The 40,411-nt window shown below is 52.1% G+C and carries 31 protein-coding genes; 16 read left to right on the top strand and 15 right to left on the bottom strand.

Translation table 11 applies throughout. The features are described 5' to 3' along the window. Positions 1 to 252 precede the first annotated feature (252 nt). Both IKB43_10195 and IKB43_10190 read left to right on the top strand, forming a co-directional pair. The gene (locus IKB43_10195; protein ID MBR2470495.1) at positions 253 to 516 is read left to right on the top strand and encodes a type II toxin-antitoxin system RelB/DinJ family antitoxin; all 264 of its coding nucleotides are present in this window, start codon (positions 253 to 255) and stop codon (positions 514 to 516) included. Between the two features lie 3 nt (positions 517 to 519). Next, complete coding sequence (locus IKB43_10190; protein ID MBR2470494.1) at positions 520 to 798, top strand: type II toxin-antitoxin system YafQ family toxin; 279 nt, start codon at positions 520 to 522, stop codon at positions 796 to 798. Positions 799 to 912: 114 nt separating this feature from the next. Here the strand turns inward: IKB43_10190 and IKB43_10185 are convergent, their stop codons facing one another. Beyond that, entirely contained in the window at positions 913 to 3,660 is a 2,748-nt protein-coding gene (locus IKB43_10185; GenBank protein ID MBR2470493.1) for a valine--tRNA ligase, read from the bottom strand. Positions 3,661 to 4,050: 390 nt separating this feature from the next. Here IKB43_10185 and IKB43_10180 point away from each other — a divergent pair, with 390 nt between their 5' ends. Beyond that, complete coding sequence (locus IKB43_10180) at positions 4,051 to 5,217, top strand: NYN domain-containing protein (protein MBR2470492.1); 1,167 nt, start codon at positions 4,051 to 4,053, stop codon at positions 5,215 to 5,217. Between the two features lie 185 nt (positions 5,218 to 5,402). Then, positions 5,403 to 6,743, top strand: coding sequence for a putative DNA binding domain-containing protein (locus IKB43_10175; GenBank protein ID MBR2470491.1), 1,341 nt, complete (start codon positions 5,403 to 5,405; stop codon positions 6,741 to 6,743). Positions 6,744 to 6,809: 66 nt separating this feature from the next. Here IKB43_10175 and IKB43_10170 read toward each other — a convergent pair whose 3' ends face one another. Beyond that, positions 6,810 to 7,643, bottom strand: coding sequence for a hypothetical protein (locus IKB43_10170; GenBank protein ID MBR2470490.1), 834 nt, complete (start codon positions 7,641 to 7,643; stop codon positions 6,810 to 6,812). A 134-nt stretch (positions 7,644 to 7,777) separates the two neighbouring features. On the opposite strand from IKB43_10170, the gene IKB43_10165 reads away from it, so the two are divergent. Further along, positions 7,778 to 9,262: an amidophosphoribosyltransferase gene (locus IKB43_10165; protein MBR2470489.1), complete on the top strand. Its 1,485-nt coding sequence runs from the start codon at positions 7,778 to 7,780 to the stop codon at positions 9,260 to 9,262. A gap of 227 nt (positions 9,263 to 9,489) precedes the next feature. On the opposite strand, the gene trpA is transcribed toward IKB43_10165, so the two are convergent. Together trpA and trpB are read right to left on the bottom strand one after the other, a co-directional pair. After that, complete coding sequence (gene trpA / locus IKB43_10160) at positions 9,490 to 10,242, bottom strand: tryptophan synthase subunit alpha (protein ID MBR2470488.1); 753 nt, start codon at positions 10,240 to 10,242, stop codon at positions 9,490 to 9,492. 46 nt (positions 10,243 to 10,288) lie between these two features. Then, positions 10,289 to 11,557, bottom strand: a complete 1,269-nt coding sequence (trpB, locus tag IKB43_10155; protein ID MBR2470487.1) for a tryptophan synthase subunit beta — start codon at positions 11,555 to 11,557, stop codon at positions 10,289 to 10,291. 862 nt (positions 11,558 to 12,419) lie between these two features. Between trpB and IKB43_10150 the strand changes: the two genes are divergently transcribed. Then, complete coding sequence (locus IKB43_10150; GenBank protein MBR2470486.1) at positions 12,420 to 13,811, top strand: hypothetical protein; 1,392 nt, start codon at positions 12,420 to 12,422, stop codon at positions 13,809 to 13,811. A 10-nt stretch (positions 13,812 to 13,821) separates the two neighbouring features. Beyond that, on the top strand, positions 13,822 to 14,658 hold the full coding sequence (locus IKB43_10145; GenBank protein ID MBR2470485.1) for a hypothetical protein: 837 nt from the start codon (positions 13,822 to 13,824) through the stop codon (positions 14,656 to 14,658). Here the strand turns inward: IKB43_10145 and IKB43_10140 are convergent. The 6 genes from IKB43_10140 to IKB43_10115 all read right to left on the bottom strand — a co-directional run bounded on the left by IKB43_10140 (position 14,645) and on the right by IKB43_10115 (position 22,116). Continuing rightward, positions 14,645 to 16,204, bottom strand: a complete 1,560-nt coding sequence (locus IKB43_10140; GenBank protein ID MBR2470484.1) for a bifunctional indole-3-glycerol phosphate synthase/phosphoribosylanthranilate isomerase — start codon at positions 16,202 to 16,204, stop codon at positions 14,645 to 14,647. The two genes, IKB43_10145 and IKB43_10140, sit on opposite strands and share 14 nt — an antisense overlap. A gap of 65 nt (positions 16,205 to 16,269) precedes the next feature. Next, positions 16,270 to 17,865, bottom strand: coding sequence for a bifunctional anthranilate synthase component II/anthranilate phosphoribosyltransferase (locus IKB43_10135; GenBank protein ID MBR2470483.1), 1,596 nt, complete (start codon positions 17,863 to 17,865; stop codon positions 16,270 to 16,272). A gap of 149 nt (positions 17,866 to 18,014) precedes the next feature. Then, positions 18,015 to 19,463, bottom strand: coding sequence for a chorismate-binding protein (locus tag IKB43_10130; protein ID MBR2470482.1), 1,449 nt, complete (start codon positions 19,461 to 19,463; stop codon positions 18,015 to 18,017). Between the two features lie 391 nt (positions 19,464 to 19,854). Then, positions 19,855 to 20,457 carry a hypothetical protein gene (locus tag IKB43_10125; protein ID MBR2470481.1) on the bottom strand — a complete coding sequence of 201 codons (603 nt, stop codon included), beginning with the start codon at positions 20,455 to 20,457 and terminating at the stop codon, positions 19,855 to 19,857. A 9-nt stretch (positions 20,458 to 20,466) separates the two neighbouring features. After that, on the bottom strand, positions 20,467 to 20,913 hold the full coding sequence (locus IKB43_10120) for a SufE family protein (GenBank protein MBR2470480.1): 447 nt from the start codon (positions 20,911 to 20,913) through the stop codon (positions 20,467 to 20,469). A 9-nt stretch (positions 20,914 to 20,922) separates the two neighbouring features. Beyond that, positions 20,923 to 22,116, bottom strand: a complete 1,194-nt coding sequence (locus IKB43_10115; protein MBR2470479.1) for an NAD(P)/FAD-dependent oxidoreductase — start codon at positions 22,114 to 22,116, stop codon at positions 20,923 to 20,925. A gap of 110 nt (positions 22,117 to 22,226) precedes the next feature. On the opposite strand from IKB43_10115, the gene IKB43_10110 reads away from it, so the two are divergent. From IKB43_10110 to IKB43_10080, 7 genes are all read left to right on the top strand, one after another. Then, positions 22,227 to 23,651, top strand: coding sequence for a pentapeptide repeat-containing protein (locus tag IKB43_10110; GenBank protein MBR2470478.1), 1,425 nt, complete (start codon positions 22,227 to 22,229; stop codon positions 23,649 to 23,651). 88 nt (positions 23,652 to 23,739) lie between these two features. Then, on the top strand, positions 23,740 to 24,384 hold the full coding sequence (locus IKB43_10105; protein MBR2470477.1) for a hypothetical protein: 645 nt from the start codon (positions 23,740 to 23,742) through the stop codon (positions 24,382 to 24,384). A gap of 361 nt (positions 24,385 to 24,745) precedes the next feature. Continuing rightward, a complete protein-coding gene (locus IKB43_10100; GenBank protein MBR2470476.1) occupies positions 24,746 to 24,958 on the top strand; it encodes a TM2 domain-containing protein in 213 nt (70 codons plus the stop codon). 59 nt (positions 24,959 to 25,017) lie between these two features. Further along, entirely contained in the window at positions 25,018 to 25,362 is a 345-nt protein-coding gene (locus IKB43_10095; protein MBR2470475.1) for a hypothetical protein, read from the top strand. Between the two features lie 20 nt (positions 25,363 to 25,382). Beyond that, positions 25,383 to 27,356, top strand: a complete 1,974-nt coding sequence (locus IKB43_10090) for a hypothetical protein (protein ID MBR2470474.1) — start codon at positions 25,383 to 25,385, stop codon at positions 27,354 to 27,356. Between the two features lie 51 nt (positions 27,357 to 27,407). After that, complete coding sequence (locus IKB43_10085) at positions 27,408 to 30,059, top strand: hypothetical protein (protein MBR2470473.1); 2,652 nt, start codon at positions 27,408 to 27,410, stop codon at positions 30,057 to 30,059. A 10-nt stretch (positions 30,060 to 30,069) separates the two neighbouring features. Next, positions 30,070 to 30,966 carry a hypothetical protein gene (locus IKB43_10080; protein ID MBR2470472.1) on the top strand — a complete coding sequence of 299 codons (897 nt, stop codon included), beginning with the start codon at positions 30,070 to 30,072 and terminating at the stop codon, positions 30,964 to 30,966. A 72-nt stretch (positions 30,967 to 31,038) separates the two neighbouring features. On the opposite strand, the gene IKB43_10075 is transcribed toward IKB43_10080, so the two are convergent. Then, positions 31,039 to 34,182 carry a glucosylceramidase gene (locus IKB43_10075; GenBank protein MBR2470471.1) on the bottom strand — a complete coding sequence of 1,048 codons (3,144 nt, stop codon included), beginning with the start codon at positions 34,180 to 34,182 and terminating at the stop codon, positions 31,039 to 31,041. Between the two features lie 148 nt (positions 34,183 to 34,330). On the opposite strand from IKB43_10075, the gene IKB43_10070 reads away from it, so the two are divergent. Both IKB43_10070 and IKB43_10065 read left to right on the top strand, forming a co-directional pair. Continuing rightward, entirely contained in the window at positions 34,331 to 35,104 is a 774-nt protein-coding gene (locus IKB43_10070; protein MBR2470470.1) for a hypothetical protein, read from the top strand. Between the two features lie 6 nt (positions 35,105 to 35,110). Further along, positions 35,111 to 35,839 carry a hypothetical protein gene (locus IKB43_10065; GenBank protein ID MBR2470469.1) on the top strand — a complete coding sequence of 243 codons (729 nt, stop codon included), beginning with the start codon at positions 35,111 to 35,113 and terminating at the stop codon, positions 35,837 to 35,839. Between the two features lie 35 nt (positions 35,840 to 35,874). Here the strand turns inward: IKB43_10065 and IKB43_10060 are convergent, their stop codons facing one another. From IKB43_10060 to IKB43_10045, 4 genes are all read right to left on the bottom strand, one after another. Then, complete coding sequence (locus tag IKB43_10060) at positions 35,875 to 36,507, bottom strand: NUDIX hydrolase (GenBank protein MBR2470468.1); 633 nt, start codon at positions 36,505 to 36,507, stop codon at positions 35,875 to 35,877. A gap of 15 nt (positions 36,508 to 36,522) precedes the next feature. Then, positions 36,523 to 37,728 carry an MFS transporter gene (locus IKB43_10055; GenBank protein ID MBR2470467.1) on the bottom strand — a complete coding sequence of 402 codons (1,206 nt, stop codon included), beginning with the start codon at positions 37,726 to 37,728 and terminating at the stop codon, positions 36,523 to 36,525. Between the two features lie 109 nt (positions 37,729 to 37,837). Further along, entirely contained in the window at positions 37,838 to 38,998 is a 1,161-nt protein-coding gene (locus tag IKB43_10050) for a class I SAM-dependent RNA methyltransferase (protein ID MBR2470466.1), read from the bottom strand. Positions 38,999 to 39,117: 119 nt separating this feature from the next. Continuing rightward, positions 39,118 to 40,411 (bottom strand): hypothetical protein (locus IKB43_10045; GenBank protein ID MBR2470465.1); only part of this gene is annotated, 1,294 nt, incomplete at its 5' end.

Below are 40,411 nucleotides of genomic sequence, written 5' to 3'. Positions count from 1 at the left end.
CAGTCGGCAGTGACAACCAAGTCGGTTGAACTGTCAACCGGGATCGATATACCGGGGAAAAGGTGTAAACCAAGTCAGAGAAACTGTCAACCCGGTCAGTAAAATCACCTAAAAAGTGTCAACCTTTTTCAGTGATGGTCAGAAAAAGGATCGTCTTGATAGAAAGTGTAATGATTTGTCAATACGTTTTTATACAATTTTATTGACTTGTGCTTATGAATAATGTATATTTACGGAAAAAGGAGCTTGACTATGGCTACGCTGCAAATGAGGGTCGATGATGACCTGAAAAAGAAGTCGGACGACTTGTTCCAGTCTCTCGGTATGGATACATCTACGGCTATCCGCATATTCTTGACTTTTGCCATTGAGCATAAAGGGATTCCTTTTGAAGTCCGTCATGCACCCGAGGACTTATCCTTGGAAAAGGCTATTGAAGATACACGTAGTCGCAAGAATCTCCATGGCCCTTATGCCACGGCTGCAGATGCTGTTGCCTCTATGCTGGAGGAATAGCCTTTGTTCCAGATTAAGTACACTAGCCGCATGAAGCATGATGTCAAGGTCATGAAAAAACGTGGTAAAGACTTAAACAAATTAATCGCTGTACTGGATAAGTTGTCGAAAGGTGAACCACTTCCGCCTAACAATCGAGATCATCAGTTGGTTGGAACTTTGTCCGATTTTAGAGAATGTCATATTGAGCCGGATTGGCTTTTGATGTATCAGATATTTAATGATGAATTGATTCTTTCGGCGACAGCGACTGGCTCACATTCGGATTTATTCGGAAAATAGGTTGACAAAAAAAAGAGGTGTTCTAAGAACACCTCTTAATGCTTTTTAGATCCTTTGACTACGAGGCTTGCGCCTCTCCGCTCAGGATGACACAATCCGCGTTTGCGGCTTGTGTCACTTCAGTTCCTTCAGCGCAGCCTCATTCTTCGCAATAATGTCCTGCTGCGTCGCGAGCTTGGTGCGTTCGGCGTTCACAACTGCTTCGGGGGCGCCGCTCACAAACTTTTCGTTCGAGAGTTTGCGTTCAATCGAAGCGGCGAATGCTTTGGCCTTCTCGATTTCCTTTTCGAGGCGGGCGATTTCTGCAGCCGGGTCGAGGATACCTTCCAGCGGGATGTAGAGTTCGCCACCGGGTACCACGGCGCTGGCGCTGAACTTCGGCTTCACGGCCTTCACGGCGACGCTCAGGTCAGAAAGACCCGAAAGTTCGGTGATGATTGCCATGCAGTCCTTCACGCTGGCTTCCGTTGCGGCGTCGTCGACGCTCACCACGGCGTTCAGCTTGGTGGCGGGGCTCACGTTGTAGCGGCCACGCACGCCACGCACGCTTTCCACCACGGCAAATGCCTGGTCGAATGCGGCTTCGATCTTTGCGTCAATGAGCGATTCGTCGGCCTTGGGCCATGCGCGGCTGATCACCATTTCGCTGCCCTGGAACAGGATGCTGTTGAGCTCTTCGGTAATGAACGGCATCACCGGGTGGAGCAGGTCGAGCACGTTCTTCAGCACGTAGCTGAGGATGGCCATGGCGTTCTTCTTCTCGGCGGTGAGCGTTTCGCTGTTGATCACGGACTTCTTGATTTCCAAGTAGCTGGAGCACACGTCGTCCCACACGAAGCGGTACAGGAACCCGGCGAGTTCGGCGAAGTGGTATTCTTCGAGCATGCGGGTGGCGTCCTTGATGGTCGTCTGCAGGCGGCTAAGAATCCACTTGTCTTCGAGAGCGAACAAGCTCTTGTCCATCGGGAGTTCGGCAGCAAGCGCACCGGCCTGTTCGAGCTGCGGGTAAAGGAAGCGGCAGGCGTTCCACAGCTTGTTGCTGAAGTTACGGCCGATTTCGAACTTTTCGCTGGTGTTGATTTCGCGGCCATCCGGCTGCTTTTCCTTTTTCACCGGCAGGCGCACGTCCTGGTTGTCGGTGCAGAGGCTTGCCATCACAAAACGCAGAGCGTCGGTGCCGTATTTCTCTTCGATATCCATCGGGTCCACGCCGTTGCCCTTGGACTTGCTCATGGTTTGACCATTGCCGTCCAGAATCTTCGGGTGAATATACACCGTGTGGAACGGGACCGTACCCATGTTCTCTTGGCTGAAGAGCACCATGCGGGCGACCCACAGCGTAATGATGTCGCGGCTCGTCACGAGCACGCTGGTGGGGTAGTAGCGCTTGAGCGTGTCGGTGTTTCCCGGCCAGCCCATGGTAGAATGCGGCCAGAGTCCACTGGAGAACCACGTGTCGAGCACGTCTTCTTCCTGCTTGAGTTCGTGACCCGGCACGGCGTCAGACTTCAGGTCTTCTTCCTGGCTGCACACCAGGTAGCCGCCGTTTTCGGCCTTGTAGAAGTAGATGTCGTCGCGGCCCGCAAATGCGGCCTTCAGTTCGTCTTCGCTAGCGTCGGTGTGCCAAATGGGAATGCGGTGGCCCCACCAGAGCTGGCGGCTGATGCACCAGTCGCGCTTTTCGGCAAGCCAGTCCAGATACTTGTTGGCGTAGCGTTCGGGGATAATCTTGATTTCGCCCGACTTCACTGCGTTCATCGCGTTTTCGGCGAGCACGTCCATCTTCACGAACCACTGGTCGCTGAGGTACGGCTCGATCACAGTCTTGGAACGGTCGGAGTGACCCACGTCCATTTCGTGGTCTTCCACCTTGATGAGGAGTCCGAGTTCTTCAAGCCCTGCCACCACGGCATCGCGTGCGGCCTGGCCCTTGAGGCCCTGGAACTTGCCGGCGTTTTCGTTCAAGCTGCCGTCATCGTTCATGATGTTGATCATCGGGAGCTTGTGGCGAAGACCCGTCGCATAGTCGTTCGGGTCATGTGCGGGCGTCACCTTCACGGAACCCGTACCGAAGTCCTTGTCCACCAAGATAGCATCGGCAATCACCGGAATTTCGCGGTCAACGAAGGGCACCTTGAGCATCTTGCCGATGAACTGCGCGTAGCGTTCGTCGTTGGGGTGCACGGCGAGGGCGGTATCGCCCATGATGGTTTCCGGACGGGTGGTCGAAACGGGGATAAATCCCGAACCGTCGGCCAGGGGGTACTTGAACGTCCAGAAGTGGCCCTTCACGTGTTCGTAGTAGATTTCGTCGTCGGCGACGGCGGTCTGGAGCTTGGTATCCCAGTTCACCAGGCGCTTGCCGCGGTAGATGAGGCCCTTCTTGAACAGGTTGAAGAAGGCGTGGCGCACGGCCTTTGCGCAGACCGGGTCCAGCGTGAAGCGCTGACGGCTCCAGTCGCAGCTGACGCCCAGGCTCTTGAGCTGCTTCGTGATGCGGGCTTCGTATTCGTCCTTCCACTTCCAGATGCGTTCCACCAGCGCATCGCGGCCAATGTCGTGGCGGGTCTTGTGTTCGTCCTGGAAAAGGCGCTTTTCGACCACGGCCTGCGTGGCGATGCCCGCGTGGTCCGTACCCGGAATCCACAGCGTGTCGCGGCCCGTCTTACGGCGGTAGCGTACCAAAATATCTTGGAGCGTATCGTTGAGCGCGTGTCCCAGATGGAGCGCGCCGGTAACGTTCGGGGGCGGAATCACGACCGAGAACGGTTCGCCCTTTCCGCTGGGTGCAAAACTGTTATTCTCAGCCCAGGTCTTATGCCATCGGGCTTCCACATCTTTAGAATTGTAACGAGTTTCCATAGTGGGCACAAATTTAGTAAAATGCCCCTATTGTCATTCCCGGCTTGACCGGGCGGACAGCACTTAAAGCTTTGCTTTTAGTGCGCATGGCCACCATGGTGGGAATCTCCCTTGTTTTTTTATTAAAAAGGGGAAGGCCTTCCCCTCGCTCCAGCCGAAAGTCATCCCCGCGAAGGCGGGGATCTCCCTTCGTCTTCCGCTACCCCTTCGCCTAGGGCGGACAGCACTTAGCGCTTTTATACGATACTTGGCAACTTGTTGCCATAGTAGAGTTATCCTCTTTGGGGAAGTGCTTAGTGCGCATGGCCACCAAGGTGGGGCTCCGCCCCTAAAACCCCATTCTTTTTGTAGATTTAAAAAAGGAATCCTGTAAAAAAATAGGTAAAGTGAATGTCTAATCACGTTGCAATTTTCATTGATGCGGAAAACTTGACCTCTTGGGTAAAGAACGGCGGTGTTGAAACCCTGATGGAAGAACTGCGTTCCCTGGGACAAGTAGTCGTACGCAAGGCGTATGGCAAGTGGTCTACTACGCAGTTGGCCCCGTTGCAGTCTGTGCTGAATGAAAATGGGTTTGAACTGATACATACATTCCATCCTGTCAGTGGGAAAAATTCTACAGATATTAAAATGACTGTTGATACCATGGAAGTGGCGATTGAATCGCAGGCCCAGTGGATTGTGCTTGCAACTGGTGATTCTGATTTTTCTCCGTTATTCCGTAAACTACGTGAACAAGGAAAGGACGTGATAGGTGTTGGTCCGAAATCCCCGCTCAGCGAATGTGTTAAGAATTCTTGCTCAAGGTATATCTACACGGATAATGCCGATGAGGAAAATGCTGACGAAACCGAACGTAATAGTATGCTCGTTTCGGAAAAAATTGATTTTATAGACATTCTTCAATCTATTTTGCAAGAAGAAGACGGCTCTATTCACTTGTCTGCGCTTAAGTCTAAAATGTTGGAACGGGACAACGCTTTCAGTGAAAAACGACTTGGATTTAAAACATTCAAGGATTTTGTAAATGCTACTGATTTTGCGGAAATAAAAGATGACGGGAATGGGACTCTTGTTGTGTCACTAGTCAAGAAGAAAGTGAATGTGCAAGAAGATGCACAAATGACTTTGGCGAAAATTTTGAAGAAGAAAGGGTGGGATGTTTTTCCGAAGGCGACTTTACGTAAAATATTTAAGTTGGTTTGTGATAAAACCGCGCAGAAATCAAAGAGCAAGCAGGCTCTTGTGCAGGAAATTACATCAAAGAATATGATTGGAACGACTAGTGGAATTATTAATCGAGTCCTAGGAATTTTTTATAAAGCAAAGTTGGTGAAAATTAATGGTACAGAAGAAGAAAAACTTTGGAAGATTGAAAAGAATAATAAATACTGGTACGAAATAGATAAGGCTATGCTTGATCGTTTGGCGGCCGGATTGAAAGACGCGGGCTTTAAAGCCAAGGAGTCAGAAATAAAAGCACTGCTTTATGGTCGGTATACGACTGATGATGAAGTTCATTCTCTCTTGTCGGCATATCGTGGTGTTATAGAATAGAAAATGAATGTTGCGATAAATTCCTTCCCTTTGTAAAATTTCCTTACACCCCTTGCCAATATTAGGGATATTAGGTACATTAATGCCCGACGCATCTCGCTTTACAAATGGCGAGGTGCGTTTTCGTTTTAATCAGCTTTCGGTTTCTGCGAAAACGCCTCTAACATCAAAAAGAGAGGTGCAAAATGCCAGAAAGTCAAAATATCGAATACAAGTCGTCGTGGAGGGATGAATATCTCAAGTGGATTTGCGGCTTTGCCAATGCGCAGGGCGGCAAGTTGTATATCGGCGTCAGCGACGATGGACAAGTATGCGGTGTGCTGAACGCCAAAAGGCTCATGGAAGATATCCCGAACAAGATTAGGGAATCGTTAGGCATGCTTGTTGATGTGAATTTGCTTTCTGCAGATTCAAAGGAATACATTGAAATATCGGTTCCTGCCAGTTCTGAACCCATAAATTACAGGGGAGAATATCACTATAGAAGCGGAAGTACAAAGCAGCTTTTGCAGGGGCCTGCTCTTACGCATTTTTTGTTGGACAGGACCCGGACAAAATGGGATGCTATGCCTGTTGATGGTGTTGAATTTAGGGATTTGGACAAGGAAAGCTTCGACATTTTTCGTCGTGAGGCAAAGAAATCCGGCAGAATGACTGCGCAGGATTTGGCGATGACGAATGAAGAACTGCTCGACAATTTGAATTTGACCGAGAATGGAAAATTGACTCGGGCTGCGGTTCTGCTTTTTCATCGCAAACCGGAAAGATGGTTTGGCGGTGCTTATGTGAAAATAGGTTTCTTTGGTGATGGTCCTGATTTGCAATATCAGGATGAAATTTACGGGTCGTTATTTATTCAGGCAGACAGGGTTGTTGAACTCATATATCTCAAGTATTTTAAGGCTCGTATCAGTTATGATGGCTTGATTCGTGTGGAGCGTTATCCGATTCCTAAGGATGCCATGCGCGAAGCCGTATTCAATGCGTTGATGCATTCTAATTACGATTCTGGGGTGCAAATCCAAATACGAATACATGAAGATCTCGTACTAATCAGCAATGATTGTGTTTTTCCTGCAAATTGGACAGCTGAAACGCTTATGCAGCGACACCGTTCAGAACAATACAACCCTAAGATTGCGAATGCGTTCTTTAGGGCTGGCTATGTGGAAGCCTGGGGACGTGGAATCGAGAATATGTGCAAGCTTTGTGCCGATTATGGCGTAAAGACGGAATATACGGTGCATCCTTGCGATGTAATGCTGGAATTCAAAATTCCTCAATTGGATGCTTCTGATAAACGGCCTGAAAAGGTCACTGAAAAGGTCACTGAAAAGGTCACTGAAAATCAGGCTATAATAATAAGAGAAATGGAGAAAAATCCCTTTGTTACGGCAATTGGTCTTGCAAAAATTCTAGGAATTTCGCTTAGAAAAACGAAAGAGAACATAAAGAAACTGCAACAAAAAGGGCTTATCCGTCGGATAGGCCCTGACAAGGGTGGTCACTGGAAAGTGAACCGGTAACTGTCGGATAATTTACAAAAAAACGCGCCCCAAAGACACGCTTACATTGAACTTTCCGAGCAATTCCTAGAACACGAACTGCTTACCCGCGAACACGCCCAAAGAAATCAGGTCGCCTTCGGTCACCCCCAGGAAAAATCCGGTGGGGTGGGCGTAGGTGTACTTGCGGGCGCCGACCCAGTCGCCGATAGTGCCCTTGTACACATCGTCGAATTCGATGGTGAAGTTCCCGAACTTTCCGTTCTTGCCGAAACGCATGCCAATCCACCAGGCTGATGTGGGAGCTATCCCGTTTTTCGCGTCGGAGTTGTCGATGTAGCCCAGGTCGCCCAGTTCTTCGCGGATTTCGTCGTAGTCGGAGCCTCCCTGGTAGGCCTGGATACCGCCGGCCACGCCCAGAATAACGTACTTGCCCAGGTTGGCATCGATGCCTAACAAGAAGCGTTCCTGTATGTTACTGAAACTGTAGGACTTTTTGCCTTCGCTGGTTTTCAGCCAGTCGTTGTAGTTGTCAGACCCGTTGATGCTGTAGGTTTTTGTCTTCTCTTCGTTAGTAAAGGTGACTATGTCGTTACAGTCGGCGTCTTCATCGCAGCTGAACTTGAGGGAGCCACCGAAACCACCCACTGCGGCGCTCATGAAAAAGATTTTGCCCAGTCGGTAGGTGGCGCTCACGTTACCGCCGCCGCCGTTCATCTGCTTGATGTTGTCCGCGTCGCCGTTGTGGGCCCAGAATCCGGAGGCCGCCACTTCGAATTCGGTAACGGCGCTATCCGAGGTGGCCCTGTGGGTCACGGGAGCGGGCATGGAGGCCGCACCCATAGAATGGAGAGTGGGGGAGCAGGCCGTTATCGCCATGAGTATCAAGCCGATAGCAAAAAACTGGACGAGTTTCTTCATTTTCCGCTCCTTGTAAAAGAATCTCCAGTCACAAAGATAGTAAACAGTGCTTTTAAAGGAAAGTCCCTTTGGGTTGGACATTTTTTCTAATTTTTTCCGCACAAAATCCCTTTTTTTACGACAAGGAGTCCAACATGGGTGGCTTTTGCGGAGTGGTTTCTAAAGAAGATTGCGTCAGCGACCTCTTTTTCGGGACCGACTACCATTCACATCTCGGAACGCATCGCGGCGGCATGGCGGTGCTGAAATCCAACGGAACTTTCCACCGCTCCATCCACAACATCCAGAACACTCCCTTCCGCAGCAAGTTCGAGCACGACCTGGCCACCTTCTCGGGCAACATGGGCATTGGCGTTATTTCGGATACAGACCCGCAGCCGCTGGTCATGACCTCCAAGCTCGGTACGTTCGCCATCGTGACAGTGGGCTTGATTACGAATATCGAAGAAATCAAGAACGAGCTTTTCAAGAACAACTGCATGCAGCTCCAGTATTCCACCACCAGTGGAATGGTGGGGCCCACCGAGGTGGTGTCCGCCCTCATTGCTACTCAGGATTCCATCGTCGATGGCCTCAAGTATGTCCACGAAAAAGTCAAGGGCAGCTGCTCCATTCTTTTGATGGACGAAAAAGGCAAGTTCTACGCCAGCCGCGACAGATGGGGCCGCACGCCTATCGTGCTGGGCAAAAAAGACGGCGCCATGATTGCCCTGCAAGAGAGCTGCGCCCTCCAGAACTTGGGCTACGAGCACGTCCGCGACCTGGGCCCGGGCGAAGTCGTGGAACTCACTCCCGATGGCGACACCACGCTGGTCAAGCCCGGCGACAAGATGGCCATCTGCTCTTTCCTCTGGGTCTATTACGGTTACCCTGCCTCCTGCTACGAAGGGCGCAACGTGGAAATGACCCGCTACCGCTGCGGTTCCGCCCTTGCAAAGCGCACTCCCACCGAAGCCGACGCCGCCTGCGGAATCCCCGACTCCGGAACCTCCCACGCCCTGGGCTACGCCCACGAGGCCGGCATCAAGTTCGCCCGCCCCTTCGTTAAGTACACGCCTACCTGGGCCCGCTCCTTCATGCCCCAAGACCAGAAACAGCGCGAGCGCGTGGCTTCCATGAAACTCATCCCCATTCCGGGGCTCATCAAGGACCGCCGCCTGGTGTTCTGCGACGACTCCATCGTCCGTGGCACCCAGCTCGGCAAGCAGGCCCAAAAGCTCTACTCCTTGGGCTGTAAAGAAACCCACATGCGTATCGCCTGCCCGCCTCTCGTGTTCCCCTGCAAGTTCATCAACTTCTCCCGCAGCAAGAACGAGTACGACCTGATTACCCGCCGCTATATTCGCGACCAGGAAGGCGAAAATCCGGACTTGGAAAAGTACACCGACCCCGATAGCGATGCCTACAAGGGCATGGTGGAATACATCCGCCAGAAGCTGAACCTCACGACCCTTGCGTTCCAGCGTATCGACGACCTGATACACGCCATCGGGCTCCCGGCCGAACAGCTCTGCACCTTCTGCTGGACCGGCAAGGACTACGCCGAAACCGGCGACTGCTACCACTGCCCCTGCGAAGGCGGCGAGTGCGCTTGCCACTCCAAGAAAGACAAGGAATAGTCCATATTAAAAAGGGGGAAGAATCCCCCTCATCAAAGCCTTGCCTAGGTGTCATCCTGAGCCCTTCGACAAGCTCAGGGTAAACTCCGTCGAAGGATCTAAGGCAAGTCTTTGCCTACCCCCACGCCTAGGGGCCCTGCCCCTAAGACCCCGCGGTATTTCTCGTCATCCTCGCGATAATTCTCGTCATCCTCGCGAAGGCGAGGATCCGCTATCATTTCGGCGTATCAAGATCCCGAAATCTCTTTAGCCTTCGCCTCGATTTCGGCGATGGCCTTCTTGCGACCTTCATCGGAATCTTCGTTAGAGAGCACGATGTTCACGAAAACGGAACCTGCCACCACGGCATACACATGCTTGGAGAGCACTCTGGACTGTTCGCCATTGCGGATGCCGAATCCGCCCAGCACCTTGGCGCCACCCTTACCGACGGTGTCAATAAAGTCCAGGGTCGCCTGGTCAATGGTCGTCTCGCTGCCGGTCGTGCCCGCACGGAGTGCGGCGTAGATGTACTTGAAGCCCTTTGAAGCCATCGTTTCGAGACGTTCCTTCGTCATGGAGGGAGCGGCCACCGGGATGTTTTCAAGACCGTGCTTCTTGCAAGCCTCGGTCAAGCCTTCGTCTCCGTCAAACGGCAAGTCCGGAATGATGCAGGCGGAAACGCCGGCGTCCTTGCACATCTTCACGAAGTTCTCGACGCCTGGCGTAAAGGCCAGGGAGCCGTAGGTCATGATGTAGATAGGCGTCTCGGGATGGCGTTCGTGAATCTGCTTCACGATGGCAAGTCCCTGCTTGGTGGAGTAGCCCTTTTCCAGCGCAATGGTCGATGCCGTCTGAATCGCCGGACCGTCGGCGCTGGGGTCACTGAAGGCCAGCTGGATTTCAAGGATGTTGGCGCCACCCTTCACAAGAGCGTCGGCGATGGCGATAGAAGTTTCTGCGTCCGGAAACCCGGCAATGAGATGAGACATTAAGTTCATAGTTATAATCCCGTTTTGTCATGCCCGCGAAGGCGGGCATCTCCTTTTATTTGTTCATTATCTCCGCATCATGGATGTCCTCGTTGTTGTCGAGGCGCTTGAGTTCGGCTTTCAAAAATTCCTTCCACTTTTCGGGGCGGAACACCGGGCTCGTGATAAAGATGTCCTTGTCGCCGCGGCCACTCATGTTGATGACCAGCGCCTTGTCTTTCGGGAGTTCCTTCGCAATCTTCATGGCGGCAGCACCCGCGTGGGCGCTTTCGAGGGCAAAGAGAATGCCTTCGTTGCGGGCGAAGAACTTCACCGCTTCCAGAGCTTCCTTGTCGAGGATGGCGGTGAATTCCACGCGGCCGGATTCGCCGAGGGCGGCAAGCTGTGGGCCGATTCCCATGTAGTCAAGACCTGCCGAAATGGAGCGGGTCGGCATGGACTGACCGTCTTCGTCAATGAGGAAACGGCTCTTGTAGCCCTGCACGATTCCTTCGCGGCTGGCGTTGCCTGTCATGCGGGCTGCGTTTTCGCCCACATTCGGCCCGATACCGCCGGCTTCTGCACCGATCAGGCGCACATTCTTGTCTTCGATAAACGGGGTGAACACGCCGATGGAATTGCTACCGCCACCCACGCAGGCCACAACCGCCGCGATGTCGATGTGGCGTTCTGCAGCCTGGCGCTTAACCTCTTCGCCGATGATGGACTGGAACGTGCGAACGATATCCGGGAAGGGCGCAGGTCCCAGGGCGGAACCCAGCACGTAGTGGGTGTTCTTGAAATTCGTGGCCCAGTCCCGCATGGCTTCGTTTACGGCATCTTTCAGGGTGCGGCTACCGCTCGTGACCGGCACAACCTTGGCACCGTACATTTCCATGGTGGCTACGTTGGGCTGCTGACGGCGGACGTCCACTTCACCCATATATACGACGCATTCAAGGCCAAGTTTTGCGCAGGCCGCTGCGGTAGCGAGCCCGTGCTGGCCGGCACCCGTCTCCGCGATAATGCGGGTCTTGCCCATCTTCTTTGCGAGCAAGCACTGACCGATGGCGTTGTTGATCTTGTGTGCGCCCGTGTTGGCGAGGCCTTCGAGCTTGATGTAAATCTGCGCACCACCCAAGAGTTCGGTCGCCGTCGGGGCAAAGTACAGCGGAGTCTCGCGGCCAATGTAGTCGCGCTGGATAACGTGCAACTCCTCGAGGAATTCCGGATCGTGGATGTACTTGTTGAACGCCGCTTCCAGGTCGTCCAGCGGGCGGCGGATGATTTCGGCAACATACTTGCCGCCGAACTTGTCAAAGAAACCGTTGTCAGAGGTGATCATAGTGGTTAGTAAACAGTGGTTAGTGGTTAGGATTTAATGTGTGATGGTCTGTTTTCAGTCGTCAGTATATAATTTGGCGCCAAAGGCGCGACTATAAGAACTCACAACTGACAACTCATAACTCATTACTTTTTTCTGGTTAAGGGTTAAACAAAAAAGGCCTTCGGGAGTCCGAAAGCCTTTTACAAAACACTTGATGAAAACAGCAAACCGGACTCTATTTCGTAGAGCCCCACCACCAACGGTTGAAACGGATTACTGCATTCATCTTCATGTGCTAAAATTTAGGAAGTCATGACCCCATTGGCAAGGGATTCCTCACAAAATAACACAAAAAATAAGGCGTCGGGAACACCGAGCGCCTTTTTAAACACTGGATGAAAATGGCAATACCTAAATCCCTTCTTTGAGAACCTCGTCGATAGCGGCGCTAGCGTCAAAGCGGATTGCCAAATTCATCTTAATGACTTCAATATATATACTAATTCGTTGTCTGTCAATGGGTTGTGACGCAGTTTTTGTAAATTTTTTTGCCAAAAAACCGCAATTTTGGGTCTGTTGAGTCCCATTTGTCGAAAATATTGCTCTTTTTTGCCGTTTTTTGCTTATATTTATGACGACATAGTTTAGAGTTCGTTCTTATTCAGACAGCTGGAAAACGACCAATATTTCATCGTCTAGGAATAAGGCCGATTGCTCGCACCCTGTGGTGTGGGTCGTTTGTGCCTGTCAGACGATTGGGTTACTTGGTCGTTACCTCAGCTGTTTAGGGCACTTGCGGTTCCACACCTTTTTTTGTTGTGGCGAAAGTGCCTTGAACAAGACGGACTCCGCTGTTGAATTTTCAACAAACGGAGGCTTTATGAGATGGAATGGTTTTGGGCTTGTCGTGGGAGGTATTTTGTCCCTGGGGCTATTGCTCGCGTCCTGTTCAGGAGAGAACGGGGCCGATGGCCGTGATGCAGATCCAGTAGACGTGGATTCTCTCGCAACGGCCATCAGGGCCGAGGTGACGGAGTCCCTTTGGGATACCCTGTACGCGAAACCGTATGTGGATACCGTCTATAAAATTCTCTTTGACAATGCTTTCGGTACGGCATGGATGGATTCCACCAGGCAAGCGCTGGTTGATAGCCTCAAGCAGGCGGATTACGATTCACTCTACGCGGCTCTTTACGATTCTGTCTATTATGACATTTACAGCCAAAGCATCATAAAGCAGCTAGATGCCTACAAATGGACCGTCAAAGAAGAGATTAATCTTGCCTTTGCAAACCAGTACCCGCTGATGTACAAGGATTATGTGAATAGTAATGGCGATATCTATCCGGTGCCTGTATCCGTAATAGTCCGCAATGCATGTCCTTCAGTCATATCCATTTTTGACACTGAGCCTTGCAGCTGGAAAAAAATCATGGTTAAGGCCTGGATCACTGACTGGACGGATACGGGAAGTGTTTCTGGCATTGTGAATCCCGACACAACGGATGTATTCGCTCCGCCTTTAATCTTTGACATGACTAAAGCTGTCAAACTTACCGCTCCCGAAAAGGTCAATATCCAGGTTCGTGCCTACGCACTGGAAAACGACCATGAAATCCTGTTCTATTCCGCATCCGAGCCGACCACACTCTACCCCGTGCAGGTCAATGGCTGTGAACTACAAGGTGTGAAAAACAGAAACTGGTGGTATGGAGTTTGGGTCACTCCCAACATGGATTCCATTCCGAACATCCTGAACGACCTGAAGAAGAAACTTCCGGAAGGCTCCGTAAAGGTTTACCAGAAATACAGCGACGACGAAACAGTTGTCGAGAGTTCCAAGCGCGTCGTCAAGGCAGTCTACGAAGTCTTGCAGGCAAGAAAAATCACTTATCTCCAGAACAACGGTGCAGGAAGTACAGGACAAAAAATAAACTACCCCATCGAGGCTCTCCGAAGCCGCGATGGTCTGTGCATTGAAACTGCTGTTTTGTTCGCCTCCATCTTGGAAGCACTGGGAATGCAGGTATTCATTGTCAATATCCCTGAACACGCTTTTGTAGGGTGGCGCACTGACAAGAATAGTAATACGTTGGATTTTGTGGAGACAACGCTGATTGGTGGAACTTCGACATTTGCCTATGCCAACAGTTCGGGCATTGAAAAGTTCAATGAGCAGCTTGATGCGGGAAATTTTGAATCCGGTGATGCGGAACTGATTGACATTGAAGCGGTCCGCGAGTACGGAATCGTACCCAACGATATTCCATAGGAGGAAAAACATGAAAAGGATAATCAAGTATACCGCTATATTGAGCATTCCTCTGTTATTTGCTGCTTGCAGCGATGATGGTAGTAGTGCGGGTGACCAAGAAGATAAACGGGATAATGTAAGCTCTCTTTATGAACTTGGGACATGTGGCTCTGCCAATAATGGTGAGAGAATTTTTGTTGAAAGTGAAGATGCTTATTATGTGTGTTCGAATGTGTGTTCGGGATATAGTGCCCGGGTTGCTGCGGACCTTGGTTCTGATACGGAAGGTTGTTATGATTGGATGAATGAGTCGGCTGACAATGGTCGTGATTCAAGGGATTCTGACGCAAAATCTAGCAGTTCTGTCATTGACCAGACAACACGTTATAGTTCTGCAACGGAGTCCGCTTATGGAAACGAAGAAGAGGCTTTCCTGTATAAGGAATTCTTCGTGGAAATTGATTTAACATTGTTTAAACAGGTTTCTGATAATTGGGAGAATCAAAATAAGCATAAGGGAGATTATAGTGACGGTGACCCGTGGATTTCATTTATTATCAAGACGTATTCTGATGATGAGTTGAAAGATTCTCTAAAAACGGATGTGTTTAAGCTTGATGACGATATAGGCAAGTGGACTGGGCATCAGTATTTCACAAAGAATTTCTCCGGTGGAGCCAATTCAGTGCAAATATGTCCCCAGGTATATGAACACAACAGTATTCAGTCAGATGTTTTCAAGTCTTCTGGCTACTGTTATATCATAAGTGATGCGGGGAACAAGGTCAATACACCTGTAAAGCAGAATGACGGTTATGCTACAGATTGCGAATTGGAGTGGACCGTGACGGTCAATTATAAGTAATCGCTGCGAACAACTCCCGCATTTTATCGCTGTTCTTTACGCCCGGAGCGTCTTCGACACCGCTGGAAACATCAATGAGTTCGGGCTTGAACTTTTCGCAAATTGTGCCGACATTTTCGGGGGTGATGCCGCCTGCAAGCCAGAGCGGAATGTCGCCTGCTTTTTCCCGAAGGAGCGATTCGGGGATGGTCTTGCCCGTTCCACCGGGAATGCCTTCGACTTTCGCGTCTAGGAGAATGCGTGGTTCGCCGTGGGTGCGGAGGTTGGCGACGGTCTGGAAATCTTCGGGAGTGCCTACGCGGGCAGCGCAGTAGTGGGCGAGGCCGGTGTCGGCAGCTGATGGTTCAATTCCGTGGAACTGGACGGCATCGAGAACACCTTCACGGGCGAGCTTGATGGCTGTCTTGCCTTCTTCTGATTCCGGATCGGTGATGACGCCGACGAGGAGCGGAGATTCCCGCCTGCGCGGGAATGACAAATTAGAGCGAGTTTTCGCGGCGAAACTGCGCACGAATTCGTCGGTAGTCAAGCGTTTGGTGTTGCTGAACACGAATCCCAGCATGTCGGCGCCCAGTTCGGCAGCTAATAGGCCGTCTTCGACACGGGTGATGCCGCAGATTTTAATGAGCGGATGAGGCCGCACGCTCCCTTCGGCAAGCTCAGGGAACTTTGCGGAAAACCTTTTGGCATCCCTGCGTTCGGCAAATTTCTTCCAGAACTTACCGCGGGCATTTTCGCGCCCGCTTTCGAACGCGGCCACAACTTCTTTAGCAAGTGGCGGATTCTTGGCCACAGCTTCGCCTACGAGGATTCCCGTAAATCCGAGACTGCGGGCATAGGCAGCGTCGCCAGCACTCAAAATGCCGGACTCAAAGACAGCCTTCGCAGGAAGCTTGCTACGCACTGACGCGGGAATCAGCGGGTCGGTGTGGAATGTAGCCAGGTCGCGGGAATTCACACCTGCGACAATGGTTTTTGCGGCATCGTCCCCGAGTGCGCTCGTGACAACAGAAAGCTTGCGGAAATCGTCCTTTTCGCGGACTTCCACAAAGGCCTGCATATCGAAAGACTGCGCTCGTTTCGCCATTTTCACGAGTTGATCGTCATCCAGGATGCGTGCAATCAGCAGCACGGCATCGGCGCCGCAACGGTACGCGATGTCGATTTCGTCTTCGTACAGCAAGAAATCCTTGCGGAGCACGGCGCATGCATGCAAGCCTTGCTGCCGGCGCTTTTCCATCAGGTCGGCTACCGCAATCAAGTCGCGGAGCGAGCCTTTAAAGAAATTGCCTTCGGTCAGCACCGAAACCGCCTGGGCGTGGGCCTCGGCGTATGTTGTCGCGAGCCCAACCGGGTCCAAGTCCGGAGCGATATCGCCCTTCGATGGCGATGCGCGCTTGACCTCAAGAATCGCACCGGCGTTCCCGAGGAATTCCGTATGGCCTACGCGTCGCTTTTCCGGAATGTCGATGCCAAAGTTAAGCCCAAGCCGTTCGATGTCGGCCTTGCGCATCCGCACTATCTTCGCAAGAATATCTTCGCTCATGTTTTTGTACTTCAAAATGAAAGGAGATGCCCGCCTGCGCGGGCATGACATCCATTATTGTTCTTTTAGCTATTCGTTTCGACCTTCACTTCCTCGATTTTCTTCAGCACCGAGCCGTCTTCCATCGCCTTCATGGCCATGTCGAAGCCTTCCTTGATGGTTGCAGCCTTCTTGCTGATGTAGAGGGCGGCACCGGCGTTCAGCGCGCAGGCGTACTTGATGCCCGGGCGGCCCTTGCCGTTCAGCACGTCGAGAGCGAGATTGAAGTTGTCGACGCCCGTACCGCCGGCGAGGTCTTCGGGATCCACGGAGGGGATGCCGAAGTCCTTGGGGTCGATGCGGTAAGTCTTGTACTCGCCATCTTCCAGGATTTCGGCGATGGTCGTCGGCACGCAGGGCGAAATTTCGTCGTAGCCGTCATCACTGATGGCGACCATCACGCGCTTCGCGCCGAGGGCCTTTGCCGCCTTGGTGAACGGCTCCAGCACGGTCGTGCTATAGACGCCGAGCATCAGGTACTTGGCTTCGGCCGGGTTCGTGAGGGGGCCGAGCAGATTCATGATGGTCTTTACGCCGAGAACGCCGCGAACCGGGCCGGCAAAGCGCATGGCACTGTGGTAAACAGGCGCCATCAGGAACACGAAGTTCGTCTTGTCGATGACGGAAGCTGCCTTTTCGGGAGCCATGTCCAGCTTGAAGCCTGCAGCCGTGTAGAAGTCGGCGGCACCGGACTTGCTAGAAACCGCGCGGTTGCCATGCTTTGCAATCTTCGCGCCACAGCTGGCGGCAATCAGGCCGGAAAGCGAACTCACGTTGAAGCTGCCCTTGCCGTCGCCACCGGTACCCACGATGTCGGTGAGTTCATCACCGCTGTAGGGGAACTTGCGCTTCTTGCTGCTGAGTACCTTTGCGCAACCGGCGATTTCGTCGGCAACAGGGCCCTTGCTGGAAAGTGCGGTAAGGATTGCGGCCATCTGGCGTTCGTCCATGATGCCGTCGGTCAAGTCTTCCATGAACATTTCGGCGGTTTCGCGGCTCAAGTCCTTGCCTTCGGTAAGCGTGTTCAAGATTCCACGCACGTCAAGCGGTTCGCGACGGTAGTTGAGGAACGCCTTGAAGAATTCGTCGGCACGGCCGCTGGCAATAGATTCCGGGTGGAACTGCACGCCTTCAATGGGGAGTGTCTTGTGGCGAATGCCCATGATGTCGCCGTCGGTAGCGCGGGCGGTCACTTCGAAGTCCGGAGAGAGCGTCGCTTCGTCAACGACCAGGCTGTGGTAACGCGTGAAGATGTTCTTCTTGCCGATGGTGCGGAAGAGTCCCTTGCCGTCCAGGTCGATTTCTTCGGCGATGCCGTGCTTGATGAACTTGGCCTGCACAATCTTCGCGCCGAAAGCGTAACCGATAGCCTGATGGCCGAGGCACACACCGAGAATCGGGAGCTTGCCCGCAAAGTGCTTGATGGCTTCCACGGAGATGCCGGCATCTTCGGGGCGGCCCGGTCCCGGGCTCACGATGAGGCGGCTCGGGGAGAGCTTTTCGATGTCGGCGATGGTGCATTCGCGGCTACGGAGCACGCGGATTTCTTCGTTAGTGATTTTGGCAAGCGCCTGGTAGACGTTGTAAGTAAAAGAGTCGTAGTTGTCGATGATGATGATCATAGTTAAACTCTGTGGTTAGTGATTGGTGGGGTGAGTTGTGGGTTGTGAGTCACGCTACGCGTCTTTGAGTTTTGAGTTTTAATAATCGCGCCTTTGGCGCCAAACTATATACTGATAACTCATAACTGATGACTCATGACTATTTTTGTCTATTTCTCCCCCTCCAGTACAGCTCTGATTGCTCCGAGCTTTTCATTCGTTTCTTCGAATTCGCGGTCGGCGTTAGAGGCCGCGACAATGCCGCCACCGGCCTGCAGGCTGATGGTCTTGCCCTGCTTGAGGCAGCAACGGATGGCGATGCAAAAATCTAAATCGCCGTCGGATTCCATGTAACCTACCGCACCCGCATAGAAGCGACGCTTGACCTTTTCGAGGCCCGAAAGGATTTCGATAGCGCTGATTTTCGGGGCACCGCTCACCGTACCGGCCGGGAAGCTGGAGCGCAGCACTTCAATCGCCTTCTTGGTCTTGGAAACCTTGCCCTGCACGTCAGACACCAGGTGAATCACGTGGCTGAACTTTTCGCATTCCATGTACTTGGTCGTTTCCACCGTACCGGCTTCGCAGACGCGGCCGAGGTCATTACGGGCCAAATCCACGAGCATTAGGTGTTCGGCGCGTTCCTTCGGGTCTCCCTTCAAGTTCTTCATCAGGGCTTCATCTTCGGCATCGTCCTTGCCGCGGCGGCGGGTACCCGCAATCGGGTGAATCGTCGCAATGCCTTCACGCACACGCACGAGGCTTTCGGGCGAGGCACCGATAAACTGGTGCGTACCGTAATCCAGGAAGAACATGTACGGAGACGGGTTCACCGTGCGGAGACGGCGGTAAATATCCAGCGCCGCGATGTCGCTTGCAAACTGGATGCGACGGGAGGGCACGGCTTGCACGATGTTGCCTGCGACAATATGCTTCTGCAAGGCTTCGACCTTTTCCACGTATTCCTTGCGGGACTGTTCCAGGTCGGTCATCGTAATGCCCTTGCTATACTGCGGTTCGGGAGCGAGGTAGCTGAAGTCCAAGTCGGCAAGACGTGCTTTTACGTTCTCGATGGCGGCCTTCAAATCAATCTGGTGTTCTTCGTAGTTCAGCGCGAACAGGTGAAGTTTTTCGGTAAAGTGGTCGAACACGATGTAGATGTGGCCCACCAAAAATTCCGCTTCGGGAATGTTGAGTTCGTCCACCTGCGGAGCGAGGCGGATAGTATCGCAGCGGGCGCAGAATTCGTAACCGAGGTAACCCACACCCGAGGAGGGAATAGGAATCTGGTTAGGCGGCACCGTATTTTCGGCAGAAATCAGCGTGAGGGCATCGAGAATATCGCCCTCGCCTTCCTTGAGGAAGATGCTTTCCTTACCGTCGATAACGATGCTTACGTCCTTGTCGTTCTGGCGCAGACGGAAGCCTTCATCTATCATCAAGGTAGAATAGCGGCTACGGCCATGCGAAAAACTTGCCGACTCGAAAATTGCCTTCGCGCCCAGCTTCTTGCCCAGCGAAAACGGGGTGTAACGTTCACCGGGCAGTGCCACGTAGATGCTGTCGGTACGCGGCTCGTAACCCGGTTGTTCTGTAATGTGCTTGATCTTGTTGGTCATTTTGATCCTCTGGTTTATAAACTCTTTTGCGTTCCTGGTTTAGGGTTTCGCAAAGGCTTTGGTTTCCGGAGGATTTCAATGATTTTGGTAAAAGAGAAAGGCCTCCGTGAGTCCGGAAGCCTTTGCTTTAAAATCTTGGGTGATTTGCGACAAATACCGGGCTCTATGTTAGAGTCCGCGCCACCAACGACGGTTAAGGGTTGCACATGTCACAAAGTTCATCATGGGCACAAAGATATCAATACAAGTTAACCTCGGCAAGGGGTTTCTCCAAAAAAAATCAAAAAATCGCAAATAAATGCATTTTTTTTTACATTGTGTGTAATAAAAAAGGCGCCATTAGACGCTCTTTTCATATATAATATATGTTGTCAAAAATGATTAAACTCGGTTACTGGGCCTTTGCTTCGGCTGCACCGTTGTTTGCTGTCGTAGCGCTCGAATCAGCCGCCGTGGCATTCGAATCGGCCGGGGCCGCAACTTCAAGCTTGGCAATCTTTTCCCAGTCTTCCTTGTCGTAGTTCCTCAGGAACATGGCCCCCTGGTAACCGCGGACAATTTCCACCGCCTTGGCAGTATCCTTCTGGCTAAGGGCGTCCTTGGCGTCTTCCAGCACATCCTTCTGGGCGTTCCGCTTGTCCAGGATTTCGCCCATGCGGTTCTGGCGGAGCACTTCCATGGTATCGCTTACAAATCCCAGGTCCCAGGTGCTGTCGAAGCAGGCTTCTGCATCCAGGTATTTTTCGGGGTTCGTGGCCGCCTCGTCAAAAAGGGCATTGCAGCGGGCGAAGGTCTCGGCGCTTTCGGTCTTGGAATGCTGGTAATACTGGTAACCGCCTACGATCAGGCCGATAACCACCAGCAAGAAGAGCCCGTCCTGCCATCCCATGACGGGACCGCTTGGCATCTTGGGCCTTCCGTTGACGGTTTCCCCGGCTTCTAGTTTTTCTTCTGCTTCGTCAAAAGGGCTTTTTCCGTTTAAGAAACTGAACATGATTCTACCTTACCTTTTGGATAGTGCGTCAAAGACGCGGGCATATAAATAAATCTGTTTCACGAGGCTTGCAAAGCCGTTGCTCCGGGTGGGGGAGAGCCCTACGTTCAGGCCGATGTCCCTGAAGAATTCCGGATTTACAGACAAAATAGCAGACGGCGTCTGGTCGTTGTAAATCTGGAGCGCCAGCGCTCCAAGTCCACGGCTAATCAGCGGGTTGGTGGTACCGCCTTCTACGTCCATTTCGAAATGGATGATTTCGCCATTGAAGTTCGGCACCAGGTACATGGTGGAGGCACAGCCCTGGATGATAAACTTTTCCGCCTTGAGGGCGGGGTCCATTCCCTTGTGGTTGCGGGCGAGACCCAGCAGGTATTCCCACTTGCCGTCGGCGTCTGTAAAGCTTGCGAATTTCGCCCGGAGTGCGTCTTGTCGTTCCTGGATAGATTCTGGCATGGTTCGACCTTAACGCAAGAACGAGCGCATTTTCCAGATGACTGAGGGGCAGGACCAGAGCACGTTCCAGAAAATGCGGACCAGGGTCTGTTTTTCTCGAGGCAGCCTGGAGAGCCGCTTGGCGGCCTTGTCCAGCTGGTCATCGGTAATGCTGTTGAAACCCGCCTTGGCGTTGGCGATTTGCTTGTGGCTCTTGCCCAGGGCTTCCATCCAGCGGGTGAGGGTAGAGGCCTCGATGGCTTCCCGATTTTCTCCGCTGTCCTTGAGCCACTGGTCCACCGCTTCGGCGGCAATCTTTCCGCTAATCAGGGATTCCACGATACCCGACCGGCTGATGGGGTTCACGCAGCTGGCGGCATCGCCCGCCTTGAAAAGCCCGCATTTGGCGAGAGGCTTGTCGGACTGCCCGCAGGCGATCATGCCGCCATAGACGGCCTTCACTGTCGCTTCCGGGTAGTTCTTTGCGATAAAATTCATGAGCTTCTGGCGCAGGGGCTCTCCGTTCTTTACGGTCTTGCCCAGCACGAAACCGACGTTCACTTCTTTGCCGTCTCGGGGGAAAATCCAGCCATAACCGTCCTGGAATTCGCTACCGAAGAACAGCTCGATGTGTTCGGGGCTGTGTTTGATGCCGTCTGCTACGGCGAAAATCCCTGTTTCCAGGTCCGTATCGCCGGACTCGATTCCGTCAAGGCAGGGGATATTCCGGGTGAGCCTGCACCCGGGGCCCGAGGCGTCAATGATGGTCTTTGCCGACAGGGTGACGGATTCGTCTCCCTGGGATACCTGGACGTTCCAGCCAGTCTCGGTGCGTTCCAGCTTGTGGATAAGGGTGTCAAAATGGCATTCTACCCCGTGGTTCTTTGCAGAATCGGCGATGCTCTTGTGGAACAGGGCCCTGTTGAGAATCAGGCCGCAGTCCTTGCTGTAGAACTCGGCGCGGTAACGCTTGGGCGAGGTAAAGTAAATGCCCGAAAGTTTGCCCCGCACAAAGGCTGGGTCAATGGGCCAAAGGGCCGCAAGCCTATCAGCAGAAACTGCCTCTGCACAAAAGATGGGTTCCTTCCAGGGGGCTTTCTTGTCCAAAAGAAGAATCCGTCTGGCAGTGCCGGTCAAGTACCCTAGGGTGCAGGCCGCCATCAGCCCGGCAGGACCGGCCCCGCAGACTATGACATCGTACTCTTTTTGAGCGAAATTTGACATTTCAAGGCAAAAAATAGCATTGTTTTACATTTTTCTTGCCTTTATCTGAATTTTTTTATTTATTTTAGGGGTATCCGTTATTTTGGATTTTCCATAAAGGGAACGTGTATATGAATATGATGAAAATTTCGAAGTTTGGCCTTTGCCTTGTGGGCGCACTTGCCATGAGCGGCTTTGCTCAGAGTGAATGGTCCGGCAAGGACCTCAACATTTCTTTCCGCGACAAGCGTATCGACGGTTTCAACTTCAGCAACGCAAAGGCAATCAAGAATGTTACCGACTTCCAGCGTGCTGCAGGCGAAAAGCCGAACTTCAAGGGCGCGAACCTTTCCGGCGTGTCCTTCCAGAACGCCGTGATTAGCGAAGCGAACTTCAACAATGCCATACTCAAGGGTGTGGTCATCAGCGGTGCCGACATCCGTAGCTCCAGCTTCGAAGGTGCCGACATGGAAGAGGCCAACCTCTACCGTGCAACGCTCCTGGACAGCCAGTTCCCCAAGACCAATCTTAAGAATGCTCGTCTTGACATGATGAAGGTCTCCGAAGAAACGGACTTCAGCAAGTCAGACATGACCATGGCCTCCGTGAACGAAGTGGACCTTACCCGTGCCGATTTCTCCAAGGCTAACCTCACCAACACCAACTTCGCCCGTTCCTTGATGGCTAACAGCGACTTCCGCAAGGCTACCCTGAACCACACGGACTTTACGGGTTGTAACCTGATTGCCGCAAACTTCAAGGGCACGGACCTGGTGGACGTCATCTTTGTGAAGGCCGGTCTTTCTCAGGCCGAGTTCAGCGGTGCCGAGTTCAAGAACGTGAACATGCAGGACGCTGACCTCTCCCTGACCACCTTCAACGACGTGGACCTGTCCAAGACCCAGCTCCAGCGTGCCAAGTTCGCCCAGGCTACTGTGAAGAACATGCAGTTTGCCAAGCAGGACTTGACCGGTGTGGTGTTCGACAAGAGTTCCGTGGCCAAGAACGACTTCGAAAAGGCCAAGCTCGACAAGGCCTCTTTCTACGACGCCTCTGTTGAAAAGAACATCTTCAAGGAAGCCGACCTGGTGAAGAGCGTCTTCGACGGTGCCTACATCTTCAAGAGCATCTTCGATAAGGCCGATCTCACTAAGAGCAACTTCGCCAATTCCACCATCGAACGCTCCGACTTCCAGCTGGCCCAGATGTCTGGCACGAGCCTTGCCGGTGCAAAGCTCATCAAGGTGAGCTTCTTGAATGCGAACCTCCAGGGTGTTAAAATTGACGCCGATACCAAGATGGAAGACGTGGACTTCTCCGGTGCCGACCTGAGCAACGCGAAGATTGAAAAGTTCACGGCAAAGCGCGTGCTTTACGACAACAAGACCAAGTTCCCCAAGGGCTTTGATCCCCGTCAGTTCGGCTTCACCAAGCCCGGTGAAAAGGCTGCCGAAGTGGTGGTGAACAAGAAGCAGGGCGACAAGGTTGCCGAAGACGCCATGCCTAAGAAGAAAAAGAAAAAGAAGAAAAAACACTCTGACGATGACGATTTCTAGTCGTTCCTAATTAACGGATTTGGAACCTCGCTTCGGCGGGGTTCTTTTTTTATTTGGTTGCTGTATAAAGTAGACGAGGGAGAAAAGCATGAAAAAGATCTTTGCCTGCGGTGCGGTTCTGTCGCTGATGCTTTGGGCCTGCGGGGACGATACGTCTTCGGCGGATGTGTCACTGGAGGAATCTTCGTCGTCGCAGGAAGAATCTTCGTTGGCGCAGGAAAAGCTTTCTCCTCCGGAACCGTCTAGTTCCAGCGGGGCAGAGATATCTGACGACTCCGGTAGCGCGGAGAGTTCCTCTTTTGTTGTCGAGAGCAGTTCCGCCGGCAGCAAGGAACCCTCGGGTTCGGAAGAGCCCCCTTCTGAACTGAAGAAGGCAGGGTTCCTTAGGGGCGAATGCCAGAAGGATGGCCTGTCGATGGCAAAGGCTTCAACGGAAGGTGGCGCAACCGCTTCGAAGGAGCTTCCGGAGGCTACGCTGAAGCTGGCAAACGACGGAACCTACTATGTGGAAGTGACTGATGTGATGGATTATTGCGATGTTCGGGAGGATATTGCCCAAAAGCGAAAAGCTGACACCCTGTACGTAGAATACGCCAATATGGGTGCGGTGAGCAAGTGCATATGCAATTTTGATTACCACAGGTTCGTGATAGACCAAGAGAACGCCGATATCCAGTATTTCTCCTTTAAGGAGAAGGTGTTCCAAATCGTTCGTTTTCTTGGTAAATTGTAAAATTTCGTTTACAGAATGTCAAGATTGAAGAAAGCGCTTGACTTTGTTTTTTTTTTTACATTTAAGATTGCGAATCATTAACATTCCTAAAAAAGGACTTTCAGTTATGCCTAAAATTATCAAGATAAACGATGCCTCGGTGACCATCGGCAAGGAAGATGGGTCTTGTTTTGAAGTCGGCAAAGGCTTTCTGACTTTTGTTCCGTCTGTGGGTAAAAAGGTCGAAGTCTATGCCAACGGCAGCGACTATACTGTTATCCCGGTTGAGAGCGAGGCTCCGCAAAGTGCACCTGCTCCCGCTGCCGCCCCCGCCCAGCCGCAGATAGTCATCAACAATTCGAATTCCAACCAGAATATCAACATGGATGGCTATGCGAGAGGTAAACAAATTAACAAGTGGGCGGCTTTCCTGATCTGTACATTCTTCGGTTGGGCTGGTTTCCACCGCTTCTACGAAGGAAAGATTTTGACGGGCTTGCTGTGGCTTTGTACTCTCGGCTTGGGTGGTGTTGGCTGGTTTATTGACTGGCTCATTATCTTGTTCAAGCCAAATCCGTATTATGTGATTAGGTAAACAAAACAGGTTGGGGACAAATCAAAAAAATGTATTTGTCCCCTTTTTTTGAGGTCATTATGGTCCAGATATATATTTTTTGGTTTTTAGGGGTTGCCTTTGGAATAGGGGCTATCATTGAAATGATGGTGGTCTTCTATCGGTTGTATACCCGGTCGGCAAGCGTGAAGAAGAATCTAATACTAGCAGTCATATTTGCTGTTGCCACAATTGGCTGCATGAGTACGGCGGTCTTGTCTGTTGTAGATAAGGTCGTTTCTTCTGATGTTGGCGCCGCTTCGATTGGTCAGTCTGTTGGTGAAAAAACAGGTAACTTTTCTGGGGCTGTCTATAAAGGCTTTAAAGAAGAAATAAAGAAATCGATTGAAGAAATAAAGCCCGACAGTTCAGAGATGAAAGAATAATTGTTGCTGGGGAATGCGGTATGCCGCAAGAAATGTTTTCAAAAAATGCCGGAACGCCAAATAAAGCGATTCTTGTTCTTGTGGCGATTGCCGCCCCAGTCCTGGTCTTTGGGGTGCTGTATATGTCGGGACTCCTGGGAATGGCAAAAAACTTTGTCGTCTCGCACTTTTTCTCGCCGGTCGAAGTTTTTTATCAGAGTCAATTCAAGTATGAAAAAATAGTTGATGCTCGTGACAAACAAAAATACCATGCGATAAAAATCGGAGACCAATTTTGGATTGCCCAAAACATGAACTACGCGACAGACAGTAGCGTATGTGATTCGTGTGAGTTGTACGGCCGCCTCTATACCCATGAAGACGCCTTGAAAGCCTGCCCCGAAGGGTTTGTGCTTCCTTCGTATTGGGATTACAAGAAACTAAAAAGAAGCCTACAAGGAACAGAACAGTGGTTTGCGGACAAAGGGGCTCAGGGGACAAAATTGTGGTTTTCGGTTAAGGGTGTTACCGGGGGGATTGACACTCTTGGCTTTGCTGCGATACCTAGCGGGTTCTTTAGCTATAAGGATAGCGTTATAAAGCGCAGAGGGAATATGGCCGGATATTGGACAGCAGACTATGATAGGGATAATGCACTGCGTCTAAAAATTGATGATGAAAATGACATAAGCAGTGTCGAAGGGCTGGAAAGAGGCTATGGTTTTGCGGTTCGATGCATCAAGAGTGAGTCGTCGGTTCAAAACAAAGAAAAGACGGTACTGATAGATGGACGGGATTCCAAATATTACAGGACTACGACCATTGGCGGTGTCCGCTGGATGGCGCAAAACCTAGATTACAAGGTAAAGAAAAGCTGGTGCTTGAATGATGACGAGTCCATGTGTGGCATGGTGGGTCGGCTTTATGCGTGGGATGTCGCGCAAACGGTGTGCCCTTCAGGGTGGCATCTTCCTCATAAGTCAGAATTGGATTCACTTGTGTCTGCCGCAGGTGGAAAATCTGTAGCGGGGATGGCTTTGAAAATGCAGGACTCATGGAAAGGGGATCCTGCGACGGACTCGTACTTATTCTCGGCTTTTCCCGTTGGATTCCGCGACGAAAAAAAAGGTACCTATGAAAATGGGATGATTTCAACTTATTTCTGGTCTTCGTCGGAGGCGGCAAAAACGTCTGCTTACGCTTTAGAGCTGGAAACTGGGAAAAATTCGGCGCAGACGCGAACCATCCGTAAGGATTACGGGGTGTCCGTTCGTTGTGTCGAGGGCGACCCGGATACCGGTGTGATTGTTGATTCCCGTGACGGGAAAGGGTACAAGTTTGTAAAAATCGGCAACCGGGTTTGGATGGCCGAAAATGTGGATTACAAGACGAAACTCGGTGAAGGAACTGGCCAGGATGTCTGCTACAGCAATCTGCACGGGCAGCATGCATTCCTGTATGAAGATGCCTTGAATGCGTGCCCAGAAGGCTGGCGCTTGCCGACCGACGAGGATTGGATCGAACTGGTTGTTAACGCCCAAAATTTGTGTGGTGGTGATATCCGCGTAACGGATTGCCTGGCCAAAGGCGTTTGGGGGCAGTTGGAAAGCGATGATTGCCAGTATGCCTATGAAGACGAATACGGGGATGTTCATTATGAGGAAGATGATGATTGCATGCGAAGGGAGGGCTACCGTCTAAATGGCTCGGACAGGCTTGGCTTTGCCGCTATCGGATTTATGCCGGATGACTTTGTGCTGGGTTCCGAATGTAGGGCGGAGTGTGGCGGTCCCGTTGATAGCAAGTATATTGCCAACTTCTGGAGTGCCTCGAAGAAAATTTTGACTGTCGACATGACGGAAAATTTGCCGGCCCTGAAGTTGCATGAAGATCCTGCGGTCGGTTCAGATGATTGTTCTGATGGAATAGGTGGCTATTCGACGAGAACGGAATTTTCGTTGAAGAATGTGGGTAAAACAGTTGCATCAGTTCGTTGTGTCAAGGCCTTTCCGTAATGTGATTGTTACAAAAGTTCCGCCTATTCTTTTTTTTGGAGGAACAGATTAATGAAAAAAACAATAAAGACAGTTTTGTTTCTGCTTTTTGTAGGTGCGGTTGTTGCTGCTGCACAAAAAGCGACCGTGACCGATTCCCGTGATGGGAGAACGTATAAGACCGTGAAAATCGGCAGACAAATCTGGATGGCGGAGAACTTGAACTACGAGGCTTCGAACAGCCGCTGTTATAAGAGTGATCCTAGTTGCTCCAAGTATGGTCGCCTCTACACTTGGACAGAGGCCATGGGTTACGAGAATGGTTGCTCATATTCAGAACAAGATCGTTGCGATGATGTTCAAGGTGTTTGCCCCGATGGCTGGCATTTGCCACAATATGGCGAGTGGAAAGAACTGGATGATTATGTGGAAAAAAAATGGGGCGGTTCCTGGAATGCTCCCAGTGCCTTGTTGGTGAAATCCAGCGAAGCTCCTGAAGGAACCAATGCAAGTGGTTTCTCTGCCTATCTTCATGACCCCGGTTTTTGTGCAAACTGTTTCCCTAGCATGGTTTTTTGGACTGCAACGGTGAGTGTTACTCGTGAATATGCCAGAGCGTGGGAATTGAGTGCACATCGTTTTTCGGCTTACAACCTTGGCGGCTTTGGAAGCAAAGTTGATGAGTATAACGTAGTCCGTTGTGTCAAGGATGATGTAGGTGCCCCAAAGCAGTCGGATTATGGTTCAACAGGTGGGCCAACGTCGACGATAACAGACACTCGTGATGGAACAGAATATAAAACGGTAAAAATTGGATCGCAGACATGGATGGCAGAAAACCTCAACATAGCAACCAAGGATAGTTGGTGTTACGGCAATAAACCGAGTAATTGCGATGAGTATGGCCGCCTTTATTTCTATGAGACTGCAAAATCTGTATGCCCTGTTGGTTGGCATTTGCCGGATACGACGGAATGGAGGTATTTGCTTAGAAAAGGAGGCGCTTCGGCGCTTGCATTGCAAGCAAATGGCGCCTACTTCTGGGGCGATACTAGGAATAGAGATGCTTTCTATTTGGGAGTGAATGCCTATGAAGCGGATTTTCACAAGCGAGAAGGCTATGAGGCGGGTTATTATGTTCGTTGTGTCATGGATGATGGAAATGCTAGACTGCAATCGAGCTATGGTTCGTTGATAAAAGAGCCAATGTCGATGATAACGGATACGCGCGATGGAAAAAAGTACAAAACAGTAAAAATTGGCTCACAAACCTGGATGGCCGAGAACCTGAACTACGATGCTGAAGATAGCTACTGTAGAGGAGGCGATTGTGACGAGTACGGTCGTTCCTACACGTGGATGTCGGCACTGATGGCATGCCCTGATGACTGGCATTTGCCAAGTGAGGCTGAATGGACAACTTTGCTAACGGAGGTGGGTGGACAATCCATGGCGGGCAGAATGCTCAAGTTTGTCAATGGTTGGTTTGACGGTCGCAATGGACAGGATGCCTATGGATTTTCGGCGTTGCCTGCGGGTCGTCGTGGGGCTTATAAAGAGGGCGGCCGTGATAAGGGAGACTTTATTGATCATGGTACCAATGCGTACTTTTGGACTTCTACTGAAAGCGATAGCAAGTATGCCTACGGTGTGCGCTTGTTTCACAGCAGCGATGGTGCGCGTCTGAATAGCGACAACAATAAAAAAGATGGATTTTCTGTCCGTTGTATTGAAGGAGCGTCGAAAATCAAGGCGCGGGCGGTTGCCGTTGCCGATTCCCTTACAAAAATTCGTAACAAGTATATTTATGAAAATGGCGGCACCTTCGTTGATAAGAGGGATGGCCAAGAATATCGCAGTATCCAGATCGGGGACCGGATTTGGATGGCTGAAAACTTGAAATTCGAAAATCTGAATTCGTCTGCCCATGATTCTCATCTTGGTTTGAATAATGCATGCCTTAAGGATGGAGGCGGATGCTATTATCAATGGATGCTTGCACAAGGCCGTGGATTGCCGGGGGTTGCTGTTGAGGCATGCCCGTCAGGTTGGCGCCTGCCTGATACGAGCGATGTTAATGCGTTGTTTAAGACTGTGGGTGGATCAGAAAATGCAGCCAAATCTCTTAAGCAAAATGGTTCATGGTCTAAGAATGGACCAGACCTTTATGGTTTCTCGGCGGAACGAATGCCTTATCCGAATGATCCAGGCGAAAAGTATGGACCTTATGCATTATGGAAAGATGGCGTCCCATTCTGGACATCGACAGAAGTGGATGGACGTTTTTCGTATGCCGCAAATGATCTTGTGATGACGATGTTTTTTGAGGATAATGGGGATGCTGCCTCAGTACGGACTAGTCCAAAGGGGGCTTATTTGCCTATCCGCTGTGTTGCAAAATCAGAGAAAAAATCGGGAGTTACTTGGAATAGGGATAAACCACAGAATTCGGCTGACGATGCGATGGATGGAATGAAGAAAGGGGGCGGCAAGAAAAAACATTGGGTTCCAGTGTCGATCTTTGCTGGTGTCGCCCTTGCAGGTGGCGTGATAGCCTTTGTTTTTGATAAAAAGGCAGAGCATGCAACGGCGACCGCTCCGACAACTGCTGAAGAGTATCAGAGTGGGCTGGATGATGCCAAGAAACATCAGACAATAAGAAATGTTGGGATTGGTGTTATGGCGGCCGGCCTCCTTGCTGTGGGTATAACGTTCCTTTTCTAGTGGGGTTGATATGAAAAAGGTTCTTTTAATTATGACGGCTCTGCTCTTCTGGAACTGCACGGACTATGCGGGCGATTGGGAGAATGATTATGGACCCGTTTTTGCTGCGGCAGATAGCATCGCTTCAAGCGACTCCAATGGAGAGGATCCGAATCCGGTTGATCCTTATGCAGTAAACCCAGCATATCCTGTTTATAACCCAGCATACCCCGATGTAGGAGCTTTTACACCACCAGGAATGACCTCGCCATCTGGAGAGGATGTAAGTTCTGGGGTGTCTTCGTCGGCGTATATGTCTGCAAATTCTGCAAATAGTCAGGGTGAAGATAAATTGACTTTGTGGGATGGGAATAATCCTGATGCGTATATAACAGGTTATGGATATTCTTATTGGTGGGCTTATGACGATGGCAGTGATGGCGGTAGGTCCTCCATTTCTTGGCTCAGCGGGTCGCTTGAGGGTTCTATCTATGAATGTTTTGGAATCTGCGGGACGGCATGTTTTAACTCTGGGACGGCCCTCAATGACCCATTTGTGGGAGTTGGCTATGATGTGGATGCGGATGCGTCTAGTTGGGATGGTGTGTGTGTCGCTTATATGTCGCAAGTGCCTATCAAATTAGAAATGGGTCTAGGCGATGGAATGGATGAGTCGATAGCTTATAACAATCCGATGGTAACCCTGGATGAAAGCGAATCTAGGATAGTAAGTTGTTTTAAGTGGTCTGATTTTGAACAACAATGGAGTGGAGAAACGGCTATTTCAGGCGAAGAGGCTAGCAAATCACTTTCGGCATTAAAATTTAAAATACAAGGTTCTAGTGGAACCGCTGCGTTTGCTATTTATACGATTGTATTTAGTAACGTTAGTAACGAAATGTATAGTAACGTTAGTAACGGAATGTAAAATAATGGTTTAAAAACAGGTGCTCCAAAAGGAACACCTGTTTTAATTTTGTGGCAGCGGTCTTCGGCCGTCTTAATACAATAGGGCGAACACCATGCCGGGGCGGAAGTACTTGCCGGCGGTGTACTTGAGTGCCGTGCTGTGGAGCAGCATGAACAGCGCGCTCGCTTCGACCTTGTTGGCCTTCGCGATGCTGCCGAATGCCTTGGTGAAGGCGGGCAGGTTGCGCGGAAGCTTCGGGCTGATGCGGGAGTCGGCAAGCAGGGCGCCCTTCTTCAGGAGTTCCTTGTGCATCTTGTCGGCGGCGGTAGCGCTAAGACCGAATGCCTTCACCAGCGCTTCCGGGTGCAGGCGGCAGGAACCGTTGAATCCTTCCGGTGCGGCAAACGGGATGCGGGCTTCTTCGTAGAGGTTGCGAATCATGGAATCGCCCATGTCGGCAGCCTGCTTTTCGAGGCCGTGGTGCATCATGGCGCACATGATGCTGTACTGGATACCGATCCACACGTCGTGAGCCTGGAAGTTGAATTCATCCAGCGGAGAGCCGTCCTTACGAACAAGGTTCGCGGCACCGATGAGCGGGCTGTTGGCCTTGTAGTTCGTGTTGAAAACGCGCAACAGGTTGGCCTTCGCCTTCTTCTCGTCGCTAATCGGCTTGAGACCCAGCAGACGGAGGTAAGTGTCGGCGAGCATCGTGTCGGCGAATACGTCATCGCAGTCGTTTGCAATCTTTGCGTTCCAGCTGGCGGTAAAGGCTTCCTTGCACTGGGCGGTGAGCCAAGCCTTCTTGAGTCCGCGGAGTTCGTTCTTGGAAAGTTCCACGTCGCTCGGGATTGCGCCGGAGTTGAGCCATTCATTGATGGTCTTGAGGGCGGCCTTCACGTTCTTGCCGTCGATAACGAGCGTGTCCTTGATGGCGTCGGCTAGCTGCGGGAGCTTGTCGGCCACAACGTCCTTTGCTTCCATCGGAGTCACGAAGAAATGGTAGTAGCCTTCGGCTTCGTCCCACAGGGCCTCGTCGAATTCCTTGTTGGCGGCGTCGGCCTTGGCGTTCCAGGTGTCGGCCTGTGCCTTGTCGCCGAGGATTTCGGCAATCTTGGCGGCTGCGCGGAGGCCTGCAATCCAGAGGCTACCGCAGTACACGGAAATGCCGTGGCTGGAGAGGTTGTCGAACGTATCGTCGGTACCGTGGGTGAGCGGGAAGTTTTCTCCCTCGTTCACCATCTTTTCGAGGTACTGCATGGCGGCGTAAACGGCTTCCTTGCAATCCTGCAAGTTCTGCTTGTCCTGCGTCTTCACGTAATGGCGGAGCACCATCAGCACATACTTTGGAGCGAGATCCTTCCATTCCTTCACGTTGTGCCAGTCGTAGGCATCGGGTTCGGCATCGAAGGGGCTTCCCAGGTCGTGAATCACGGCGCCGCGAACAGCACGGGGACCTTCCAGTTTCGGATCGGGGAGGTCTGCGTAGGGGAGGTTCACGTATTCGTGGTGGCGGCGACGGTTGTTATTTACTGCAAGAATCGCATCACCGAAGCGCTTCATCACCACGCCGTCGAGGCGCGGCATCAGGGCCATGAGGCTGAAGCTTCCGTAGAAGTAAACGTCCAGGGAGTTGAAGAACGGATAGTCTGCGCATTCGCGAACTAAGAAACGGTCGTCCTTGTCCCACACGGTGGCTTCGGCGAGGAAGCTGAGGGTGTTGATGGCGAGGCTCTTGAATTCGGCCTGCTTGGCGGCGGTCTTGTAGAGCTTGGCCACAGCCTTCTTTGGTACGAGGGCTTCGAATGCCTTGAGGCGTGCGTCAAAGTTCTTGTCGGCGGCGAGGGCTTCTTCTAGGATAGCGCCCACGCGGCCATAAGCTTCGGGGAAGAAAGCGGTGTACTTCTTGGCAGAGGTAAGCTTGTTCAGCTTGATTTCGGGGAAATCCAGCACCAGGTTGAACTGGAAGCTGACCTTCTGCTTCGGCTTGAGAACGGCAGTCACGGCGACAGCACCTGCAATCGTTTCACGACCGCTGTAAACGTTCTTGACCCAAGAGCCTGCAACGCGACCGCTCTGGAGAGCGCCCTTCAGCACAGAGGCTGCATCGTCCTGGTAGAACATGGGCTTCACGGAAACGTTCAGGTTGTCCTTCTTGTTCCAGGCGACGGACACGCCCATGCAACCGTTGAAGTCGCTTTCGGCGAGCGGCTTTTCGTTGAAAAATTCGATACCGCGAACGGAACGGCCATCCTTGAGTTCCTTGTCGAACTGCACACCCTTCGGGAAACGAGCAGACGGCACCAGCACAAAACTGGAGTCCTGAACGCCCTGGCGGTCCTTCTTGGCCATGTAGCCCGTGATGCTGTCCTGAATCTGGACAATCGTCACTTCGCGGGTTTCCTTGGTGTTGTTCTCGAGAGTGAACACGGTGGCGCTCACGGGGAGGCTGGAGAGGCGTTCGTCACCCGGGGTCACGTAGCTGGACTGGGTCTTGGTGATAGCGACACCCTTGCCTTCGTAAACGGTTTCGCTCACCGGATAGAGGGCGGTGTACTTCATCTTGGCGGCGTCGTAGCCCGGCTGGCCGAGGAATTCGGAGTCGTTTGCCCAGGCGGCGGTGAGGGCGCCTTCGCGGGCTGCCTTTTCGCCAATCATGCCATCGAAGAAGTCAATGAGAACGGCGCGGTTGATGGCGGCGGTGTCCTTGCCTGCAGCGATCAAAGCCTGGGTGCGGTCGCTGAACTGAATGTGCCAGCGTTCAAAGGCGGCCTTGTTCGTTGCAAAAAGAGCCTTGTCGGCAAGAACCTTGTTGAGCTTGGCTTCTGCCTTCTTCTGGTCCTTCATGTCGGCATCGCCGAAAACGCGCGCGCCGTTTGCATCGAGGAGCGGGAAGTTGTTGTTGTAGATGCCGAATGCGGCGAAGTTGCCAATCACAAGGGCGGCCTTCGCGTTTAAGACCGCTTCCTTGAAGAAGAAGTTGTTGAAGCGGAGGTCAGCGGACTTTTCGGTGCGGACCTGCACGCCAGGCATCACGTTCATCACGGGTGTGGTGCCAGCAGGCGTGGCGGTGAATGTGGAGCCGATACCGCCGACAGCAATACCCGTGGTAGAAGGAGTCGTAGAAAGCGGGGTGTACCAGGGCTGGATAAATTCCACGGCGAGGCCCGGGGTCATCAGCTTCTGGACGGAACCGGCCTGTTTGGCGCCGGCGAGGTAATCTTTGATGCTCATAGTGAATGTCCGTATTAAGGTTTTTATGGTATGGAAAGATAGTAAATAAGAGGTTAGAGCCGACCGCATCAACCCTAATACCTACGACCTACAACCTAACCACTCACCACTCATTTACTATATTACTGCCGTTTTTAAGGGGAGTTTTATGAAAAGTAAATTGTTTGAGATTATAGTCTTGATGGTGGCGGGCCTGGTTTTTGCCCAGTCTGAATCTGCGCCTTCGGAACCGACTGTCGCCAAGCCCGCCCCTCGCGAGCATCGCGGGTTTTACAACAGCGTGTCATTCGGAGCGGCCTACAACTGGTACAAGAACAGCAAAGAAGAACATGATCATTACAACGATGGTTACGGGAGTGATTACCGGAATCGCGATGTCGATTATTTTGAGTACTACGGCGGAACATTCCCCGTCTTTGAATTCAAGTTCGGTACGGCTTTAGCCAACCTGATAGCCTTCCATACGGTTTTCAATCTGGGATTCTTTACGGGAACAATGGATTACGGTTACCGGGAATACCGCGTGTTTTGTGATGCCAATGAAAAATGCCCCGCGCAGGTGACCGAAGACGAAACCAAGGAGATGGAATCCTCTGACGGCTATAATTTCAGGACCTACATCGGTTTCGGTTCCACGATTTATCCTTTCCGCGACAAGAATTCGGCCCTGAACGGATTCTTTGTGGGAGGTTCCGTTGGTTATGCTGCGTTTGTAACTCTGATCAACGGAGGCTCCCGTGATGTCAGTTTCAATTCGGGAACAGCGTTCCAGGTGGAATTGGGCAAAGACTGGTGGATGAATGACCACTTGTCCATTGGTGTGAGCCTTGGCTATGCCCGGACTGGCCTGGTCTGGAATACGGTGGACTCCCACGATGACGATAATGTGATATCCCTTTCGTTTAGGCTTACTCGGGGATAGTCGCTAATGAAGTTCTTTAAGATATTAGCGATCGTCGCTCTGCTTGTAGTGACTTCGTGGGGGCAAGAGACCAAGCCCCAAAAGACGCGGCCGCCCTACGAGCACCGTGGATTTTTCTTTAGTGCAGGGACAGGCGTGGCCTATACGAATTTGAAGGCTTACCAGGAAGATTCGGACGGAAGCTGGGAAGAAAACACAAGTCGGGAATTTTCGGGCTGGTCTGCACCTCTTTTTGATTTCAAGTTCGGAAAGTCCATTGCCAATTTAATCGTGCTACATTCCCGGTTTGAACTGGCGACCTATTCCGGAGAAACCGACTATCATTACACCGAAAAATCCTACAGCGAAGGCATAAATCTTTTTGGAATCAGTCTCCCGAAGTATAACACGGATGAAAAGAAATCCTTGGACAGTTATGCTTTTTCTTTCTCTTTGGGCCTTGGGTTTATGGTGTATCCCTTCCGGAATCCCCGCTCCGTGATGAACGGCTTTTATGTGGGCTTTTCCAGCGGCATGGATGCCTTTTTGGCGGTATCCGGAGATGACGATGGCGATATCGATGTGGCTTCCGCCTTCACGCAGTACGAAGTGGGCAAGGACTGGTGGGTGAGCGAAACCTGGTCCTTAGGTGTGGCTTTCGCCTTTTCTTTACACGCCTTTGTCGAAGACGGCGCTGCCAACGATGGTGGTGACCGAGGAACCTTCAAGTTCCTGATCCGCTTGACTCGAGGATAGCGTTTATGTCATTCCCGCGAAGGCGGGAATCTCCCTTATTTTTTGATTAGTCTGTATTTCAAATAACCCGCCTTCTGTAGCGGGTGGCAGAAGGTGCCGTCGGCCATTTTCGCCTGCAGTTCCTGGTCGGAAAGTTCCAGAGATTCGATTTCTTCGGTGCTGTCAAAGTGGGTGTTTCCGCCCTTGACCACTCCATCGATGAACACCACGTGAAATACACCGCGATGTCTGTCCGGGTTCACCGGGAAAGTGCCGATGAACTTTGTCATTGCGAGAAGCGAAGCCTCGTGGCAATCACTGACTGACTTATTTTCGTTTTTGGCGCCACACTTTGTCATCCCCGGCTTGACCGGGGATCTGCTCTCATCTAACACATACCCGCATTCTTCCTGCAGTTCCCGGAGGGCGGCCTGCTCCGGCGTTTCGCCCTTGTCGATGATTCCTGCAGGGAACTCCAGGGCGATTTTTCCGGTGCCGTGGCGGTATTGTTCCGTCATAACCCACTTGCCCTGGGCGGTACGGGCGAGAATCAGCACCCAGTCCGGCTGCCAAAGCGTGTAAAAATCGTCAATGACCTTTCCGTTCGGCAGTTCGCAGGTCTCCTTGGCCACTTTCAGCCAGGGGGCGTCTACCAGGTATTCTGTCTTGAGCAGTTTCCAGGGTTTCATGGGAGAAAAGATAGTTTACCCTTCTAGCTTGTTCTTCAAGTAATGCCTTGAAGTCCAGGAGAAGTAGAGTATGTCCGCAATCACCAGCGCCACGGCGCAGGCCAAGAATACGGGCTGGTGGTTGCCGAAATGTCCCGCCATGGAGCCACCCGCCAAAATACCTGCCCCAATGCCGATATCCCAGCCGGAGAGGTAGGTGCTGTTGGCGGTACCCCGCTGGTCGTGGCGTGCCAGGTTCACGCACATGGTCTGATACCCCGGGAATATAAGCCCGAGGCTTGTGCCAATCAGGAATGCCGCCACAAAGAAGGTGATGGGGGAGTGGCTAAAGGCCAAGATAAAGTAGGCCACCACGTTCAGGGTCATGCCCGTACCCACCAGGTGAATCAGGTAGCCCTTGTCGATGAGCCGCCCCGTCATCACCCGGTTCAAAATAAGGCCCGCCGCAATCAGGGCGTAGAACCAGCCGGAGCCGCCGATGCCCAGCTCCTGGGCGTAGAGTGCGATGTAGTTGGTCACGGGCCCGTAGGCAAAACCCACGAAGATAAAGTTTGCAAACTGCGGGACGGCGCGGGTCAAGAAAAACCGGTCCAGCGAAAGGGGCGCGTGGGGCTTTTTCTCCTTGCGGGGAACGTTTAAAGTCTGCACCAGGACAAGGCCGATGACGCACAATGCGATGGAAATGATAAACACGATGGTATCACCGAATGCTTCGTACAGGAACATGCCGGTCATGGGGCCTGTGGCGAAAGCCAGGTTCACGCTGATGCCGAAGTAGCCGATACCTTCACCGCGACGGCTTGCGGGCAGGGCGTCGATAGCCACGGTGTTGCTCGCCGTGCTGGAAATCCCGAAGAAAAGTCCGTGGGCAAAACGCACAGCGGCAAGGATGGGCAAGAAGGCCACCGTCTTGTAGCCCAGAAAGCACGCGGTAAAGGCGAAGAATGTCCAAAAGTACAGAGGCTTACGGCTGAGGGTATCCACCAAAAATCCGGCGAAGGGCCTGCAGGCCAAAGCCCCGATGGTGTAAAGGGAGATGATGAAACCTGCGGTGGCGTTGTCGGTCTGGAATTTTTCGATAATGTAGAGAGGCAGAATCGGCAACAGCTGGTAAAAACTGAAGAACAGCAAAAAGTTCGCGGCGGCCACCGTCACGAAGTTCCGGGTCCAGAGCGCGGGCTTCTTGTCGGCTGTTTTGATTGTCACATTTTCGTTAGACATATATGCCTTGATTCTTCTTATGCGTCATTTCGGCCATTGAGCCGAAATCTAATGACGTCTTCTTATAATCTCTCGTCTCTCGTCTGTAGCCCGCAGGGCGTTCTCTCGTCTACTTTCGTTCCAGCATTATGATGGTTTCCAGGTGCGGCGTTCCGGGGAACAGGTCCAGGGGCTGCACTTCACGCACGCGGTAGCCGTAGCGTTCCCATTCTTTGATGGAGGCGGGAATCTCGTCGGTGCCGCAGAACACGTGGGCGATGCGTAGGGGCTTTCGCATGGCAAGGGCGTGGATTACGCCCGGTTCGCAGCCCTTTCGGGGCGGGTCCAGCAGGATTTTTTCGGGTTCGTTCGGCACGGGTCGCGGAAGCCTTGTCTGCACAAATTCTTCGTCAATCTTTCCGGCGATAAAACGGTACGGTTTTTTGAGGTGCCTGGCCGAGGCCTTCGCGCAGTCGATGGAAGGGCCTTCCCATTCCACTCCCAAAACGTCCTTGGCGGCTTCGCCCAGGGCAAAGCTGAACAGGCCGTAACCGCAGTACAGGTCCAGAAAGTGGTCTTCTTTACCGAGGCTGAGCAGGCGGCTCGCCGCCTTGATGAGGTTGTGTATCTGGCTTTCGTTAATCTGGCTGAAACCGGTCACGGGGTAGCGGAGGCTGAACTTGCCGAGAGGGAGCGAAAGTTCCCGCGGGCCGTAAAGCTGCTTGAAGTTCAGGCCTTCGGTAGGGCGTTTGGATTCCAGGTAGTAATCCGATTCGGTGGTATCTACGTAGGCGTGTGCCGCCGTCACGTGGAAAGGCGATTTTTGCAGGGCGTCGGCAATCAGCTTCAGCTTGCGCACGATGCTGGCGTCAATCTTCTTGATGTTGAAAATCACCACCCGGTACTGGTAGGTGCCGCGAATGATAATCCAGTTCAGGGCGTAGGCCAGGGGCTTGTAGGCCGGCGTAATCAACTTTTCGAACAGAAAGTCGTAGATACGGTTGTGTTCGTCGGGCTCCAGCAGGGAATTCTGACGGTCGAACTGCAGGTTGCCCGGTTCCATGTGCACGCGCCTCTTGCTGGTGGTGCGGTAACCGCGGGGCATGGGGCTGGCCACCACCTTCTGGGGGTTGCCGGCCAGGCGGTTCACGTCCCAGAATTCCCGGATGGCGGCATCCTTGATGCGGAGCTCGTCCTTGTAATCCAGCATGGCAAGGGATTCCCCGCGGAGGGAATCGGCTTCGCGGGTGTAGTTCGGAATCTGGTGGGCAATGGTTTGTTCGAATAGCATGGGGTAGGGGCTAGGATTTAGGGGTTAGGAGCTAGGACTCCGGGACGCAAATCTAGAAAAATAAGAGGATAAAAAAAGGCGGACTTGCGTCCGCCCCATTGAGTTACTTGGTCGTTATCTTAAGGGTTCGTATAGTCAGGAGCCTTGGAATCAACTGCCTTGACCGTGGGGCAGGTCAAGGTTACCGAAGTGTTTTCTGCGGTGGTAACCTTGACTGTGGGGCTTGCGGTTTGGCCTTTTTCGGTGAATGTCATTGTTGCAGTGCCCACGGTGCCTGTGGCCTCTGTCCAAGCGTAGGAAGCGATGTCTGCAAGGGCGTGGCATCCGCTTACGGTCCAGGTGACGGTTACGGCACCATCAGCAACATCCGGGGTGGGTTCGCTGGCTTCACAGGTGCAACCTGTCAGCGGAGCGCCAGTCACCTGCACGCTTCCGCAGTTGATTGTCTTTTCTCCCAGTTTGACCGAGGCGGAGAAGGTCCCGGTGGTTGAGTATGTTGCAGTCGCTGTCTTTCCGTCGGAACCGCACTTGCCGCTAGAAGATGCCGGGGCGGCGCCATTCAATGTCCAGTCGCAAGTGAGACTTTTAACAAAATTCAGATATTCCATTACTTCGGTTACAGAGCTACCACTAGCAAGCGTTGCCGGCGTGAATACCCAATTTACCGTTTCGCCCTTGTAGATGCTGGTCTTGCTGGGGGAGCAAGTTCCATCAGCCTGGGAAACATCAGTAATAACACCACCTTTCCAATAGTAGTTTCCAGAGGACTCCGAGCAAACGTATTTCTTGCCATCCTTGGTCTGTTCTTCGTTCTTGCGAGCCTTCGTGCATCCGCCCATGCCCAGATTGCAATCATTGTAGTCGCCCTGGCGCCAGGCGTCGCCGTCATAGACATAGCAGGTGCTGCTGTAAACATCGCCTTGTTTGGCGTCTCCGTCTTTGCCCGCTTCCCAGCCGTAGGTGTCGTATTCGATTTGCTTGGCTTCGGTCCATTCGCCGCCCTTGCAGATATACCAGATGTTTTTAACCTTACCTACAGAATCTGCCGTAGCCTTCACGCAACCGCCCAGCACGGATTCGATTTCGTCTGCGACACTCCATTTCTTGCCGTTGAACACATAGACGGTGTCCGTCACGTCGCCTTTCTTGATGTCGCCTTCGGAAGCGTCCTTCCAGCCGTAGGTGTCTTTCTCCATAGTGGAGGCTTCTTCCCAGCTGTTGTCCTTGCAAATGTACCAGCTCTTGTCGCTGCCCTTTCCGACAGTCCCTTCCTTGGCATCGGTACAACCGTCCAGTTCCAGGCTACAGTCGGAATCGTTGGCGCTACGCCAGGCGCCATTTTCAAACACGTAGCAGTTGGTGGTGACGGAGTCGCCATAGCGGGATTCGCCTTCTTTTCCGGCTTTCCAGCTG

Source organism: Fibrobacter sp. (assembly GCA_017503015.1).
Taxonomy (GTDB): Bacteria; Fibrobacterota; Fibrobacteria; order Fibrobacterales; family Fibrobacteraceae; genus Fibrobacter.
This window is presented reverse-complemented; position numbering and strand designations above follow the sequence as displayed.

Excerpts from the sequence above, each read along its gene's own strand:
- IKB43_10195 (MBR2470495.1), top strand. The coding sequence starts at position 253 with ATGGCTACGCTGCAAATGAGGGTCGATGATGACCTGAAAAAGAAGTCG.
- IKB43_10185 (MBR2470493.1), bottom strand. The coding sequence starts at position 3,660 with ATGGAAACTCGTTACAATTCTAAAGATGTGGAAGCCCGATGGCATAAG.
- IKB43_10180 (MBR2470492.1), top strand. The coding sequence starts at position 4,051 with ATGTCTAATCACGTTGCAATTTTCATTGATGCGGAAAACTTGACCTCT.
- IKB43_10175 (MBR2470491.1), top strand. The coding sequence starts at position 5,403 with ATGCCAGAAAGTCAAAATATCGAATACAAGTCGTCGTGGAGGGATGAA.
- IKB43_10170 (MBR2470490.1), bottom strand. The coding sequence starts at position 7,643 with ATGAAGAAACTCGTCCAGTTTTTTGCTATCGGCTTGATACTCATGGCG.
- IKB43_10165 (MBR2470489.1), top strand. The coding sequence starts at position 7,778 with ATGGGTGGCTTTTGCGGAGTGGTTTCTAAAGAAGATTGCGTCAGCGAC.
- trpA (MBR2470488.1), bottom strand. The coding sequence starts at position 10,242 with ATGAACTTAATGTCTCATCTCATTGCCGGGTTTCCGGACGCAGAAACT.
- trpB (MBR2470487.1), bottom strand. The coding sequence starts at position 11,557 with ATGATCACCTCTGACAACGGTTTCTTTGACAAGTTCGGCGGCAAGTAT.
- IKB43_10150 (MBR2470486.1), top strand. The coding sequence starts at position 12,420 with ATGAGATGGAATGGTTTTGGGCTTGTCGTGGGAGGTATTTTGTCCCTG.
- IKB43_10145 (MBR2470485.1), top strand. The coding sequence starts at position 13,822 with ATGAAAAGGATAATCAAGTATACCGCTATATTGAGCATTCCTCTGTTA.
- IKB43_10140 (MBR2470484.1), bottom strand. The coding sequence starts at position 16,204 with ATGAGCGAAGATATTCTTGCGAAGATAGTGCGGATGCGCAAGGCCGAC.
- IKB43_10135 (MBR2470483.1), bottom strand. The coding sequence starts at position 17,865 with ATGATCATCATCATCGACAACTACGACTCTTTTACTTACAACGTCTAC.
- IKB43_10130 (MBR2470482.1), bottom strand. The coding sequence starts at position 19,463 with ATGACCAACAAGATCAAGCACATTACAGAACAACCGGGTTACGAGCCG.
- IKB43_10125 (MBR2470481.1), bottom strand. The coding sequence starts at position 20,457 with ATGTTCAGTTTCTTAAACGGAAAAAGCCCTTTTGACGAAGCAGAAGAA.
- IKB43_10120 (MBR2470480.1), bottom strand. The coding sequence starts at position 20,913 with ATGCCAGAATCTATCCAGGAACGACAAGACGCACTCCGGGCGAAATTC.
- IKB43_10115 (MBR2470479.1), bottom strand. The coding sequence starts at position 22,116 with ATGTCAAATTTCGCTCAAAAAGAGTACGATGTCATAGTCTGCGGGGCC.
- IKB43_10110 (MBR2470478.1), top strand. The coding sequence starts at position 22,227 with ATGAATATGATGAAAATTTCGAAGTTTGGCCTTTGCCTTGTGGGCGCA.
- IKB43_10105 (MBR2470477.1), top strand. The coding sequence starts at position 23,740 with ATGAAAAAGATCTTTGCCTGCGGTGCGGTTCTGTCGCTGATGCTTTGG.
- IKB43_10100 (MBR2470476.1), top strand. The coding sequence starts at position 24,746 with ATGGATGGCTATGCGAGAGGTAAACAAATTAACAAGTGGGCGGCTTTC.
- IKB43_10095 (MBR2470475.1), top strand. The coding sequence starts at position 25,018 with ATGGTCCAGATATATATTTTTTGGTTTTTAGGGGTTGCCTTTGGAATA.
- IKB43_10090 (MBR2470474.1), top strand. The coding sequence starts at position 25,383 with ATGCCGCAAGAAATGTTTTCAAAAAATGCCGGAACGCCAAATAAAGCG.
- IKB43_10085 (MBR2470473.1), top strand. The coding sequence starts at position 27,408 with ATGAAAAAAACAATAAAGACAGTTTTGTTTCTGCTTTTTGTAGGTGCG.
- IKB43_10080 (MBR2470472.1), top strand. The coding sequence starts at position 30,070 with ATGAAAAAGGTTCTTTTAATTATGACGGCTCTGCTCTTCTGGAACTGC.
- IKB43_10075 (MBR2470471.1), bottom strand. The coding sequence starts at position 34,182 with ATGAGCATCAAAGATTACCTCGCCGGCGCCAAACAGGCCGGTTCCGTC.
- IKB43_10070 (MBR2470470.1), top strand. The coding sequence starts at position 34,331 with ATGAAAAGTAAATTGTTTGAGATTATAGTCTTGATGGTGGCGGGCCTG.
- IKB43_10065 (MBR2470469.1), top strand. The coding sequence starts at position 35,111 with ATGAAGTTCTTTAAGATATTAGCGATCGTCGCTCTGCTTGTAGTGACT.
- IKB43_10060 (MBR2470468.1), bottom strand. The coding sequence starts at position 36,507 with ATGAAACCCTGGAAACTGCTCAAGACAGAATACCTGGTAGACGCCCCC.
- IKB43_10055 (MBR2470467.1), bottom strand. The coding sequence starts at position 37,728 with ATGTCTAACGAAAATGTGACAATCAAAACAGCCGACAAGAAGCCCGCG.
- IKB43_10050 (MBR2470466.1), bottom strand. The coding sequence starts at position 38,998 with ATGCTATTCGAACAAACCATTGCCCACCAGATTCCGAACTACACCCGC.